Annotated in this window: 53 protein-coding genes (2 of these 53 running past the window's edge); 46 read left to right on the top strand and 7 right to left on the bottom strand. The window is 40.2% G+C overall.

The features are described 5' to 3' along the window. On the top strand, nt 1-1,238 hold the 3' portion of the coding sequence (locus AAGU76_RS11245; RefSeq protein WP_342485579.1) for a hypothetical protein. The gene continues 184 nt to the left of window position 1, outside the view; 1,238 of the gene's 1,422 nt are visible here — the last part of the coding sequence; its start codon lies off the left edge, out of view; its stop codon occupies nt 1,236-1,238. Between the two features lie 104 nt (nt 1,239-1,342). Here AAGU76_RS11245 and AAGU76_RS11240 read toward each other — a convergent pair whose 3' ends face one another. Beyond that, entirely contained in the window at nt 1,343-2,029 is a 687-nt protein-coding gene (locus tag AAGU76_RS11240) for a lysoplasmalogenase (protein WP_342485578.1), read from the bottom strand. 230 nt (nt 2,030-2,259) lie between these two features. On the opposite strand from AAGU76_RS11240, the gene AAGU76_RS11235 reads away from it, so the two are divergent. From AAGU76_RS11235 to AAGU76_RS11105, 27 genes are all read left to right on the top strand, one after another. After that, complete coding sequence (locus tag AAGU76_RS11235) at nt 2,260-3,084, top strand: MerR family transcriptional regulator (RefSeq protein WP_342485577.1); 825 nt, start codon at nt 2,260-2,262, stop codon at nt 3,082-3,084. Nucleotides 3,085-3,194: 110 nt separating this feature from the next. Further along, complete coding sequence (locus tag AAGU76_RS11230; RefSeq protein ID WP_342485576.1) at nt 3,195-4,616, top strand: AbgT family transporter; 1,422 nt, start codon at nt 3,195-3,197, stop codon at nt 4,614-4,616. Between the two features lie 21 nt (nt 4,617-4,637). Further along, entirely contained in the window at nt 4,638-5,813 is a 1,176-nt protein-coding gene (locus AAGU76_RS11225; protein WP_342485575.1) for an amidohydrolase, read from the top strand. Nucleotides 5,814-5,983: 170 nt separating this feature from the next. Continuing rightward, nucleotides 5,984-6,664, top strand: a complete 681-nt coding sequence (locus AAGU76_RS11220) for a response regulator transcription factor (RefSeq protein ID WP_342485574.1) — start codon at nt 5,984-5,986, stop codon at nt 6,662-6,664. A 4-nt stretch (nt 6,665-6,668) separates the two neighbouring features. Beyond that, complete coding sequence (locus AAGU76_RS11215) at nt 6,669-8,057, top strand: HAMP domain-containing sensor histidine kinase (RefSeq protein ID WP_342485573.1); 1,389 nt, start codon at nt 6,669-6,671, stop codon at nt 8,055-8,057. 150 nt (nt 8,058-8,207) lie between these two features. Then, the gene (locus AAGU76_RS11210; protein WP_342485572.1) at nt 8,208-9,977 is read left to right on the top strand and encodes a serine hydrolase domain-containing protein; all 1,770 of its coding nucleotides are present in this window, start codon (nt 8,208-8,210) and stop codon (nt 9,975-9,977) included. A 358-nt stretch (nt 9,978-10,335) separates the two neighbouring features. After that, nucleotides 10,336-11,085, top strand: coding sequence for an FCD domain-containing protein (locus AAGU76_RS11205; RefSeq protein ID WP_342485571.1), 750 nt, complete (start codon nt 10,336-10,338; stop codon nt 11,083-11,085). Further along, on the top strand, nt 11,037-12,095 hold the full coding sequence (locus AAGU76_RS11200; protein WP_342485570.1) for a lipoate--protein ligase: 1,059 nt from the start codon (nt 11,037-11,039) through the stop codon (nt 12,093-12,095). Before AAGU76_RS11205 ends, AAGU76_RS11200 begins: the two co-directional genes overlap by 49 nt. A 250-nt stretch (nt 12,096-12,345) precedes the next feature. After that, the gene (locus tag AAGU76_RS11195; RefSeq protein ID WP_342485569.1) at nt 12,346-12,675 is read left to right on the top strand and encodes a (2Fe-2S)-binding protein; all 330 of its coding nucleotides are present in this window, start codon (nt 12,346-12,348) and stop codon (nt 12,673-12,675) included. Continuing rightward, nucleotides 12,629-13,759 (top strand): NAD(P)/FAD-dependent oxidoreductase, encoded by a 1,131-nt coding sequence (locus tag AAGU76_RS11190; protein WP_342485568.1) that lies wholly within the window; start codon nt 12,629-12,631, stop codon nt 13,757-13,759. The genes AAGU76_RS11195 and AAGU76_RS11190 overlap by 47 nt, the downstream gene beginning before the upstream one ends. Further along, entirely contained in the window at nt 13,752-14,267 is a 516-nt protein-coding gene (locus tag AAGU76_RS11185) for a 4Fe-4S binding protein (protein WP_342485567.1), read from the top strand. The genes AAGU76_RS11190 and AAGU76_RS11185 overlap by 8 nt, the downstream gene beginning before the upstream one ends. Continuing rightward, nucleotides 14,260-14,583 carry a (2Fe-2S)-binding protein gene (locus tag AAGU76_RS11180; RefSeq protein WP_342485566.1) on the top strand — a complete coding sequence of 108 codons (324 nt, stop codon included), beginning with the start codon at nt 14,260-14,262 and terminating at the stop codon, nt 14,581-14,583. The genes AAGU76_RS11185 and AAGU76_RS11180 overlap by 8 nt, the downstream gene beginning before the upstream one ends. Before the next feature lie 13 nt (nt 14,584-14,596). Beyond that, complete coding sequence (locus AAGU76_RS11175) at nt 14,597-15,766, top strand: FAD-binding oxidoreductase (protein ID WP_342485565.1); 1,170 nt, start codon at nt 14,597-14,599, stop codon at nt 15,764-15,766. A gap of 10 nt (nt 15,767-15,776) precedes the next feature. Further along, the gene (locus AAGU76_RS11170) at nt 15,777-16,745 is read left to right on the top strand and encodes a thiamine pyrophosphate-dependent dehydrogenase E1 component subunit alpha (protein WP_342485564.1); all 969 of its coding nucleotides are present in this window, start codon (nt 15,777-15,779) and stop codon (nt 16,743-16,745) included. Continuing rightward, complete coding sequence (locus AAGU76_RS11165; RefSeq protein ID WP_342485563.1) at nt 16,745-17,722, top strand: alpha-ketoacid dehydrogenase subunit beta; 978 nt, start codon at nt 16,745-16,747, stop codon at nt 17,720-17,722. Before AAGU76_RS11170 ends, AAGU76_RS11165 begins: the two co-directional genes overlap by 1 nt. A gap of 13 nt (nt 17,723-17,735) precedes the next feature. After that, nucleotides 17,736-19,001 carry a dihydrolipoamide acetyltransferase family protein gene (locus AAGU76_RS11160; RefSeq protein ID WP_342485562.1) on the top strand — a complete coding sequence of 422 codons (1,266 nt, stop codon included), beginning with the start codon at nt 17,736-17,738 and terminating at the stop codon, nt 18,999-19,001. A gap of 278 nt (nt 19,002-19,279) precedes the next feature. Then, a complete protein-coding gene (gene nhaC, locus AAGU76_RS11155) occupies nt 19,280-20,707 on the top strand; it encodes a Na+/H+ antiporter NhaC (protein WP_342485561.1) in 1,428 nt (475 codons plus the stop codon). A gap of 79 nt (nt 20,708-20,786) precedes the next feature. Next, the gene (locus AAGU76_RS11150; RefSeq protein ID WP_342485560.1) at nt 20,787-21,527 is read left to right on the top strand and encodes an SDR family NAD(P)-dependent oxidoreductase; all 741 of its coding nucleotides are present in this window, start codon (nt 20,787-20,789) and stop codon (nt 21,525-21,527) included. 17 nt (nt 21,528-21,544) lie between these two features. After that, a complete protein-coding gene (locus AAGU76_RS11145; protein WP_342485559.1) occupies nt 21,545-22,357 on the top strand; it encodes an aspartate/glutamate racemase family protein in 813 nt (270 codons plus the stop codon). Nucleotides 22,358-22,388: 31 nt separating this feature from the next. Next, nucleotides 22,389-22,850: a heme-degrading domain-containing protein gene (locus tag AAGU76_RS11140; protein ID WP_342485558.1), complete on the top strand. Its 462-nt coding sequence runs from the start codon at nt 22,389-22,391 to the stop codon at nt 22,848-22,850. Nucleotides 22,851-23,085: 235 nt separating this feature from the next. Further along, nucleotides 23,086-23,892: a class I SAM-dependent methyltransferase gene (locus AAGU76_RS11135; RefSeq protein WP_342485557.1), complete on the top strand. Its 807-nt coding sequence runs from the start codon at nt 23,086-23,088 to the stop codon at nt 23,890-23,892. A 248-nt stretch (nt 23,893-24,140) separates the two neighbouring features. Next, nucleotides 24,141-24,347, top strand: a complete 207-nt coding sequence (locus AAGU76_RS11130) for a helix-turn-helix transcriptional regulator (RefSeq protein ID WP_342485556.1) — start codon at nt 24,141-24,143, stop codon at nt 24,345-24,347. Beyond that, the gene (locus AAGU76_RS11125) at nt 24,337-24,792 is read left to right on the top strand and encodes a DUF6773 family protein (RefSeq protein WP_342485555.1); all 456 of its coding nucleotides are present in this window, start codon (nt 24,337-24,339) and stop codon (nt 24,790-24,792) included. Before AAGU76_RS11130 ends, AAGU76_RS11125 begins: the two co-directional genes overlap by 11 nt. 245 nt (nt 24,793-25,037) lie before the next feature. Further along, a complete protein-coding gene (locus tag AAGU76_RS11120; RefSeq protein WP_342485554.1) occupies nt 25,038-25,430 on the top strand; it encodes a hypothetical protein in 393 nt (130 codons plus the stop codon). 24 nt (nt 25,431-25,454) lie between these two features. Next, nucleotides 25,455-27,743, top strand: a complete 2,289-nt coding sequence (locus tag AAGU76_RS11115; protein ID WP_342485553.1) for a DUF5050 domain-containing protein — start codon at nt 25,455-25,457, stop codon at nt 27,741-27,743. A 30-nt stretch (nt 27,744-27,773) separates the two neighbouring features. After that, nucleotides 27,774-30,425 carry an ATP-binding protein gene (locus AAGU76_RS11110; protein WP_342485552.1) on the top strand — a complete coding sequence of 884 codons (2,652 nt, stop codon included), beginning with the start codon at nt 27,774-27,776 and terminating at the stop codon, nt 30,423-30,425. Between the two features lie 16 nt (nt 30,426-30,441). Continuing rightward, entirely contained in the window at nt 30,442-30,798 is a 357-nt protein-coding gene (locus tag AAGU76_RS11105) for a hypothetical protein (RefSeq protein WP_342485551.1), read from the top strand. Between the two features lie 56 nt (nt 30,799-30,854). Here AAGU76_RS11105 and AAGU76_RS11100 read toward each other — a convergent pair whose 3' ends face one another. Further along, nucleotides 30,855-31,502, bottom strand: a complete 648-nt coding sequence (locus AAGU76_RS11100; RefSeq protein WP_342485550.1) for a GntR family transcriptional regulator — start codon at nt 31,500-31,502, stop codon at nt 30,855-30,857. Nucleotides 31,503-31,742: 240 nt separating this feature from the next. On the opposite strand from AAGU76_RS11100, the gene AAGU76_RS11095 reads away from it, so the two are divergent. The 10 genes from AAGU76_RS11095 (at nt 31,743) to AAGU76_RS11050 (ending at nt 41,500) form a co-directional block, all read left to right on the top strand. Further along, complete coding sequence (locus tag AAGU76_RS11095; RefSeq protein WP_342485549.1) at nt 31,743-32,513, top strand: arginine deiminase family protein; 771 nt, start codon at nt 31,743-31,745, stop codon at nt 32,511-32,513. 144 nt (nt 32,514-32,657) lie between these two features. Beyond that, nucleotides 32,658-34,127, top strand: coding sequence for an amino acid carrier protein (locus AAGU76_RS11090; protein ID WP_342485548.1), 1,470 nt, complete (start codon nt 32,658-32,660; stop codon nt 34,125-34,127). A gap of 25 nt (nt 34,128-34,152) precedes the next feature. Then, nucleotides 34,153-35,028: an arginine deiminase family protein gene (locus AAGU76_RS11085; RefSeq protein ID WP_342485547.1), complete on the top strand. Its 876-nt coding sequence runs from the start codon at nt 34,153-34,155 to the stop codon at nt 35,026-35,028. Nucleotides 35,029-35,039: 11 nt separating this feature from the next. Continuing rightward, entirely contained in the window at nt 35,040-36,704 is a 1,665-nt protein-coding gene (locus tag AAGU76_RS11080; RefSeq protein WP_342485546.1) for a M20/M25/M40 family metallo-hydrolase, read from the top strand. 274 nt (nt 36,705-36,978) lie between these two features. Then, nucleotides 36,979-37,200: a hypothetical protein gene (locus AAGU76_RS11075; protein WP_342485545.1), complete on the top strand. Its 222-nt coding sequence runs from the start codon at nt 36,979-36,981 to the stop codon at nt 37,198-37,200. A 132-nt stretch (nt 37,201-37,332) separates the two neighbouring features. Then, on the top strand, nt 37,333-37,458 hold the full coding sequence (locus AAGU76_RS11070; RefSeq protein WP_342485544.1) for a hypothetical protein: 126 nt from the start codon (nt 37,333-37,335) through the stop codon (nt 37,456-37,458). A 321-nt stretch (nt 37,459-37,779) separates the two neighbouring features. Next, on the top strand, nt 37,780-38,154 hold the full coding sequence (locus AAGU76_RS11065; RefSeq protein ID WP_342485543.1) for a RidA family protein: 375 nt from the start codon (nt 37,780-37,782) through the stop codon (nt 38,152-38,154). Nucleotides 38,155-38,210: 56 nt separating this feature from the next. Beyond that, nucleotides 38,211-39,416 carry a MalY/PatB family protein gene (locus AAGU76_RS11060; protein ID WP_342485542.1) on the top strand — a complete coding sequence of 402 codons (1,206 nt, stop codon included), beginning with the start codon at nt 38,211-38,213 and terminating at the stop codon, nt 39,414-39,416. Nucleotides 39,417-39,529: 113 nt separating this feature from the next. Continuing rightward, a complete protein-coding gene (locus tag AAGU76_RS11055; protein ID WP_342485541.1) occupies nt 39,530-40,879 on the top strand; it encodes an APC family permease in 1,350 nt (449 codons plus the stop codon). A 66-nt stretch (nt 40,880-40,945) separates the two neighbouring features. Continuing rightward, entirely contained in the window at nt 40,946-41,500 is a 555-nt protein-coding gene (locus AAGU76_RS11050) for a peroxiredoxin-like family protein (protein WP_342485540.1), read from the top strand. 115 nt (nt 41,501-41,615) lie between these two features. Here the strand turns inward: AAGU76_RS11050 and AAGU76_RS11045 are convergent, their stop codons facing one another. Further along, nucleotides 41,616-42,818 carry an aminotransferase class I/II-fold pyridoxal phosphate-dependent enzyme gene (locus tag AAGU76_RS11045; RefSeq protein WP_342485539.1) on the bottom strand — a complete coding sequence of 401 codons (1,203 nt, stop codon included), beginning with the start codon at nt 42,816-42,818 and terminating at the stop codon, nt 41,616-41,618. 596 nt (nt 42,819-43,414) lie between these two features. Here AAGU76_RS11045 and AAGU76_RS11040 point away from each other — a divergent pair. Continuing rightward, nucleotides 43,415-45,361: a flavocytochrome c gene (locus tag AAGU76_RS11040; protein ID WP_342485538.1), complete on the top strand. Its 1,947-nt coding sequence runs from the start codon at nt 43,415-43,417 to the stop codon at nt 45,359-45,361. A gap of 76 nt (nt 45,362-45,437) precedes the next feature. On the opposite strand, the gene AAGU76_RS11035 is transcribed toward AAGU76_RS11040, so the two are convergent. Together AAGU76_RS11035 and hflK are read right to left on the bottom strand one after the other, a co-directional pair. After that, a complete protein-coding gene (locus AAGU76_RS11035; RefSeq protein WP_342485537.1) occupies nt 45,438-46,340 on the bottom strand; it encodes a protease modulator HflC in 903 nt (300 codons plus the stop codon). Next, entirely contained in the window at nt 46,340-47,407 is a 1,068-nt protein-coding gene (hflK, locus tag AAGU76_RS11030; RefSeq protein WP_342485536.1) for an FtsH protease activity modulator HflK, read from the bottom strand. The genes AAGU76_RS11035 and hflK overlap by 1 nt, the downstream gene beginning before the upstream one ends. A 367-nt stretch (nt 47,408-47,774) precedes the next feature. On the opposite strand from hflK, the gene proB reads away from it, so the two are divergent. The 4 genes from proB to AAGU76_RS11010 all read left to right on the top strand — a co-directional run bounded on the left by proB (nt 47,775) and on the right by AAGU76_RS11010 (nt 52,565). Then, nucleotides 47,775-48,596: a glutamate 5-kinase gene (proB, locus tag AAGU76_RS11025; RefSeq protein WP_342485535.1), complete on the top strand. Its 822-nt coding sequence runs from the start codon at nt 47,775-47,777 to the stop codon at nt 48,594-48,596. Next, nucleotides 48,581-49,828: a glutamate-5-semialdehyde dehydrogenase gene (locus tag AAGU76_RS11020; RefSeq protein WP_342485534.1), complete on the top strand. Its 1,248-nt coding sequence runs from the start codon at nt 48,581-48,583 to the stop codon at nt 49,826-49,828. The genes proB and AAGU76_RS11020 overlap by 16 nt, the downstream gene beginning before the upstream one ends. Nucleotides 49,829-50,210: 382 nt before the next feature. Next, nucleotides 50,211-51,377: a hypothetical protein gene (locus AAGU76_RS11015; RefSeq protein ID WP_342485533.1), complete on the top strand. Its 1,167-nt coding sequence runs from the start codon at nt 50,211-50,213 to the stop codon at nt 51,375-51,377. 21 nt (nt 51,378-51,398) lie between these two features. After that, complete coding sequence (locus AAGU76_RS11010; RefSeq protein WP_342485532.1) at nt 51,399-52,565, top strand: M20 family metallopeptidase; 1,167 nt, start codon at nt 51,399-51,401, stop codon at nt 52,563-52,565. 74 nt (nt 52,566-52,639) lie between these two features. Here AAGU76_RS11010 and AAGU76_RS11005 read toward each other — a convergent pair whose 3' ends face one another. Both AAGU76_RS11005 and AAGU76_RS11000 read right to left on the bottom strand, forming a co-directional pair. After that, entirely contained in the window at nt 52,640-53,842 is a 1,203-nt protein-coding gene (locus AAGU76_RS11005) for a M20 family metallopeptidase (RefSeq protein ID WP_342485531.1), read from the bottom strand. A gap of 84 nt (nt 53,843-53,926) precedes the next feature. Beyond that, nucleotides 53,927-55,063, bottom strand: a complete 1,137-nt coding sequence (locus AAGU76_RS11000) for a ComEC/Rec2 family competence protein (RefSeq protein ID WP_342485530.1) — start codon at nt 55,061-55,063, stop codon at nt 53,927-53,929. Nucleotides 55,064-55,318: 255 nt separating this feature from the next. Between AAGU76_RS11000 and AAGU76_RS10995 the strand changes: the two genes are divergently transcribed. The 3 genes from AAGU76_RS10995 to AAGU76_RS10985 form a co-directional block, all read left to right on the top strand. Further along, the gene (locus AAGU76_RS10995) at nt 55,319-56,068 is read left to right on the top strand and encodes a 3'-5' exonuclease (RefSeq protein WP_342485529.1); all 750 of its coding nucleotides are present in this window, start codon (nt 55,319-55,321) and stop codon (nt 56,066-56,068) included. 95 nt (nt 56,069-56,163) lie between these two features. Beyond that, nucleotides 56,164-57,195 carry an NADPH dehydrogenase NamA gene (namA, locus tag AAGU76_RS10990; protein ID WP_342485528.1) on the top strand — a complete coding sequence of 344 codons (1,032 nt, stop codon included), beginning with the start codon at nt 56,164-56,166 and terminating at the stop codon, nt 57,193-57,195. A gap of 136 nt (nt 57,196-57,331) precedes the next feature. Continuing rightward, on the top strand, nt 57,332-57,671 hold the 5' portion of the coding sequence (locus tag AAGU76_RS10985; RefSeq protein ID WP_342485527.1) for an MASE3 domain-containing protein. It continues 1,754 nt past the right edge of the window; 340 of the gene's 2,094 nt are visible here — the first part of the coding sequence; its start codon is at nt 57,332-57,334; the stop codon falls past the right edge of the window.

The following is a 57,671-nucleotide window of genomic DNA, read 5'->3' as shown; positions in this document are numbered from 1 at the left end:
ACTCGCACACTACGGAAAGCGACGGAGGAAACACTGCTTTGGAAATGATTGAAGACCATTATGCCAAGGGATTTGATATCCTGGCGATAACCGACCACAACTTCAACAATACCACATGGGACAGAACCGACAGACCGGAAACAAATGCCAGCGGAAAGCCGTTGGAATATATAAGCAGTGAGAGGCTTGCAGAAATTAATGCCGGAACGGACAGGGACGGAAGAGGCATGACTGCAATTCCGTATTCTGATGAGCAGTCAAGAAATGACCACCTTAACACATTCTGGGCTGATTACAACAACGAAGCCGGATATACGCTGGAAGACAGCATCAAGAAAGCTGATGAGCTTGGCGGAATTTCACACATCAATCATCCCGGAAGATACACAGGAGCAGTAAAGGCATCTCTTGAAGGAGGGGAAAGAATTTCAAAGGATCCTGCAGTTGTAGCAAAGTACGTGGATTTGTTCAATAAATATGATTCGTCGCTGGTGGGAATGGAAATCATAAATAAAAAAGACGGCGATTCAATAAGCGACAGAATTCTTTGGGACAGCATACTTCAGCAGACCATGCCTGAAAGGAACTTTGTATGGGGATTTTCAAATGATGATACTCACAGCGTAGGTGCCACAGGATACAGCTACAACATCATGCTGATGCCTGAAAATACAGAAGAAGCTGTTCGCTATTCCATGGTTAACGGAACATTCTATGCAGTGGCTAAAGTAGCTAAAAGGGAACTGGGCATGAACTTTGCGGCTCAAGGGGCCACTCCTGTAATCGAAAATATTTCTGTTGACCAGGAAGAGAACTCCATTACAATAGAAGGCACAAATTACAATAAGATTGAATGGATTGCAGACGGCGAAGTAATTGCTGTCGGAAACACGATAGACCTAAACGATTATGAAGAAAAAATAAACAGCTATGTACGTGCTCAGCTGTTAGGAGACGGCGGAATCAGCTTTATCCAGCCCTTTGGAATAAACGAGGATACTATCGATAATTTAAAGGCATCCGTGGAAGAGCTCGACTTGAACAAAGGGATCAGGAACAGCCTTACAGTGAAACTTGAGAATGCAGAAAAATTAATCGATAAGGATAACTCAAATTACGCAAATGTTTTGAATGCATTCATCAATGAAGTGGAATCCATGAAGAACACTTCCATAACCGAAGAAGCTGCCAATAAGCTCATAGAATCTGCCAATGAAATAATGAAAAATATAAAATAGTCTATATAAATGCCGGATAAAATACAAATCATCACCTGAATTGAAAGGGACAGACCATGGCGACTGTCCCTGCTTTTTATTTGAAGGTACGGTAAAACTTCTGCTTATATAAATGTGTAAAACAGTGAGGCTGCAATCAGGAGCTGCCCTGTGAAATATGTAATGCTGTTGAGTATCCTGTAGTGGGAACTTCCTTTCATGTATTTATGTTTTGCCAGGAATATGTCTGATGCCATGAATAAAGTTGCTCCCAGGGCCATCATAAGCCTTGACTGCATGGCATAAGGCGAGAAGTAAATCATGGACAAGGCCTTGACTGTCATGAGTACAAGAAGCATGCCGTATATGTATAAGACGTATTTTTCCTGGCCGAAATCAAGCTTCTTCCTAGTTGTGAAATACAGAATCAACACATACAGGATTATGGAAACAAGCACATCAAAATGGAGAAATCCTACGGTACTAACCATGGCAACAATGTAGAATACGTGGGCAAGTCCGAAGCACAATATGCCGGCTTTGAATCTTGCAGAGACGGAATCCATAAAAATCAGGAAGTAATCTCCGGCCAGCGATGCCATAAGACCAAACAAAATGAAAACCGCATACATGCTGAAATCGTTCAGGGTGGAGCCGATAAGACCGACTGCGCAGAACGTAACAGAAAGAGTCATCTTAAATTTGGAGATTTCCAGCTTATCTTCCCTTCCGGACCGGACAACATACAAGGGAAGAAGCAATAGCAGGTAAACAACAGAAATCAATTTTAACACTATCAAACTATTTTCCATATCTTTTCACCTCACATCATAATATGAAAAATTCCTCTTATAGTCTATATACCAAAATATTTTTATTTGAAACCATCTTTCGGATATTTGTGAACAATCATTCCTGGGAAAACATTTTTGGCAGAAATGTACAAAGTAATTTGTTTGTGCTAAAATGTCATTATGCAGTAATTGCTGACAATTTGTGGTTTTGCAGAATATGTGCAGAAATATCGTTTGCTGGAGGCATTATGAAACAAAAATATCTTGTCAATGAAATTGCTAAGTATTTCGGCGTATCAGGCGATACCATCAGGCACTATGACAGGCTTGGCATCATTTCGCCTAAGAAGGATGAAAAAAATAACTACAGGTACTACAGCCGTGAAGATCTGATTTGTTTTTCTTACGTATTTGAGCTGAAGGATTTAGGTCTTCCTCTAAAGCAGATAGATAAAATGCTGAACAACAACACAATGGAATATGCTGCTCAGGTACTTGAAGCACATGAACAGGAAATAGAAAAGCAGATAGAAGAGCTTAAGAAGTTGAAGTGGATCATCAACGACTACAAACAGTGCATTTATAATGCCATTCAAAACTATGACAAAATAAACATAGCAGAGGACCTGGCAGTTGTTTACAAGGAAATAGAGCAAAGCGAAAGTTCGCTGATAGACAATCTGAACCTGTTCAAGAATTTGTCCATGACTCATATTCCGTTGTTTACATTTGTTGTAGATAAAGACTTATTTTTGTCGGATGAGTTTTATAACAATGTGAAGGATTGCAGGAGCTACTTCAAGTATGCTTTGAGTTTGGTGAACGATGAGAATCTGGCTTCAAGGGCTGATACGTACAGCGGCGGTTTCAAGGTGCTGAACCCCAGGAAGTGTCTGAAGTCGGTGATAAAGTTCTACACTCACAGAGACTACAGCGCCATAATCAGAATTGTGGATTACATCAGGGACAATAACCTGGAAATAGACGGGCCTGTGCTGTTGAGGGCAATATCATTCAAGAACGACAAAGACAACAATTATGATTTTTATGAGATCTATATACCTTTAAAGTAGAAAATCAAAAAAATAGTATAACATGCTATTGACCTTTGAGTAGCTCATAGGTTTATAATTATAATATAAAGCGGTTATTCATAACCGCGGATTATTATATGGAGGTATATATGACCGAAAAGAGCAAGCAAGAAGGGAAACGCCGAGAGTTTCCGCATGTTTTCGTAATTTTACTATCAATTATTCTAATCGTAAGTATTCTTACTTACATCGTACCTGCAGGACAGTATCAAAGAGTGCTTGATGCGGCATCGAACAGGATGGTTATCGACCCGAATTCATTTGCTTATATTGACAGAACACCTATAAATTTATTCGGTATGTTCGTAAGCCTGATCGAAGGGCTGATTCAGGCATCCAACATCACATTTCTGATTTTTTCTGCATTTTCATGCTTGTACCTGATTGAAAAGACTGGTGCGCTGGATGCCAGCATTTCGCTGATGGTGAAAAAGACCGAAGAAAAACCACAGTATGCAACTGCCCTCATGGTATTTATCATGGTGGTGCTGTCTGTGTGGGCTTCCACCGGAACCATGTCCTATGAGGAAATTGTTGCATTCATTCCTGTGTTTCTGGTGCTGTGTCTGGCTCTTGGCTATGATGCGCTGGTTGCATTGGGAATTTCGCTGCTGCCTGTCGGAGTAGGATTCTCATCAGCTACTGTAAATCCATTCAGCGTGGGAGTTGCTCAGACCATTGCAGAGCTTCCTCTGTTCTCCGGAATAGGATACAGAATTCTCGTTCTTGTTGTGATGACAACAATGACCGTAATTTATGTTCTTGCCTACGCCAACAAGATTAAAAAGGATCCGTCAAAGAGTCTTGTGAAGGATCTTGATTTTTCTGATGTGAAGATTGACGAGGAAAGAATGAAGACTCCTTTGACAAAGGAAAGAAAGCTTTCGCTGCTCATATTGTTTGTGGGAATCTTTTTCATGGCCTTTGGGTTGATAAAACTGAAATGGTACATCAATGAAATTGCAGCCATATTCATCATAGTATCCATATTGGTGGGATTGGTGAACAGATGGAATGCCAACAAAATTACAGGCACACTGGTTGAAGGGCTGTCAAAAGGCGTTACATCTGCACTGGTTGTAGGAGTTGCAAGGGGTATCCTGGTTGTTTTGACCAAGGGAAATATCATAGATACAATCATTCACGCTGCAGCAGGACTTCTGAACAACCTGTCACTGTATGCAAGCTCTGTAGGCATGCTTGTTATTCAAAATCTGATCAACTTCCTGATTCCTTCTGCTTCAGGCCAGGCGGCAGCTACAATGCCCATAATGATTCCCATAGCTGACCTCATTGGAGTAAAAAGACAAATAGCAGTGCTCACATTCCAGTTCGGAGACGGTTTTTCAAACATACTGTGGCCTACAGGATTTGTCCTGATTGCATGTGCCATGGCAAAGGTGCCGATCAATAAATACTACAAATGGATACTTCCGTACTTTGCAATCTGCTTTGTGCTGCAGGTGGCATTCGTTCTGGGAGCTGTTGCCATAAACTACGGACCATTCTAATAAGATACGGGAGTGAATTTATTGAAACATATACTTGAACAGGCGGATCAAATCAAAGACAGGACAGTTTTTCGAAGGCGTTACATCCATCAAAATCCGGAGACCGGATTTGATACTCAAAACACCGAGAATTATGTGAAGGAGCTTCTCAGGGAACTTAATATTGAAATTCTGCCGTCCACCGTTGGAGTTCTGGGACTGATAAAAGGAAACAACACAAATGACATGGTGGCCCTGAGAGCTGACATGGATGCTCTTTCTTTAACCGAAGAAAACGAGGTTGATTACAAATCAGGGGTAATCGGCAAAATGCATGGCTGCGGACATGACGGACACACGGCTATGCTCATGGGAGCTGCCGAATTGTTAAGCATTAACCGTGACTGTTTAAAACATGATGTGTTGCTGGTGTTTCAGCCAGCCGAAGAAGGTCCCGACCTGGGAGGGGCAAGGATAATGCTGAAGGACATGGAAAACATGGAGCTCCTTCCAAAGATCAAATGCATGTACGGCCAGCATGTGACGACGGAACTTGAAATTGGAAAGGTTTTTCTGAAGTACGGAAGTCTTACAGCATCCACGGATGAGTATACCATTGAAATAATAGGCAAGGGAGGTCATGCGGGGATGCCTCAGGAAGCTGTTGACGCCATATCGATAGCGTCAAAGTTCATAGGTGAAATGGAAAGCTTCATGTCAAGAAGATTAGACCCCTTTGACCCGGCCGTATTTTCAGTGGGAATGATAAAGGGCGGCTCTGCAAAAAACATCATAGCTGAGAGGGTTGAATTAAGCGGCACTATCAGGTGTCAGTCTGAATACAACAGGCAATACATACTGGAGAACGCTGAAAAGATTTTAAAGGGAATATGTTTGTATTCAGGAGCTTCCTACAACCTGAAGGTGCTTCACGGTCTGCCGCCCCTGGTTACCGACGATAATGTAATGGACATGGTAAAAGAGTTTGCAGCTGAAATTCTTGGTGAAGAAAATGTGGTTGCAGCATCAAAGGCCAGCATGGGAGCCGAAGATTTCTCATATTTTGCAGAGAAGATACCTTCTGCATTCATATGGGTGGGGGCGAGAAACGAGAAAAAGGGATTTGTAAACATAATGCACAACCCGAGGTTTGATTTTGACGAGGATGTGCTTCCCATAGGAGTTAAAATGCTCTGCAGATTTGCCCTTCAGGATTGAGAAGATAATAGTCCATATTCAAACTGCTGTGATTTATGGCGTGAAGGTACACCATTGCCCCTGACAAATTGGTCAGGGGTATTTTATATTGGTTAAATACAAGTGGATAATTAAAAAATAATAAGCTATAATGTAGATGAAATGGTTTTCAAAAAATATTGGGGGAAGATATGAGAGTTCTGGTTGCAGAAGATGAAAAGGATTTAAGGGAGCTGCTTAAGCTGAATCTTGAAAAAGAAGGATATGATGTGGTTTGTGCCAGGAACGGCAAAGAGGCGCTGGATATTTTCAATTCCGATGAAATTGACATTGGAATATTTGATGTCATGATGCCTTTTCTGGATGGCTTCAATCTCCTTCGTAAAATCCGGGAGACAAGCGCTGTTCCCATCATTATGCTGACTGCCCGGGGAGAAGACATGGATAAAGTTTTAGGCTTTGGGCTTGGAGCCGATGACTATCTTGTAAAGCCCTTCAGCATGGCAGAGCTCATCGTGAGAGTTGCGGCACGCCTTAGAAGAAGCAGCAGCACAGCCGGGAAACCATGTTTGCTGACTATAGGGGAACTGACCTTGAATGCTGATGCCTGCAGTGTAAGCAGGGATGACAGGCAAATAGAGCTCAATGCCAAAGAGTACCTGATCCTCAAGTTTTTTATGGAAAATCCGGAAAGAGTCTTTACGAAGAAACAGATATATGCTGCAGTGTGGGAAGATGATTACCTTTATGACTGTAATACGGTAATGGTTCATATAAGCCGCATACGAAACAAAATAGAAAAGGATCCCCAAAATCCTGCGTACATTAAGACTATCAAGGGTATCGGATATAAATTCTGCAGGGAGAAGTGATAAAGTGAAAGTAAAAAACCGCCTGTTGATCAATTATGTATTAATGTTTGTTATCACTTCCGCAATTGCAGTCATTGCTGTTGTTATACTGAGTGTCGCTTCCGGCATTCTTGAAAGTTCGCTTGTAAAGAACAGGTACACAGCCTCGTCCCTTATGAAGGATGACATAGCCCATATTGAATACAATGATATAATCAATAATAATGGGGGAATCCAGGTAATCGATTATGATTACAGGATTGTTTTATCAGAAGGTATCAGCAATTTTCCCAAAAGTCAGCTCACTGCTTCTGAATTTACTGAATTTCTGACACAATCACAAAGCACCACTCGAAAATTCAGTTACAGCATCGCCTACAACGAAAAGATGAAATTTTGGCTGATTGTAACATTTCCCACATCCATCAGAATTGATTTCAATGTAACCAGGAACAGCTTTTACAGGTCGGCTGACACAGGTGCTGTCACATGGTTTATTGTGATTGTAGTCGCTGTTTATGTAATAATGTTAATCATAAGCACATTAATCTATTCAAGGTTTACTGCTTCAAGCTTTACTCGTCCTCTTGCCATGCTTCAGGAGTATACGAACAAGCTGAGAAACGGGGATTATTCTGCAAGAGCAAACCTTGATCTGGATAATGAATTCGGTGATCTTGAACGGTCTTTCAATGAAATGGCAAACCAGATCCAGACAGAAATCAGCTTGCGCAAAAAATCAGAAGACATCAGAAGGCAGCTTACCCTTGACATTGTTCATGATTTGAAAAATCCTCTTTCAGCTATAATGGGTTATGCCGAATACTGCCTTAACAACCCGGATCAAGCAAACGAAAACTACATCAGGTCAATTTATCATAACGGCAGCCGTGCCAACTCTCTTTTAACCGGATTGTTTGAATTGTCCAAGCTGGAAAGTTCCGAGTACAGGCTAAATATGAAGAAAACAGACCTTTCGGAGTATTTGAGGGCAAAGATTGCTGATTTAATTGATGAACTGGAGTCATCGGGTTTTGCCTACGAGTTTGAAATTCCTGAAGGAGAGCTTTATGTAAAACTTGATGAGAAGGAAATGGATCGGGTTTTTGACAATCTTTTTCAAAACGCAACTCGTTATAATGGCAAAGGCACAAAAATATCCTTAACATTAAAAGAATGTGACGGTCATGCCGAAATTATGCTGTCCGACAACGGCATAGGGATTGATAAGGACCTTTCGGAAAAAATATTCAGTCCATTCGTAAGGGCGGATAAGTCAAGGAATTCTGAAACAGGGGGAAGCGGGCTGGGCCTTGCCATAGCAGAAAAAATAATCAGGCTTCATGGGGGAAACATCTATCTGGTTTCAGATGTTGGCATGGGTTGTACATTTTATATTGAACTTCCGATTTAAATAGATATTATAAAGCTGCTTCGGTTGAAGCAGTTTTTTCTTTGCAAGAGTTAAATCAGATAATATTTAAGGATTATTTAAGGTTGAAGTAAGCTCAGTGTTATACCGATAAATTACAATTATCTCATATAAAAGAAAAGGAGTTTTATTATGAGAAAATTATTGATTGCATTAACTGTTATTTCGATGCTGATGTCAGCTGTTCCGCCCTTAGCATATGCTGTCGGAAAACATAAGACCTATACAGATTCTGAAAATGTTTCTGAATACTTTGACAGAAGCATGGAACAAATAATTGCTGCAAAAAAAGCCAAGGGTGCAGTTGCAGTATTTGTACAGGATGGGGAAGTTGTAATGAGCAAAGGATATGGATATGCGGATGAATTTTTAGATTTCAAATCAGACAATGAACGCACAGGTTTTAGAATAGGCTCCATATCAAAAACCTTTGTGGCAGCGGCAGCTCTTAAGGCTATGGAAGACGGAAAGATTGACATGAATGCGGATATCTCCCTATATCTTGAACAGGATGCTCCAAAACTGAAGTACCCTGTCACCATGGAACATCTGCTGACGCACACTGCAGGCTTCGAAGAAGTAGTAACAGGCATGGCAGTGGAGAACATCAGCGACACAGAGCTGTTATCCGTAACGGTTAAAAAGTATGTGCCAACACAGATATTCAAACCGGGAGAGGTAGCATCTTATTCCAATTACGGAATTGCACTGGCTGCTTACGTGCTTGAACGGGCAACGGGCATCGATTTTGCTGATTACTGCATGAATAACATATTCCTTCCTTTGGGAATGAACAGGACCACTTTTAAACACATGCATGATACGGTATATGTTTCTAAGGCTTACCTTCCGGATGGCAGGGAGACGACGGAGCCTTATATGAACCTTTACCCCGAGGGTTCTGCAGTATCCACCGCAGAGGATATGGGAAAGTACATCCAATGGCTTCTTAGCGAGGATGATGTAATTTTGAGAAAAGAAAATAAGGAAAAACTTTTTGCCCGCCAATTTTACATGGCAGATGCGCTTTCAGGCATAGGCTATGTTTGGAACAGAAAAGAAAGAAACGGCAGCATATATCTTGAGAAGAAAGGGGAGACACTGAATTTCTACTCCAGGATTGCCCTTTATCCCGATAAAAAAACTGGATACTTCCTTTCTTTCAACACCTACGTTCCTGAGGATGAAATAAATGAGATAACATCACAGATTACAACCCTTCTGCTGGGCGAAAAAGAAATTGCTGAGGATATACCGGGTGCAACTATTGATATCAGCGGCTGCTACGTAAATGCTTGGTCAAGCTTAAATACTTCAGAAAAGCTGCTGAGATTTATAGTTCCCGGGAAGATGGCTGATATATCAGGATCTTTGAAGGAAGGATATACGTTTAATGATGAAAAAATCACGCATTTAGGAAACAATTCCTACAGCACGCCTTTAGGGACAGTTAAGTTCATCCAGAGGGATGGAAAGGTTCTGATGGCAACAGATTTCTCTCAGACCTACATCAGGATAAACGGGTTGGAGAACAAAGGCGTTACCATGATAACAACTATTCTTTTTCTGATTAGTTCCTTAATCTGTTCTGCCTCATGTTTTATAATGCGAAAAAGGAATGCAGGTTTGATGCTTGGAGCAATCTCACTGTTGCAGGTAATATTGTTTTTCGCTCTTGTCTATATGCTTTATCTGGGTGCTGTGAATTTTGAAATGCTTAACTATGTAGTATATATCAGAATAGCAGCATGGCTTATGGTTCTTGCAGCTGCTGCAAACATTATGCTAACTTTTATTAAACAACGGGATTATTACGAAAAACCGTTAAGGTGCATTTATTTCCACAACGCAATAAGTGCTGCTTTCTGTCTGATGATGTTAAATATGCGGCTTTTGCTATAACATCACTTATCACAGGTGAGAGGCTGACTCAGCAGAATTAAAAACTTAATGAATTTCGAGGATGCCCTGCCCATAGGAGTTAAAATGCCCTGCAGCTTCGCACTGCAGGAGTGAAGGAATAAATATTTGTGGTCTATTTCAAAAATAGGCCATTTTTAATGTGAAAAATAGGATTCAATATATTAAAAAAATATCTAGGCATATATACTGTTTATTATAATATAAATAAGTAACGTAGGAATCAATATTTCTGCAAAAAGTTCAGTTAATGGATGGCGTAGTTTTAAGTGTTCATAATGGGAGTAAAAATCAGTAGTACTATTGAATTTTTTATATCTTATAACAAGGAGAATATAAAGTGACAGTATCAATTGGTATGGTTCATTATCAAATTTTAGATACAATAAAGGAATCAGAAAATCCTATTGGGGCTATAAGGCTAAAAAAGGTTTTAGATAAAAAGCAGTTGAATTTAAGTGAGGCAAAAATAGGAAGAATATTAATTAATTTGGAAGAAGAAGGCTTAATAAAAAAGGATGGATCTAACGGCAGAATATTGACTGAGCTCGGGTATGGCAAAATAATTGAATATGAATATTTCTATAAAAGTAAGAAGTATGCTGATAAAATAATGAATCTGATTAACTGCACCAATAAAGATGATATGATATTTCATCTTGATGCCAGAGAGGCTATTGAACTTAAAGCTATTGAATTAGTCATTAATACAGTACCAGACAATGATCTGGAGGAACTAAGGGCAATATTGGTTGAGCAAATGCAGGTTTTATATAATTACAAGGAGAAAAAGCCTACAAAAAGTCAGGGGAGTTTGGATTACAAGTTTCATAGTACTATCATAAAATTATCAGGTAATCCTTATCTGGAAGCAATTTATCAACTGCTGAGGTGTTCTGAAGAAATGCAGCTCATGTATGAATTTATAGCAGGGCAGGGATGTATAGAAGAGCACAGCAAAATATTTGAAGGAATATCAGAAAGAAATTTGGAAGAAGCTTGTTCTGCATTAAAAAAACATATAGGTGATGTCAAGAATGAATGCATAACATATTGGGAGAACAAGAGGATTTTGGAGAAGTATCTTTAAGATCAACAGCATTAATGGGGGGTATTCTCATGATACTCATTAATTTACATACTACTGACCCATACTTCAATTTAGCAGCAGAAGAATATGTATTTGATAGCATGGATGATAAACAGGACTTTTTTATGTTGTGGCAAAATCATAATGCTATTATAATCGGAAAATATCAAAATACAATAGAGGAAGTAAATGAAGAGTTTGTTAACGCTAATGATATAAAGGTTGTGCGAAGATTATCTGGTGGAGGAGCAGTATACCATGACTTGGGCAATATAAACTTCACTTTTATCAATAAAAATAATAATCTTTGTGAGATGGATTTCAGCAAATATATGTCCCTAATGACAAAGTCATTGAATAAAATGGGATTGAACGCTGAATGCAATACAAGAAACGATATAATTATAGACGGCAAAAAAGTATCAGGAAATGCACAATATATGAAGAAAGATAAAATATTACATCATGGAACACTGCTTTACAAATCTGATTTAGATTTATTGGAAAAATCATTAAATGTGAAACCATTCAAAATAGAATCTAAAGGAGTAAAATCTGTTAAAGGCAGAGTTGCAAATATATCTGATTATATGGCTGATCCAGCTGATACAAATGATTTTAAAATAGAGCTATTAAAGAATATATTTGATGAAAATTTATTCGAGGAGTACTGCTTTACCGATGAAGATATAGTGAACATCAATAAAATAAGTAGTGAGAAATATTCGACCTGGAAATGGAATTATGGATATTCACCGGATTATAACCTAAGAAGAGAAAAGAAATTTGACTTCGGTTATATTACCAGTTACATTCAAGTTGAACATGGTAGAATAATTAATATAAAATTTTATGGTGATTTTTTTGGTATTGGTGACATAAACGAGCTCGAGAATTTTTTAAGTAAAAGAACAATGAATAAAAATGTTATTCAAACTGCTCTAGAAGATATTAATGTCGAATATTATATTTACGGACTAGATAAAAAATCATTTATGGAGCTTTTTTAATCTGAATTTTATTTTATCAAGGCTTTTTAATTATATATAAGTGAGAAATAACTTTACTTTAACTTAGCAAAAGTAAGGTTATTTCTTTTTATTATTACTAACATAAAACGCGAAGTCTGCAATATATATTAAATATAATCAAAGGTGATTATATTTTTCCAAAACTTAATCACTGTAAGCAATTAATCGCTGTGAACAGATACATATCGATCAATAAAAATAACAACCTAATTTTTAGGAAGGAGCAGTTATGAACGTTAACAGAATTATTAATCATGTTGTTTTAGGGCCTCTTGAAGAAAGGGCCTTAGTAAAAATAACGGTGGATGGAAAAGAAATCTTCTGCTATGAAAATGAAATGATAGCAGCTGCACTTTTAGCTAATGGAATTAATGTGTTTAGAGAAACAGAAAAGAAACATGAGCCAAGAGGTATGTTTTGTGCAATTGGCAGATGCACGGATTGTGTAATGGTAGTTGATGGAATCCCAAATGTAAGAACATGTGTTACTCCCGTTAAAGAAGGAATGGTAATTGAAACACAAAAAGGAAATGGAAGGTGGGGAAAAACTTATGATTAATACACAACTAGCAGTAATAGGAGCAGGGCCGGCAGGTTTATCAGCGGCTATTGAAGCAGCTAAATATGGTGTGAAAGTAACTTTGCTGGATGAAAACTCTAAACCTGGTGGTCAATTATTTAAACAAATACATAAATTCTTTGGCTCAAAAGAACATAAAGCAGGGACCAGAGGATTTGATATAGGCAGTCAACTGATAGAGGAATCAAAAAAATATGGGGTGAATGTCAGGATGGGAAACGTTGTGTATGGTGCATTTGATAAAAACTATCTTGATATAACATATGAAGATAAAGTTGAAGTGCTAAAGGCTGAAAAGATAATAATTGCAACAGGTGCAAGTGAAAAAGCTCTATGTTTTCCCGGGTGGACAATGCCGGGAGTAATGGGGGCAGGAGCAGCTCAAACAATGATTAATGTCAACAGGGTATTGCCAGGCAAAAGAATTCTAATGATCGGTTCGGGAAATGTAGGTCTTATTGTATCTTACCAGCTTTTGCAAGCCGGAGCAGAAGTTGTTGCACTGGTTGAAGCTGCAGATTGTATAGGTGGGTATGGTGTTCATGCTGCAAAAATAAGAAGAGCTGGAGTTCCTATACTAACCTCACATACTGTCAAATGTGTAACCGGCACCAAGTGTGTTGAAAGTGCAACTGTTGTGCGTGTCGATAATAATTTTAAACCTATAGAAGGAACAGAAAAAACATTTGATGTAGACATGGTTTGCATTGCCATTGGATTATATCCGTTAGTTGAGCTTATTAAAATATTCGGGTGTCAAACAGCATATCTACCAGTGTTAGGTGGCTTTGTACCATTGCATGATGAGAGTATGGAAACATCAATTCCTGGTGTATATGTAGCAGGTGATTTAGCAGGTGTAGAGGAAGCAAGCACTGCAATGGAAGAGGGGAAATTGGCAGGTTTAGCCGTAGCTCATAGCTTGGGATATATTACAAATGAGGAATACGATTTAAGATCTGAGTCTATAAAAGGACAGATAGACTCTTTACGCATGGGACAATTTGGGCAAAAGAGGAAAGAAGCTGTAGATTTTTTGGTAGGGGGTGCAAGTGATGTGTAGCGGGTTGTTAAAAACAGGTTTAATAAGTGAAGAGGAATTGAAAAAATGCCAATTGCCTTCAGATGAAAGGTTAAAAAAGGGGCCTGTTGCAGTTATTGAGTGTATTCAAGAAATACCATGTAACCCATGTGAGGCAGCTTGTAAATATGGTGCAATAAAAGTTGGTTCACCAATAATAAATCTCCCTGTTTTGGATGAAGAAAAATGCATAGGATGTGGACAATGTATAGCAATGTGTCCTGGACTTGCTATATTCCTGGAAGATTACACATTTTCAGACGAAGAGGCAATTGTTGCTATACCGTACGAGTATCAGTATATACCTCAAAAGGGTCACAAGGTAAGTGTTATGTCAAGAGCAGGAGAAGTAATAGGAACCGGAGTTGTCGAAAAAGTAATTAATTCTAAAAACAATGATAGGACATTAGTTATATATTTGCGTGTGCCAAAGCTTATAGCAAGAAAAGTAAGAAATATAGATTTTAGGGGAGGACGGTTATATGAGTGACATTATAAATGATGATGATATGATAATTTGCAGGTGCGAAGAAATCACTAAAGGTGAAATAAAAGAAGCTATAAGGAACGGCGCTTCATCAGTGACCATGGTGAAAAAACTGACTAGAGCCGGAATGGGATTATGTAAAGGAAAAACTTGTTCTAAGCTTATTCAGTCTATAATATCTCAGGAAACCGGAATTCCACTGAAAGAAATTGACTTTGATGTTCAAAGAGCTCCTCTGAGGCCATTAAAGGTTGAAACAATAGCTAACTTTAAGGATGATGATTTGGTCAGTGAAGAAGTATGCAGCAGAATTTTATAGGAGGCAAAGATAAATGCAGGAAATAAGAGGAACTCAAACTGTTATTATTGGCGGTGGAATTAATGGACTATCATTGGCTTACAACCTGGCTAAAATGAAACATAAAGCCATAGTCATTGAAAAAAGATACTGCGGAAGTGAAGGCAGCGGAAGAAATGCAGGTGGTGTCAGGCAGCAAGGCAGGCTGCCGGCAGAGGTTCCTTTAGTTATGGAAGCAACGCGGATATGGGATACATTAAGTGACGACTTAGGAGTTGATACAGAATTCAGGAGAACAGGCAACATCTTTCTGGCTACCACCGATGCTGAACTTGAAGCTCATCATAAGATGACTGAGAGAATTAGAAAACAAGGATTAGAAGTTTATGTTGTAGATGAAAAAGAAGCCCGAAAAATAGTACCGGCTCTAAAAAAAGGTGTCTGTAAAGGAGGATCTTACAGTCCAACTTGTGGAATGGCAAACCCTTATTATACATCGTTAGGTTATGCTTCGAAAGTCAGGAACTTGGGTGTAGAGATAATGGAATATACGGCAGTAACTGATATAGTAACAAAAAATAACTGTATTGATGGAGTGATTACAGATAAAGGATACATAAAATGCGACAGAGTTGTAATTGCTGCCGGTTCCTGGTCGGTCGAGCTGGGCAAAATGGTTGGCATTGATATACCAATTACTCCATGCAGAAATCAGATGATGGTTACTGAGCCAATACCGCCATTGGTCAGACCCTTTCTTTTAACGGGTACATGCTACTGCAATCAAACAAAAAATGGAAACATGATAATAGGAAATGTCGACCCTGAGGACTATTGTATGGGAAATTCCGCAAATGTTAATGAAATGAAAATTTCGGCAAGAAACATGCTTAAATATATACCTCAATTGGGAGATGTTAATGTAATTAGAACATGGGGCGGACCATTAGATTTGACTCCCGATGACATGTCTATTCTAGGTAATGTGGATGAGGTGGAGGGGCTGGTCTTAGCCTGTGGATTTGCAGGTCATGGATTTGCAACAGGACCTTTAATAGGTAAGTTATTGGCACAGCTTATAGTTTTTGACAAAACAGAATTGCCTATCGAACCATTTAGATTTTCAAGGTTTAAAGAAGAGAAACCAAAAGATGAAGAGGTTGTTTATGCCTATGGTCAGTCAGTAAAAAAATTAAGAGAATAGGAGAATAGATATGTTTTCAAACGAACAACTATTAGTCATTTTGAAAAAGATGTGGACACTAAGAAAATTTGAGGAGAAAGCTGCTGAGCTTTTTACCAGAGGAATAATCAGAGGCTCATTGCATACCGGCGTTGGTCAGGAAGCAGTAGCCATGGGTGTAAACCTTGCATTAAATGAGGATGATTTTATTCAGACTACTCACAGAGGACATTGTCACGTAATAGGAAAAGGAGCGGATATTAAATTAGTAATGGCGGAATTGTGCGGAAGATATGTTGGATATAACAAGGGAAAAGGCGGATCTATGCATGTGGCTAATCTTGATATGGGCATATTGGGGGCAAATGGAATAGTTGGCGGAGGAAATCCTGTGGCAGTCGGCGCTGCGTTTTCTGCCCAATACAGAGGAACAAAACAGGTTGCAGTCAGTTTCTTTGGTGATGGGGCATCTAACCAGGGAACATTCCATGAATCAATCAATCTGGCTGGCGGGTGGAAGCTTCCGATTATATTTGTCAATGAGAACAACCAATATGCAATTTCAACACCGTTTGTAACAGTAAGTCAAACAAGAAATATTGCAGACAGAGGAATCGGTTATGGTATAGAGGGCGTTATTGCTGATGGAATGGATTTGTTTGATGTATATGAAAAGATGAATAAGGCAGTTGAAAAGGCTAGAAACGGAGGAGGTCCGACACTTCTTGAATGCAAGACGTATAGATTTGTTCCTCACTCAAAGGCCGACAGGGAAGTTTACAGAACTAAAGAAGAAGTTAATGAATGGAAGAAAAAATGTCCAATTAAAAAGATAGAAAATATTCTGATTGAAAATGGAACGCTTAATGAGAATGGAGCGAGAGAAATTGAGAATGATGTAAAGCAAAAAATTCTTGATGCAGTTGATTTTGCTTTAAAAGCGGAAGGACCACCGGCTGAAGAACTTTTCAAGGATGTATATTATGAGGAGGCAAAGTGATGAGAGAAATCAAATATGTTGATGCATTAAATGAAGCCTTGCGGGAAGAAATGCTGAATGATGAAAGTGTCTTCATCATCGGAGAAGATATAGGTAAAAATGGCGGTGTATTCGGAGTAACAAAAAATCTGTGGGAAGAGTTTGGTGATAGGAGGGTCAGAAACACTCCTATTTCAGAGGCTGCATTTGTCGGGTGCGGTCTTGGTGCGGCAGTTACAGGATTAAGGCCGGTTGTAGAATTAATGTATCAGGACTTTGCCATGGTATGTATGGATCAAATTGTAAATCAGACAGCCAAGATTAGGTATATGTTCGGAGGTAAGGCTAAGGTACCTATGGTAATCCGGATGCAGGGGGGAGCGGGAGCAGGAGATGCAGCTCAGCATTCACAAAGTCTGGAAGCACTGTTCACCCATATACCGGGACTTAAGGTGGTTATGCCTTCCACACCCTACGACGCAAAAGGACTGTTGAAGGCATCAATTAAAGAAGATAATCCAGTCATATTCATTGAACATCAGATGCTTTATAACACAACAGGTGAAGTTCCAGAAGAGGAATACGCAATAGAATTGGGAAAAGCAGACGTAAAAAAGGATGGAGCTGATGCAACTGTCGTATCCTGGTCATATGAACTTCAGATGGTTTTAAGGGCGGCCATTGAATTGATGGATGAAGGAATAAATGTAGAAGTAATAGATCCCAGAACTTTAAATCCCCTTGATATTGATACAATATTAAAATCAGTTGAAAAGACACGTAAGCTGTTAGTAGTTCATCAGGCTTGCAAGACGGGAGGTTATGCAGGAGAAATAATAGCACAGGTTATTGAAAAGGGTTTTTATTATCTGGATGCACCTATAATGAGGCTTGGAGCCTCTGATACGCCTGTTCCATACAATGAATATTTAGAGTCGCTTCATTATCCAAGCGTTGAAAAAATAAAAGAGGCTATCAGAGAATTAATTCAAGAATAATAAGAGGTGAAAGATGGTATCAGAAATATTTATGCCGAAAATGAGCAACACAATGACAGAAGGCAAAATAATGAGATGGTTTAAGAAAGAGAATGACTATGTAGAAGCCGGCGATGCAATCGTGGAAATAATGACCGACAAGGTAAACAGAGAGATTGAAGCGACTGAATCAGGATTTCTAAGGAAAATAATTAAGATTGAATCAAATGATGATATAAAAATAGGTGAAGTAATAGGTTTGATGGCTAATTCGTTGGATGAGGAATTACCAGCCAAATATAACAATCAAAATTTAAATTCTTTAAGCAATGAAAGGGAAAACGTTAAGATAACGCCCAAGGCTAAGAAATTGGCGGAAGAGTTGGGAGTTGATATATCATTGATAAAAAGTGAAAGTGGTGTAATTAAAGAGAAAGATATATTAAAAATGAAAGAAAATGAAAAAATCAATGTTACTCCACTGGCACATAAAATCGCAATAGATAAAAATGTATCCCTTAAAGGGGTAGAAGGAACAGGCATAAATGGCAAGATTGTAAAAAAAGATGTGGAAAGACTGCTGGATAATGTGGAAACAGAAAAAGACAATGATGAATATGAAATAGAACCAATAATTGGAGTAAGAGGAATAATTGCAGAGAGAATGACAAAAAGCAAGTTTACTTCACCTCATGTATATTTCTTCAAAGAAGTAAATATGGAAAAGTCCATTGACCTCAGGAAATTTTTGAACCATAAGACAGCGGAATCGGGGCTTAAATTGAGTATGACCGATATTATAACGCATGCTGTAATCAGATCACTGATAAAGCATCCTCAAATCAATGTTTGCATCGAAGAAAACAAGATAATGAAATATAAAAATGTCAACATATCATTGGCTGTTGATACAGACAGAGGGTTAGTGGTTCCTGTAATAAAAAAAGCAGATAAGATGTCGTTATCAGAGCTGTCATTGAAAATTAACGAGACAATCAGCAAAGCCAGAAGTAATCAACTTGATCCGGAAGATTTTATTGGAGGCACGTTTACTGTATCTAATCTTGGATCTTTTGATTCCGACTCTTTTACGGCCATAATAAATGCACCTCAGGCTGCAATATTGGCAGTTAGCTCCACAAAAAAAAGACCAGTTGTTGTTAATGATACAATATGCATAAAGCCAATGATGAACATAACACTTTCAGTGGATCACAGGGTCATTGATGGAGTTAAAGCGACTGAGTTTATAAATCAGATCAGAGATTATTTAGAAAATCCTGAATTAATGCTTTTATAAAGCTATTAACTTATCAAGTAGGAATTGGCTTATATGATACCTGGTTGCTTGAAGGGAGGAAAAAAAGAAAGCAACAGGAGATATGTTAACGTATTATGGCAGGTATATACTTAAGACTAATCAAACCAAAAACTAATCGGAAACTGATAGATTATGTACTAAGGAAAATACATTCAGTACACAAACATCCTTCTTTTAGAAGTATATGAAGAATTCTTTGAAATACTTTAGACATAGGAATCATGATCATATAAATAATAATATTAGGAGGTAGTAAAGTGAATAAGGAAAAGGTTGCTCGGAAAGCCACTTTTGGAGAATCGTTAATCATTATCATCATTGCTTTCGTTATATTGCTAGTGTCAATAGTTGTTTTTAAAGCAGATGCTCAGATACCTTTGTTCTTAGCTTCTGTAATTGTTACCGTTTTCGCTTTCTATTTGGGATTGAAGTGGGAAAATATTGAGATGGCTATCTTTGACAGCATCAAAACTGCCTTGTTGCCGATGGTAATTATCATGCTCATTGGAGTGACTGTAGGAACATGGATTGCATGTGGTACTGTACCTTACTTAATATATTGGGGACTTCAGCTTATAAGTCCTACATGGTTTCTGGTAACTGCATGTATAATGTGCAGCATAATGTCACTTAGCACGGGAAGTTCTTGGACGACTGCCGGTACAATAGGTGTAGCTCTTATGGGAGTAGGAATGGGTTTAGGCATACCTCCTGCAATGACAGCAGGTGCCGTTGTCAGCGGTTCATTCTTTGGAGATAAATTATCGCCATTGTCTGACAGTACAAATTTTGCAGCTGCTGTAGGAGGAACATCATTGTTTGAACATGTTAACTCTATGATGTGGACTACAATACCTGCACTACTAATATCCTGGGTAATATATGCCATAATGGGATTGAGATTTTCGGGTGCTATAGCAACTCCGGAAGGTGTTGTACTAATGTTGCAAGGTATAGAACAGACATATAACTTAAATGTTGCTCTTCTGATTCCGTTAATAGTACTTTTGGTTTTGATAATAAAAAAGGTTCCGGCTATAATCAGTATAGCAATAGCTGCTTTGACGGGTGCAATAGTTGGAATGACTATCCAGGGAATAGGATTTGGGGATATGTTGAAATATATGTTATCAGGTTTTGTTGGTAATACAGGCATTCCAGATGTGGATAGGTTACTGACAAGAGGCGGAATGACTGCGATGTTGGGTACTATTTCAATAATGTTTATGTCATTGAGTTTAGCTGGTATTCTGGATGTTACCGGTTGCCTCGAGGCAGCATTTAGCAAACTGGCGAATATTGTAAAAAGTGTACTTGGTTTAATTACTACCTGCCTGGCTTCGAGCCTTGTACTAAACTTTTTAGCAGCAGACCCATATTTGCCTATGCTAATGACTTCAAAAATATTTGGAGCTTCTTATGATGAAAAAGGTATTGATCGAAAGGTTTTATCAAGAACCCTGGAAGATACAGGAACTTTAGGGTGTGCGATGGTTCCTTGGGGAACAAGCGGTGTATACATGAGCGCTACTTTGGGAGTTGCCGTGTTCTCATATTTGCCATTCTATTTGTTGGGAATAATTACACCTGTTGTATCAATGGTATTGGCTGCATCGGGCATAGGAATTTTTTATAAAGATGGAGTCAAAAGAGGTGTGTTTTACAAAAATAAGCAGCTCAATTAAGAAAATCTTATCTGAAAATATAGTAATAAAGGAGAATTAATCTTAGTTCTCCTTTATTATCTAAAATGAGGAGTGCATTATGAAATTGAAAAATCAAATTGCATTGATAACGGGGGGAAAAAGAGGTATTGGCAGAGCCATAGCAATTAGTCTGGCAGAAAAAGGCGCAGATATAATTATATTTGACCTGGACATAGAAAATAATGATGAAGTAATTCTAAAAATCAGGGCTATGGGAAGAAAGGCGTATGCGTACAAGGTAAATATCACTGATAATAATCAAATATTAAACAGCGTTGAAAAAGCAGTAGAAGAATGCGGCAAAATAGATATCTTAGTCAATAATGCAGGCATTTACCCTTCAGAATCCTTATTAAGTATAAAAGAAACGGATTGGGACAAAGTAATGGATTTAAATGTCAAGGCTTTATTTTTTGTTACCCAGGCTGTTGCCAATAAATCAATGGTTCCTAACAGATCAGGCAAAATTATCAATATAGCTTCAAGCGATGGCAAAGTTCCATCAAGAGGAATTGCACACTACGCAGCATCAAAGGCGGCAGTGATTAGTATTACGAAGTCATTTACTTTAGAACTAAGTGAATTTAATATTCGATCCAATTGTGTAGCTCCAGGTTGGGTTGCCACTGAAACACTGATGAAAAGTGATAGGTGGAAATCTATAATAAAAAACATTCCAAGCGGAAGATTAGGTGAAATGAGTGAAGTTGGTGAAGCTGTTGCATTTTTGGTAAGTGATGCAGCTGCATATATCAATGGAGAGGTGCTCGATGTAAATGGCGGAATCTATATGGACTAGAGCAGGAGGTGATATTGATGAAGTTATTGTGGCAAAACCCAACAACTGGATGCATAAAGAATATTCCAGGCTTCAATGATATGGGAGTAAAAATAGAACAATATCTGAACAGTATTGCAAGTGAAGGAACAGTTGTAGATTTTAAAAATATGGCTATTTCCTCAAATACAGTACGATCTTTTTATGGGGAGGCAGTCAACAATTATCATTTAATAGAAAGAATTATTCAATTACAGAAGGAACAAGAGTATGATGGAATAATAATCGGATGTTTTCCTGATCCTGGCTTACATGTGCTGCGAGAAATGTGTGATGTTCCTGTAATTGGTCTTGGAGAGGCTGCAATGCTCGTAGCTTTAACATTAGGCGAGAAATTTGCAGTAATATCTGTTGATGAGGACATAAACCCAAACATGGAACAGTCTTTTATGAAGTATAAACTGGAAAACAGAGCAATCATAAGACCTATAAGGGCGGTTCATCCACCAATCACTGCTGCAGAAGATGTTGAAGGGTATATAGACCCGTTCAAAACTATAATCCCTAAAATTGAAGAAACGGCAAAAGAATGTATTAGGGATGGTGCAGAACTTTTACTCACCGGTTGCGGTTATATGGGACCAATGTTGTACATGCATAATTACTATAAAATAAGAAATACAAGTGTTCCTATAATAAATTCCAGTGCTGCAGCTTTAAAATTTGCTGAGATGATGGTAGGTATGGGTAAAATTGGGATTAATGTAAGCAGGCATAATTATTACAAAAAGCCCTCAGATGTTATGATAAATATGATCAGAGAGAATGTTGGATTGTCCAAATTTGTTTAGTGATAGGATAAAAGCTACAGGAGGATATGGAATGAATGACTTGATGAAAGAATTATTGCTTGAGGAAGAGAATCTACAGTTTGATTTTTTCTCAAATAATGATGCTCTTAATTTAGGACTTACGATTATAAAGCTTGCAAACGAGGCTAATCAAGAGATTGCTGTATATATAGAAGTTAACAGACAACCAATATTTGCATATTTTTTAAAGGGTACATACTTAGAGATAGCCTACTGGATTAAACGCAAGAAAAATGTTGTAGACAGATATGCGCACAGTTCCATGTTTGTAGGAGAGAAATTCAGGAATAGAGGATGTGACTTTAATGAGAATTCACTTCTTGATCCATCTGAATTTCAGGCAGCAGGCGGAGCTTTCCCTATTTTGTTAAAGGGTGTAGGAATGATAGGTACAGTCACTGTTTCTGGGCTGTCTGAAGAAGAAGACCACAAACTCTGTATTGACGGAATCAGGAGTTTTTTACATAAGTAACAAGTTAAGTAGTGATGGGCAGCAAAGGCCGATTAATCCTAATAATAAAGGGATAAATCTTGTTATTGACAAAATATAAACAATATCAGTCTTAAATAAAGCCATACGGATTCATCCGACTATGGCTTTATTTTTTATTTGGTATATAATTAAGTTAGAAAAACAATGTAATGTTCTTCAAGCAGTTGCAATTTGAATCATTAGGTTGAACGATAATTATTATGGGAGATATTATATGATTAAGCTGAGCAATAAAAGCGAAACCCTTTTGATACCTTTGTACGGCAAGGCTTTGATGAGCAGAAACAGCAAAATAATCAAAGACAAAAAGGCGGAGGAGATAATCGGAAAGATAGATTTCGACTTCAAAAAGCTCAAGATATCGAAAAAGATTCAGGTGTTCATGAGCCTTAGGGCGGCCATAATAGATGACTACACCGTAAACTTCATAAAGGAAAACCCGGACTGCGTTGTGCTGCATCTTGGCTGCGGGCTGGACTCACGGATCATGCGCATCAAGAGGAAGGCAAAATGCTGGTACGATCTGGACTATCCGGAAGTGATTGAACTTAAGAAAAAGTTTTTTGAAGAAACTCCTGCCTACAAAATGATCGGATCATCCGTTATAGACTGGGGATGGATTGACAAGGTGGAGTACAGCGGCGAGCCGGTTCTGATAATAGCAGAAGGGCTGCTGATGTACCTGAACGAAAGCGAAGTTGAAGAGTTTTTTGTCCGTATGAACAATAAATTCATCAATGCGGAGATAATATTTGATGCATTCTCAAAGACAACTGTCAGGTTGTCCAAGTATCAGCCGTCACTTAGAAAAACCGAAGCTGAAATACTGTGGGGTGAAGACGGACCTCATGAAATAGAAAAATACGCATCCGGCATAACCCACGTGGAAACCATGTACATGAACGACGACTACAGGGTGAAGTTCCTGAGCCTGTTTTACAGGTTCATGTTCAACATAACAAAGTATTTCAGGACATCCCGTGAAGCGCAGCGAATATTTGTTTTTGAGCTGAGAGGATAATACTATAGTCCAATGCTCCTTTGATTATATCAAGGAGTATTTTTGTGCGCTGAAATGGTAAGATTATTTTCATAGTTCCCATTTTTTCTAGAATTCACCTTATATTATCCATTTAGCGGGTGCCGATGGAAAAATACCATTAATTATATATAGCTAATATTTACAAAGCATATTTTTAAAAATTAATGCAATATATAATTGACATTTAGTTGAATATAAATTACAATTTGTAATATAGGAGGGGTTGCATGAAAAATAAACGAATGAAAATTGCTCGTATTGAATGTGATATGAAACAAGAAGATTTAGCAAAATCAGTTGGCGTAACAAGGCAAACAATAGGACTTATTGAAGCTGGTGATTATAATCCGACACTAAATCTTTGTATAGCAATCTGCAAAGTACTAAACAAAACATTAAATGATTTATTTTGGGAGGATCCATATGAAAAATAATAAAATTCAAGATGAAAGAATACTTTTGGCAAGAAGAAAAATTCAAAGCGATGCGTATGGATTGCTTGTATGGGTTTTATTGATTTCTATTATTATACAGCAATTTTTTATGAAAGCTCCCTTTGCACAATATGCAGTTGAATTTTTTGCCTTCATGGGGTGTGGCTTATATATTTTAATCCGCCATTTTAAGGAAGGAATTGATATTTGGAGTCTAAAAAGTGATGGTAAGAAAAAATTGTTATTAAATACAATTATATCAGGTGTTTTTTCAGTAATTCTTTTTTCGTTGTTAAGTGGTAACTATGATATCAAAACTTTGACATCATACTTTGTGGGCTTTGTTCTTTTCTTCTTTTTATTTCGCTCAGCGATAATAATTATAAACAAGAAAAAACAACAAACTATTGAGAATAAACTAAACGAAGATGAAATGAACGAATAGAATCAGCATACTATGAATCTGGCAAATTCCAATTTGTAGTGTAACCATTACGCATAATTCGAATTATACGAACTAACAATAAACACTTAAGGACTTTAACTCTTAAGTGTTTGCAATACTTACAGTAAGCACCCGATTATTGGATAATATAAAATTCACCTTATTTGATTGACAGTTAATTCAAGAATAATTACAATATAGTAATGTAGGCAATGAAAAGAAATCATTTGGAGGTTGCGGCAGCTATGGAAACAAGGTATCACAGCAAAAACAACAGTATGTTTATTATCGGCGGAAAAACATTTATGGATTTACCCGTGCTGATTAAGAGCCTTAAATTAAAGAAAATGGGAAAACGTTCATCATTATTTGCACAAAAAGACGGCATCTTCAGCGTTACAGGCTATGTTGTGGAGTACAGCGAGCCGTTTCCTTGCTTTGATGCATCGGATTATGCATATGAGAACCGCAGCCGCAGCGAATTGTTTTTTGTTGACTCATACGAGAAGGCAAAGGAGCTTTACAAGTCTTTTGAAAGCGGCTGCAGGGATAAAGTGAATTTTAATGATTTTGAAAGGCTCACTTTTGTAAGAAACGACCCGGCAGACAAAAATTTTATCACCTATACTTTTAAATAGCAGCAGAGAAATGGGGGAGGACATATGGGCATCAAGAGGATTGTAGGAATAGATTTTGGCACAAGCTCAACATATATTAAGGTGAAGCATTACGAGGGAGATGAACCTGTCAACAAGGACAGGATTAATGCCCAATATGTTGATTTTAACGGTAATGCCTGGGTGCCGTCAATTATTCAGAGCTTGGGAGACGATTTTTGGTTCGGTTATGAAGCTCAAACAAAAAAAGCGGACAACGCGGTAATATTTCGAAACTTTAAAATGATTCTGGAACACGATGATGAGGAAACGAGGAAATATGCAAGATATCTTACAGAGTTGTTTTTTGCCTACTTGTTTCGAATTTATCAGGACCAGTTTATGTACTCCAATGACAAATACGATGAGGTTGAGACAATTTTAAGCTACCCAGTGAAGTGGAAGAAAGAAACCATACAATTTCTGGCACATACAGCCAAAAATGCGGGGTTTCAAAATGTCAAAACCATGGATGAACCAACGGCAGCATTAAGTGCAATCCTGGTTCAAAACACGGCAGGCATTTTAAAAGCAGCATATAAGCCCTTTTACATCATGATGGTTGACATGGGAGCAGGTACAACCGATTTGGCTATCCTTAAGTGCAGTGTTGAAAAATATTCGGACGGAAGCAGTTTTGATTCAAGTCAGGTAGTATCCACATGGCCAAGGGGGAATGATGAGTTGTGCTTCGGCGGCAGAGAAGTGGATGAAAAACTTTTTGCCTATCTGCAGAATTATCTTTCCTCAATGCCTAAAGTTACAAAGAACATGGCTCATAATCTTTTAATTCAGCAGATGGACAATATCAAAATATGGAAGGAAAATACGGTTTCAAGCAGCCTCAATAAGGATGTTGAAGTGTCTGCCTGCCAGTTTCTGACTCCTGTTGTGCCTCTTATCACTGAAGACCCTGTTCCTTTTCCGCGTTTTGGCAGAAAGCAGTTTGAAAAGGAATTTTCTTCATATTTGGAGTCTTTTGTTGACTTAATAAATGGCTGCACGGATGATGGAAAGAAAAACATAAATAAATTCATGGGCATGGAAGATATAGAATTTGTCATCCTGACCGGAGGCCACAGCCAGTGGTACTTTGTTAGGGATATATTGGATGGCACCATTAGAACTGTAGGAAATAAAGCAATCCCGCCCATGATTGATGATAAAAACAGGATAATCTCGCTTCCCCGCCCACAGGAGACTGTGTCGCTGGGTTTGGTGCTTTCTCCTATGAAATTGGAACTGTGGGGTGAAAAGGAACCTGTCATAGAATTTGAAGATGTGTATGACGACCACAGTTTTGCAGAATTTGATAGGATGATATTCAGAGTGGATAAAAAAGGACAAGACATGCCGCTGCACCTGAAATGGATTGAAATAAAAAATCATGAGCGTCCGGACTCATTGGTGTGTATAATCAACAAGAAATACAACTTAAAGTTAGAGAGCTGCTATTATGGTTGTTTTTGCAGGCAGTTCATGATTGTCGATTCATGGTTTGGAGGCAAAAGCCGTCTCTTTCGTATCAATTTGGATGTGCCGTATCCCAATCCGGAATTAATTTATGAAACCGACAGGTACATTTCAAATGTTTCTGAATATAGGGGGGTACTGAATTTTTTTGAATCAGATTTAGATTCAGACAAGAAATATTTAATGCAGATGTCCCTTGACGGAAAAAAGAAAAAATTTCTGTTTGAAATGAGCAATATAGAGCGCAGCTTGGGTGAAAAAATCAATACAACTATAAGGTATACTGATGAAAGAAATATCTACATACTCAGCAGCTGTTATAGGGACGGTAGGACAAGAGATCATATTATTCAGCTGAGATATGACCGGAAATCCGAAATATTCACCATTATAGATGAGGTCAAACATGAATCTTGTATTAACAGACGATATGACAACTTCTACCTGCAGGGCAATAATATATACTATAGCAATGCAGCAGACGGCATATATAAAATTAATTATGAAACCATGGAGAAAAAGTGCCTGTTGAAAGGAAAATTTCAATTGTGGGGTGTCAATGAAAAGGATATCATATTTTCAGATGATGTGCTGGAATCTTATGCTAATCTGTATAGAATGGATTTAGACGGTTTCAGCAAGAAATTGATTGTAAATAAAATCATCGACAGGTCATCGGTTGCAGGAGACTGGGTATTTTTCCGTTCAAATGTTGGTGTCGGAGGCATAAAGGGAGCTCTTATTGAAAGGTACCTGGTTAGTTCAACAGGGAAACCTCATTGTGTGAAGACAGACGGAAGCTGTTTATTTAAACTTTTATGAGAATGAGATCATTACTGAGTAGAGGGGAATATGGAAACGACAAAAAAAACTTTGAACGTTAATTTTAAGGATTTGTTTCAAAACATAGATATGGAACATCTGCGAACAGCCAATGAAATAAAGGTTCCGGATGAATTTTTTCTTCATTTGCTGGATTATTCCATGGAACGAAGTTATCTGAACAATATTGAGGAAAGAGACAAGTTTGCTGCGATTTCTTCAAGTCACAAGGCTATTACCTGGCTGCAGATTGTGAGGCTACCTGTGCATCCTGACAATATGGAGAATTATGATCTTATAAGCAGATGGCAGGGAACGCTGGCAACCCTTCATGCATGGGGATATCGTCTGATGTTTTTGCTCAAGCGGTCGGCAGGAGAAACTCACTTGTATATTGGTACAACTTCGCTTTCACGCACAATCAGTTCAGAAGATGCCATAGAACAGGTAAGAGAAGCAGCCAATGCCAACATGCCGGGTGTAGAACTTAGAGCTTTGTCAAAGGAAGATACATATAATGAAATCATGATGAAAATGCAGCGGTTTAATACTTTGGGCGCAGTTACGGGAATACCTTCATTCAGGAACAACAACGAGCAGGACACAGGTCTTATCCAGACATTGGACCAGCTGGCCTTTGGAATCCGCGACATGAAAGGCTTTGAAAAGGACTATGCACTGCTTGTCATTGCAGATCCCATGTCGGACCGCGATACGGCAGATATTATTAATAAGATGAGAAGACTGGGCAGTGAGATTCATACAAATGTTTCTAGGAATGTTACGGAACAGGAAAGCCAGGGTGAAAGCAAGGCTGCAGGCATGGGAGGCGCTATAGCTCAAGGCGTCGGGGCAATAGCCGGAGGGCTTTTAGCTTCTGCCGCTGGTGTACCCATGCTTGGAGTCGGTGTGGGAGGAAGCCTCGGAAGTGCGGTTGCAGGCATATTTGGATTGAGTAAAAACGTCCAGATGAATTTTTCAAGATCGCTTTCAGCTGAATACCTTGATAAGTTTGCTCAATATGCGGAGGAAATAACAGACAAGCACATTGCTCGGCTCAACGAAGGCAGAAACCTCGGATACTGGAATGTAGGAGTTTACATTCTCGGAGATACCAAAAAAGAAGTTACAACGGTAGCGGGGATGCTGCGCTCCATCTATTCGGGAAAGGAATCGTATCTTGAACCCATCCGTCTTCACGTTCTGAAAGACAATTCTGGGGCATTGGAGACAGTCAAATTCGGATATGACCTGGTTCCAATCATCAGCGGAGAGGAAGCATATCACAATAATTATTCGGATAAGGAATGGCATATTTTCGGAAAATCATACCAGTATTTGAGCACGCCCATGAACACAAAAGAATTAAGCCTGGCCACATCGCTTCCGAGAAGGGATGTACCGGGGCTGAGATTTGTAAAAACTGCAGTAAGATTTGCAAACAATCCTGCCGTTATAGAGGATGATTCAATTTCATTGGGCAAAGTTGTGGATATGGGAGTTATACAACACAACGAATACCTCATTGATCCAAATGCGCTGGTAAGGCATGCTCTTGTGACAGGCAGCACAGGCAGTGGGAAAACCACCACATGCAAGCGCATCATACAGGAGGTGTTAAGACGCAACGTTCCTGTCATGGTTATCGAACCAGCAAAGGATGATTATGTTAGATGGGCAATTAAGATGAACGAAACACTTCCTGAAGACAGAAAGTTTCAAATATACATGCCCGGAGTTTCGGAACTTGACGGCTGCAGAATGGAGGAACTGAGGCTTAATCCCTTTGAACCTGCTGCTATCAAAGGGGCCAGAATTGACATGCTCACAAGAAGTGAAAATCTTACGGCCCTTCTGAATGCAAGTCTTCCAATGTCGGATGTCTTGCCGGTTATAGTTGATGAAACAGTGTTTGAATATCTAAAAGCTTATTACAAGGATGAATTTCTTAAGGGTGAAATGGAGCAAAAAGACGAATATCCCACAATGGACGGGCTGCAGATCATGGCAAAGGTCATTCTGGAACACAGGAATTATGAAAAACGTGTGCAGGACAACATAGCCGCATCCATCGAAACAAGGTTTAATTATCTTTCAAGAGGCACCCGGGGTAATATATTGAATGTAACAAAATCAACTGACTATGATAAGCTGTTCCGCCGTCCTGCCATAATAAATTTAAGCCGCATAGCTGGAGCAAAGGACAAGGCTCTTATTATGTCTCTTTTGATGATAAGCTTATGCGAATACCGCCAGTCATGTTACGCCAACGACCCGGTGTACAGGAAAAAGGCTCAGAAAAACAAACTGATACATCTTGCGTTGGTGGAGGAAGCTCACAACTTGTTGCTGAAGCCTCAAAACCTATCGTCGGATTTCGGCAATCCCCAACAGGCAGTTGCGGAATTGTTCAGCAACATGATGTCAGAAATAAGGGGTTACGGCCAGGGAATAATCATAGCCGACCAAATTCCTACAAGACTGATATCTGACGCTGTTAAAAATACAAATTATAAGATAGTGCACAGGCTCACTTCAAAGGATGACTGTGAAATTATGGCATCGAGCCTGGCGCTTCGGGAAGACCAGGTATCAATAATACCGTCATTGGACATAGGAAACGCAATAATATGCGGCGACATGGATGATGCGGCAGCATGGGTTAAAATGCCGCAAATATAATTTATCAGGAGGAATCATGGAGTTTAAAGAACAAATTGAAGATTTGCATGAAAGGTGCTTTGAAAAAATCGAACAACCGGAAACTGCAAAAAATTTGGCTGAGGATTTCTTTGAACGGCTGGAGAATGAAAAAACGAAAACAGGTGTGGAAAATTCCAAAGCCGTAGCTTTCGGAAGCTCTGAAGAGGTGAAGGATTCAGCCAAAAAGCTTGAAAAGGCAAAGGAGGAATACAACTATAGGGTAAAACAGCTGGAGAAGTCACTCAGCAATGGAGAAAAGAGTTTCAACGAGGCGATTGATGTGAAATATGCCCAAAAAGCCATTGAAAGAGCTGAAATCGACCTGAAATACGCAAAGAAAAATAATCATTAGTCCAATGTTACGACTTAATAAAAATGCTCCCTTGATTAATCAAGGGAGCTGATTTTTTACAGGGAATCAAACATGGCTGTATCTGCAGCCCAATGAACATCTCTGATGTATCTTTCGAGCTCGTCTTTTTTCTTTTCTCTGAACAATCTGATTATCTCAAAATGCTCAAGGTTTGTCTGCTTCAGTATCTCCAATTCCTTCTCGGGGTCATCAAATTTGTAGTATTTTCTAAGAAACTGATTTTTCATCTGGTTCAGCGTGGAAATCATTGTTTCATTGCTGTACAGATTTATGTATGTGTCGTGAAACATAAGCTGCAGCTCGTAATATTTGGAGCTCAGCCCCTGAGATATTGCTGAATCCATTGATTCGGCCAGAAACTGCATCTGTTTTATGTTTTCATCGCTGATCAGTTCGACAGTTTCATATGCAATTCTTCCGTCCAGTATTCCTATTATTTCATACAGTTCCCGGGCTTTTTTTATATCCAGAAACTTAACCCTGAAACCTCTTCTGGGGGTGTTTTCCAGGTAACCGTCCGATGCCAGCTGAATGAGGGCTTCTCTTATGGGAGTCCTGCTGACATTCAAGGCATCTGAAATATGCTGCTCATTTATTTTGTCATCGGGCTTAAGCGAACCATCGTTTATCTTTTCAGATATATAATTGTAAACACAATCTTTTAAGGACATGTACTGTATCATTTGCTTGCTCCGCTTTCATTTTGTATAAAGTATTTATTTATGTATAAAGTTTAACATAAAAGCAGGAAAAAATCAACAGCATTATGTATACAAAATATTGTGTAAAATATAAAATAACGCTTGCATTTATTTTTGCAAACTGTATAATATATATTGTATACAAAATACGTTTTTAGCTTCGCGCTTGAATGCTGGCCGGCAGTTCAATACGAAAAGATTATTATACTTTGGAGGTATCATATGTTCAAGAATGTTATTGTTAGAAGACCAGGGAAATCATTAATCGAAGGGATAACGTCTGCCCCGGAGCTTGGAAAGCCGGATTATGAGTTAGCCCTGAAACAGCACGATGACTATATTAAGGCGCTGGAATCATGCGGAGTTGAGGTTACTGTGCTGGAATCATTGGAAGAGTATCCTGATTCATGTTTCGTTGAAGACACTGCAGTGCTTACACCAAGATGCGCCATTATATCCAATCCGGGAGCAGACACCAGAAGGGGAGAGTCAGCCTTGATGGTTGATACCATCAAGAAGTTTTACACTGACGAGCAGATTGAATACATAAAATCTCCAGGAACCATGGAAGGCGGAGATGTGATGATGGTCGGAGATCACTTTTACATAGGGCTGTCGGCCAGAACAAATGAGGAAGGCTGCAGACAGTTCAAGGAGGCTCTGGAAAAACACGGTCACACATGTTCGGTTGTTCCGCTGGAAAAGGTGCTGCATCTGAAAACCGGTGTTAACTACATTGAGAACAACAACATGCTTGTATCAGGAGAATTTATTGAAAAGGAAGATTTCAAATCCTTCAGCAAGCTGATCGTTCCTGAAAGCGAAGCTTACGGAGCAAACTGCATCTGGGTAAATGACACTGTCATAGTACCGCTGGGCTATCCTGTTGTTGAAAAAAGCATCAGAGAAGCAGGGTACAATGTGATTGTAACCGATACTTCAGAATACAGAAAGCTTGACGGCGGACTGAGCTGTCTGTCATTGAGATTCTAGATTCATCAGATTCAAAATCATCAACTTCGTAGCCGACACCTTGAGGACTATTGTATAATCAATAAGGCATCTGCGAATTTCATAGCAGCATGCAGGAAATTAGAACTAACTATTCCAATCAAATAATAATTTCGGAGGTATAATATGTCAATTACAGATATGGCCTCAATAATAGTGTACGACTATTTGTGGGGTATGCCGCTGGTAGTGATAATACTGGCTATAGGATTTTACATTACCGTTCGATCAGGCTTTTTTCAGATAACCGGATTTAAGATTGCCATGAAGCATGCCATAGACAGTATCCTTGGCAAAGATAAGGCAGGTGGTAAGGAAGCAGGAGTTGTATCACCTTTTGAAGCTATGAGCGTTGCCCTTGGAACCACCATAGGCGTAGGAAATATCGGCGGAGTTGCTACAGCCATTGCCATAGGAGGACCCGGTGCGATTTTCTGGATGTGGATTGCTGCTCTTTGCGGGCTGATAGTGAAGGTGGCTGAAATAACACTGGCTGTGTACTATCGTTCCAAGGATATGAACAATGAAGCTTACGGCGGTCCGAACTACTATATGAAAAAGGGAATAGGGCATGAAAAGAAGATGCCTGTTCTGGCGAAGGTGTTAAGCTTCATTTTTGCTTTCGGATTTCTGACGGGCTATTTTATAAACATACAAACATACACGGTTTCTGAAGCAGTTGCAAATACCTTCAATTTCAGCATGGTTGGTGTTGCGGTGTTTTACACCGTGATACTGTACATGATGATAAGCGGCGGCGTATCTTCGCTGGGAAGAATTGCAGCAAAGATAGTGCCTTTCATGTGTATCTTCTATCTTGTGGGCGGTGTAGTGATAATTTTGAAGAATATTACTGCCTTGCCGTCAGCTTTCGGAATGATTTTCGGCAGCGCATTTACCGGAACAGCAGCTGCAGGCGGTTTTGTGGGAGCTACGTTCTCTCAGGCAATCAAGCTTGGAATGTCTCGTTCGGTATTCAGCAATGAGGCAGGTTGGGGTTCAGCACCGATGATACATGCTTCGGCCAAGGTAGACCATCCGGTAAAGCAGGGCCTGATGGGTATATTTGAAGTGTTTATTGATACTTTTGTTATATGTTCGATTACTGCATTGGTTGTCATCATAACCGGAGAATGGTCCAACGGACTTGATGGCGCGACTCTCACCCTAAGTGCCTTTGAAACAGGGCTTGGACGGCCTGGAAGAATAATACTGGCCATAGGCGTATTCCTGTTCGGCGTTACCACATCAAGCGGTGTTTATGCACAGATTGAAGTCGTAGTGCGTTACCTGATAGGCGAAACACCAAAGAAGGATGCAATTCTAAGCTTCTACAAGTGGACTTATCCTATTCCAAGCTTGCTGATGGTTATCATAGCTGTATATTATGGATTTCCGGGAGCAACGCTGTGGATATTTTCGGATGCATCAACAGCCCTTCCGATCTTTGCCAACATTATTGCCCTGTTCGTTTTGTTCCCGAAATTCAAGGAACTGCTTCAGGATTACAAAGCAAGGTATCTTGGCGTAGGAAAGGTAAAATCGGGCTTCAGGGTATTCTATGAGGATGAAGGTACGAAAGTAAAATCAGAATAGCATATAGTAATTTCAGGAGGACAAAATGGAATACGGATGTCAGTCAATGGTTGGAAAAATCAAATGCATTTTGATTAAGAGACCAAGTGAGGCGTTTATCAGCCAGGAGCATTTAAACGACAACTATGAACAGTTCAATTATTTCGGGTGCCCAGATTATGAAAAGGCCGCCCAGGAATATGAAACGTTTGAAAAAATAATTAAGGACAATGTTGAAAATGTATATTACCTTCCAAAGGATGAAAGGGCAGGACTGGATTCGATTTATACTCACGATCCGCTGAAGATAACTTCAAAGGGCGCTGTTTATTTTCCTATGGGCAAGGCTCTTAGAGGAGGAGAATACCTGGCGACTGAAGAGTATCTTAAAAGCATTGGTGTTCCCACCCTGGGATATATTGAGAAGCCGGGCAAGATGGAAGGCGGAGATGTTGTGTGGCTCGATGAAAAGACTGTTGCCATCGGAAGAGGGTACAGGACAAATGATGAAGGTATACGACAATTCAGGGAACTTACAAAGGACATAGTCAATGAAATAATTGTGGTTCCAATGCCGCATGGAGAAGGTGAAGCCTGCTGTCTGCATCTCATGAGCATCATAAGCATGGTGGACAGGGACCTGGCTGTGGTCTATTCAAAATACATGCCTGTATTTTTCAGAGAGCTGCTCATTTCAAGAGGAATGAAACTGATTGAGGTAGACGACAAGGAATATGACTATCTTGGTTCAAACGTTCTTGCTCTGGCTCCCAGAGTGTGCGTCATACTTGACGGCAACCCGGTTATAACTCAAAAACTCAGAGATGAGGGATGCACTGTTTACACCTACGCGGGTCATGAAATGTCGTTCAGAGGTACGGGAGGGCCTACGTGCCTTACATGTCCCATAACAAGAGAATGACGGAGAATAAGATGGATGAAAACATACTGCATGGTATTGAAAATGACATCGAAGAAATCCTTTATTCTTACATAAAGGCTCAAAGCTTCACAAACACGGATAAGGAAAAAGAGGCTGAGAGGTTTTTCCTCAGCTGTTTTTCCGATGAGCCATATTTTAAGAACACATCTGGATCTTACGGAACATACGCCATAGAAAATGATGCATTAAAACGTACGGTTTGCTATGCGTTTCTGAAGGGGACTGGAAAAGACACAGCAGTATTCATTCACCACAGCGATGTGGTAGGGGTTGAGGATTTTAAGCTGCTTAAAGACTTAGCATTTTCTCCCGATGACCTAAGAAAGGAACTTTTAAAAATCAAGGATACTCTAAGCGAAGATGCGCGGAAAGACCTTTCAGACGACACGTTTCTTTTCGGACGAGGCGTGTGCGACATGAAAGGCGGCGGTGCCATACAGATTGCATTGACAAAAATGTACAGCAGGGTTGAAAGTTTTCATGGTAACATCGTTCTGCTGGCGGTTCCGGACGAAGAGAATCTATCGGCCGGCATGAGGTCGGCAGTTAAGCTGTTGAGCGAAATGAAGCAAAAGCATGATCTGGATTACAGAATTATGATCAATTCAGAACCTCACCAGAGAAAAGATTTCACTCAGGGAATATTTTCTGAGGGGTCTGTTGGAAAAGTTATGCCCTTTGTGTATGTGCGCGGTTTTCTGGCTCATGCGGGAAAAGCTTTTGAAGGGCTGAATCCGCTTAATGTGATGAGCTGTATAGTCAGAAAGACTGAACTAAACATGGATTTAAGCGATGTGGCAGTCGGGGAGGCTGCTCCTCCTCCCACATGGCTGTACCTGAAAGACAGCAAGAATACATATGATGTTTCCATGCCTCTGGCAGCCAAGGGCTGTTTCAGCATATTGACCTTGAACCAGACACCTCAAAGCATATTAAAGAAGTTAAAAGAAATTTGCACTGAATCTTTTGAGGAAGTTATAAGTCATATGAACGAAAGTTATGAAAGGTTTACTGTGGCAACCAATGTTCAGTGCAGGAAACTGCCCTGGAAAAGCAAGGTTGTCAACTTTTCCGAACTGTGCCAGGAGGCAGAAGCATCATACGGGAGCCTGTTTAAAGACAGGTATCATGAAAGGGTCAATCAGCTGGAACATGAGTACAGAAAAAATGAAATTTCTGTCATAGACTGCAACTTTGAGCTGGTTGATTTCGTGTACGGCTACATAGATGATTTGTCTCCCAGGGTTGTATATGGACTTATTCCTCCGTATTACCCGAATGTATCAAATTTGTATTTCGAAATCCTTGATGAGAAGGTCAGAAGCCTTAGCGATCAGTTGAGCAGTTACACCCTGAAGGAATTTAACCAGGAATACACTTCAGAGTACTTCTATACCGGAATTTCAGATTTGAGCTACACAAGCATTCAAAACAGCAGCCAGGTCCTGGAGTCATTAAAATGTTCTATGCCGTTGTTCGGCAGCTTCTACGATATTCCTGCAGACAGCATTGAGGAGATTTCCATGCCCTGCATCAACATAGGACCATGGGGAAAGGACTTTCACAAGCTTACGGAAAGGGTGAACAAGGAAGACCTGTATGTGAGGACACCAAAAATAATCCACCGCGCCATATCAATAATATTGGATAATTAGTGTGAATAAAAATTAAGACGCCCTATATGGGGCGTTTTCATTTTGAATACGGATTTTCAGCACAGTGAGGGATACTGAAAAACTATAGATAAATTGTCTGGGACGGATATTTCTCAGTTTTGCAACGGGAGCCAGCGTCTTCTTTGTTGTTGCAAATAATCTAAGTATATGTTAATATTTATATAAAAAGACAGAAATTTGACATGTGTATGTACCGTCATTATGTACATCCATATGGATTTTGTGTAATTCCATAAAATTTAAGGAGCTTTGCATGTCTGAATACAACAACAAAAGTGAAATAGATAGAATATATTCGCAACTAAGTCCCAGAGCCAACGAGTTGTATCACTTTATACTCAGTTACTACGACTATATGAATCAGCCCCGTGATTATGACGGTTCCGGTGAACTTGTGAGCATGGTTGAAATACATTTGCTTACAATCATTGATGACAATCCGGGAATTACGGTGAGTCAGCTTGCAAAAGAGTAGGGAACAACCAAGGGAGCTGTATCACAAAATTTAAAAAAACTTGAAAACAGGCAGCTGATTTATCGCCAAAAAGAAAGCGGGAACGCAAAGACGGTTCATATCTATCCAACTGAAAAGGGAGAAAGATTGAGCATGGCACATAAGTCATACGATAATGCAGATATACTGCAGACACAGCATGATTTGTTGAAAAGCTGTTCTGTTGATGAAATAGATACGTTTTACAAGGTGGTTCACGAGTATATTAAGTTGTTCTGAAATTAACTACAATGCGTATGTTTTGTTTAGTTACTAAACAAAACATACGCATTTTTGGTTTTTAAATAACTCGATGATCAGAAACTATTGTTAGTTAACTAAATAATAAAATGCATGATTGTACAAATAACCTTTAAATGGTTCAAAAATACTTATAATATATAAAATATTAATGAATAAAGTATAGACGCTAAACAAAAAAATAGAAAAATATATTGACTAATTATTTAATTATTACTATAATATAAATATAAATAGTTTAGTAGCTAAACCATAATATAATTGGCCGATTATATAAGACAAAGTAAAGAAGGTGTGAAAATGAAAATTGCAATAAAAACACAGCATGCTCCAGGTGCGATTGGTCCTTATTCGCAGGCTGTTGCATGTAATGGAATGATTTATGTATCAGGACAATTGCCTATCGATTCGGAAAGCGGTACCATTGCTGAAGGAGTTGAATCACAGGCCAGACAATCTTTAAAAAACATTAAGGCGATATTGGAAGCAGGCGATTTCAACTTGTCTGATGTTGTGAAAACAACTGTATTCTTGAAGGATATTAATGACTTCAGCGTAATGAATAAAGTTTACGGAAGTTTTTTTGAAGAGCCATATCCTGCAAGGGCTGCAGTTGAAGTAGCAAGATTGCCGAAAGACGTAAAAGTGGAAATAGAAGCAATTGCAGTAAAGTAACACAACAATACTGAAAACGTAATCAATATTATAAAATTATTGTTTAGGAGAGAAAAATGAAATATGATTTTGAAACTGTGGTAAACAGATATGGTAAGGGATCAGCAAAGTATGAGCAAATGCTTGGATGGAACCCTGATGTTTCCGAAGACATCATTCCGTTCTCTGTGGCTGATATGGAACTGAAAAATGCACCAGAAATTGTTGAAGGATTAAAAAGCTACCTTGATTCACACATACTCGGATACACTCTGCCAACTGAAGGTTATTTAAATGCAGTTTGCGGATGGATGAAGAGAAGGCATGATTGGGAAATAAAGCCTGAATGGATTGTTGGGGCAGCCGGTGTTGTCGGCGCTTTTTATTCGGCCATCAAAGCCTTAACAAAACCCGGAGAAGGGGTCATAATAATGTCTCCTGTTTACTATCCCTTTTATTCAGCAATAGAGCTTAACGGAAGAAAAACAGTAAAGAATCCTTTGATAAACACTGGTGAAACTTATGTGATAGATTATGATGATTTAGAGGAAAAGGCCAAGGATCCAAACAACAAGATACTGCTTTTCTGCAGCCCTCACAATCCTGTAGGAAGAGTGTGGATGAAGGAAGAGCTGGAAAAGGTTGCAGAAATATGTTTGAGAAATGAAGTTATCATAATATCTGATGAAATTCACTTTGACCTCATTATGCCGGGATATGAACACACAGTGTTTGCAAATATTTCTGAAGAAGTTGCTAACAACATGATTGTATGCACAGCGCCAAGCAAGACATTTAATTTGGCCGGTATGCAAACATCGAATATCATCATTCCCAACCAGAAGCTAAGGGATGCATATTTGGCAGAAGTTACATCAAACGGTTTTTTTACCTTGAACATTTTGGGTTACAAAGCTTGCGAAATCGCATATACACAGTGCGAAAACTGGCTTGACCAATTAATAGAACTGATTTATAACAATCATCTTGAGCTGAAGAAATATTTAGAGAAAAATCTTCCTCAGGTTAAGGTTTATGATCTTGAAGGCACATATTTGCAATGGATGGATTTCAAAGAATTAGGCATGAACAAGGACGAGCTTGAAGAATTTATGCACATGGAGGCAAAAGTGTTCTTTGACGAAGGATATGTCTTTGGAGAAGAAGGAAACGGTTTTGAAAGAATGAACATTGCATGTCCCACAAACGTCATGATGACAGCTTTGAAACGAATGGTAAGTGCTGTAAAGAGTTATGAAAAAAACAAATCATATGCTGACTAAAGCTATTTATTTGTTTAGGTAAGGCACAATTTATTTTAAACGGAAAAATCTGCTGAATGTAATAAAAGAAATGCTAATAACGATATTATAATTATTTCAAAGGAGATTTTATTATGGCAGAAATGACAAGTACTGGAGAACTGAGTACAAAAGATCTTAATAGAGTTCTGGGAAGAAAAGATTTAATGTCTATTGCAGTAGGTCAGATAATCGGAGCAGGGATTATGTCTCTTACAGGAGTGGCAATTGGAATGACAGGAAAATCAGTGCCGCTATCATTTATGGTTGCAGCAATTTTTAAAATTATTATGGCAATACCATTTATCATAATTGGTGGTACGGTTCGTATGCGTGGAGGACAATATACACAGGTTGCAATATTGGCGGGACAGAAATGGTCTGGCATATATATGATTACTTATATTTTCTCGAATGTAGCACTCGCCATGTATGCTATTTCCTTTGCTCAATATGCGCAATCTTTAATTCCGGGTATTCCTCTTATGCCTGTATCAATAATAATGCTGACTGCTTTTTATATACTGAATATCATGGGAGTACAGGGAGCAGCAGTAGTACAAAACGCAATGGTAGTTCTTATGGCATCTGGTCTGGCTATATTTGTGGCATTTGGATTCGGTCATTTGCAGCCCGGTATTTTCAGTGGTTCTGATTTTATGACAAATGGAGTAAGAGGAATAATGGGTGCAGGAGCATTGCTGGGATTTGCTGCAGGTGGAGCCTTTGTTGTAATAAATTTTGGAGCAGAAGCAAAAAATCCTACAAAAGATATTCCGTTTGTTATTGTAGTATCAACACTTGCTGTTTCAGGTGTATATGCTTTTATGAGCATAGTGGCTGCTAACGTGCTACCTATTAGTGAAGTTGCTTATCAGCCTTTATCATTAGTTGCGAAAGCCGTAATGCCTAACTGGGCGTTTGTTTTCTTCACAGTATGCGGTGCGGGATTTGCTCTTTCAACAACTTTAAATGCAACATTGGCATGGGTGACAAAACCAGTTCTTCAGGCCGTTGAAGATGGATGGTTCCCAAAATTCCTAGGTGCTATAAATGAAAAATACAAAACTCCTCATGTGTTGTTGACAATATTCTACTTAATTGGTTTAATACCGATAATCACAGGACTGTCAATTGGTACGATAGCGAATGCTGCCTTGTTGATAATGCAAGCCTTTAATATTGTTCTAAGTATTGCATTGACAAGATTGCCGAAGGTATTGCCTGAAGAATATGCAAGGTCAAAAGTTAAGGTATCCACGCCTGTGCTTTATACAATAGCATACGGTGCCGCAGCCTGTGCCGCATATCAATTTTATCTTTTGTGGGGCTTTTCAACAAATGTTGAGAAGATTTATGTAGCTGTCATACTCGTAATGGCTGTGTTGTTTGGCTGTGTAATGAATAAAAAGGTTAAGATGACTATCAGTTATGAGGCGGACTAAAGAATAATGCATAATTGATTTTTGTTTTAAAATGTGTAAAGCAGATTAAAAAGTAAGGAGTAAATTATGAAACTTGAAACAGGAAGTAATATGCCGAATTTTAAAGTGGATACAGTGTTTGAAAGGGGAATAGACATAAAGAGTCTGTTGGGAGATAACAAGACTGCAATTCTTTTTCTGAGATATGCCGGATGCACCTTGTGCAGATTTGATATGATGGTTTTAAAGGATGAATATGATAAGATAGTAAAAGATGGGGGCAAGGTCATAGTTGTACTGCAGTCAGACCCAGATAGATTAAGCGGGGAAATTGACAGGAACTTTTATCCTTATGATATTGTTTGTGATCCAAACCAGGAGCTTTACAAGCAGCTTGACATAAAGCCTGCAAATTCTCAAGCAGAAATGATTGGCCCGGGATCAATGGAAAAATTAAAAAAAGTTCAGGAATCGGGATTGACCCATGGAGATTATGAAGGAAATGAGATGCAGCTGCCTGCCGCCTTTGTTGTAGACAAAGAATTAAATGTACTTTATGCCAGATATGCAGCACATATAACAGATATGCCTGATGTCGGTGAGCTGACTGACCTTCTCCAAAAAAAGAAAAGCCTTATATAGAGGATTTTTACTGAAGTTAAATATGTAATCCTTACATTTAAATAGCCGTGCTATTAAGAAATCATTGCGCGGCTATTTAATTTATAGAATAGTTTCAATTGATTGTACTGATATATCATGCGTTGAAAACATACCTGTTCAGACGGTCAAAGGCCTCTATTACTCTGGATTTCGGCAATGCAAGATTAATTCGAATGGCGTAAGGGTGGTGGAAGGGACGTCCGTCCTGCCAGCCTACTCCAACATCTGTGCCAGCTTTGTGAAGTGCACCTATGGTAGTGTTGTGCTCCCTGCACCACTCTTCGCAGTCCAGATAAAGCATGTACGTGCCTTCCGGCTTTGCAAGCTTCACTCCCTTGAAGTTAGTCATGATGTAGTCATATGCATAATCCACATTTTCACCCAGTACCTGGCAAAGCTCGTCAACCCATAGGCGGCCTTCCGTAGAGTATGCTCCAATGAGGGCGTGCATGGAAAGGACGTTCATGTCGTTGTAGTGTGGTTTGCTGCTTTGTGCTCTCACGCGGTCACGGAGGTAATTGCTGTAAATTATGTGATATGCTCCTATGAGGCCTGCCAGGTTGAATGTCTTGCTTGGAGCGTATATTGCAATTGTACGGCTTTTGGCATCTTCGCTGACGCCTTGAGTAGGAATATGTTTGTGGTTGTCCAGGATTATGTCACTCCAAATTTCATCTGAAATGACAATACAGTCATTTTTTCTGTAGACTTCCATGGCTTTTTCTATTTCTTCACGTTCCCAAACACGTCCGCAAGGATTGTGAGGAGAACAGAATATTGCTATATGGATTTTGTTTTCTTTTATCTTTCTTTCCATGTCTTCATAGTCCATGCGCCAAACGCCTTTGTCGTCCTGCACCAGGTTGCTGTGGATTATCCTGCGGCCGTTGTTTTCCACACTCTTGGTGAATCCGATATACGTAGGGGAATGCAGCAGCACGCAGTCGCCGGGAGCAGAAAATGCCGTGACTGCAGATACTACGCAGCCGAGAACGCCGTTTTCATAACCTATGCATTCTGGTGTCAAGCCGGTTGCGCCGTTTCTTTCTTCCTGCCATTTGATAATTGAACTGTAGTATTTTTCGCTTGGCCTGAAATATCCAAAGGCCGGATGCTTCACACGTTCAACAATGGCATCGGTTATTGATGGCAGTGTGGGGAAATTCATGTCGGCAACCCACATGGGTATAAAATCAAATCCTTCTTTAGGCTTTTCAGGACCTAAGCCGGGCAGCAGATCAACTGCTATGGAATCCTTTCCCTTGCGGTCTATTATGCTGGTGAAATCATATTTCATGTCTTTCAATCCTTTCCTGATAATTTTTTATCCTGCATGAGCAGGTCAATACAGTATGCTGAAGTTTTAACGAGGCAGTCAGTTGTTAGATGAATTAAATATTGGATTGCTTTAGCTGTTAAGTCTTATTTCTAAATGCAATTATTGTTTAGTTGCTAAACTAACTATATTCATTATAAATTCAGTGGCTGGATTAGTCAAGATGCAATGTTTAATTTAAGGGTACAAAAGGTTAATGTAACGTAATGCATATAATAGTGAAAAAATTATCGAATAATGTCGAAACGTGTACATTGTTTATGGTTAAATTTGACATTGTGTTAATGTCTTGGTGTAATGAATGGATAAATATGAATTCGTTCGGTGAAGTTGTTCTTTGAAAATGGCTCGATATAATTGTTTTGGAAATTCAAAATTGAATAATTAAATAAAAAAGATGTAATATAATTTTTGTGAATTAGTTGACAATAACGGGTATATATGTTAGTATTTAGTCGATGTTTTTGATTGCATCCGTATGAGATGTTTACACTCGCCTGGATTCAGTCAAAATCAATACAATACAATTATTATTAAATATATGGAGGAAGGGTTAAATGAAAAAGTCGTTCAAGGTCGTATCATTGATTCTTGTGCTGTGCATGTTGTTTTCCATAACTGCCTGTGCACCCAAGACAGCTGATACTACGACACCAGAGCAAGGAAAGGAACAGGTTCAGGAAAAAAGCATTACACCGATGAAAGCCGGTGAATATGTAATCGATTCTACAGGCATGCATCCTATGAAAGTAAAGGTTACTTTAGGCGAGAAGGCCATTGATAAGGTTGAGGTTGTATCCCACAGCGAAACTCAAGGCGTTTCTGATGCCGCCTTAAAGGAAATCCCTGCTAAGATTGTTGAAAAACAAAGTGTTGGCATTGATGCTGTTTCAGGAGCCACCAGAACAAGCAGCGGCATAATCGAAGCGGTTAAAATGGCTATTGAGCAGGCAGGCGGTGTTGTTGCCGAGTTTGATATCGCAGAAGCTGCCGCAGAAGGTTCTGAAGAATCAAGGCCGTCTATGGGAACAAAGGACTTGCCGACCACATGGGATATGACCTATGACGTAGTTGTTGTGGGCGGAGGGTTTGCAGGATTATCTGCTGCTTACAGCGCTTCCACACAGGGAGCAAGCACGCTTCTTATAGATAAGATGCCGGTTCTAGGCGGAAACTCTCAGATTAACGGCGGAGTTTATGCATCATATACCAGCAAGATAGCAGATGCACTTTATACTAAACTTAACCTTCAGCCTGATACTGCTGAAAAGCATATTGAAGATACAATCAAGGGCGGAGACTACATGGGCGACATTAAGCTTGTAGAGAACCTTGTTTACGGATCGCCTGTAATGCTGGATCTTCTGCTGGACAACGGTCTTCAGGTACGTGAATCAATTACAAGACCAGGCGGACACTACGGATATCGTACATATACAACAGTTAACGGAGTAGGGGCAGACATTGTTGCTGTTCAAAAGAAAATGCTTGAAAAGACATCAGCTACAGTTATGCTGAACACCAAGATGACTCAGATTTACAGAGAGACAACAGGTGAACAAAGAGTAGTAGGTATCAGAATAGAGACCGAAGAAGGAACTAAGAACGTAAAGGCAGAAAAAGGTGTAATCCTTACAACAGGAGGATTCAGTGGAAATGTTGAAATGCGTTCGAAACATGTGCCTGCTCTGACTGCAGACCTACCGACAACAAACCATGTTGGAGCAACAGGAGAAGGAATAATCATGGCTCAGGAGGTTGGTGCCAACACTACTCAAATGTCATATATTCAGCTGTATCCTTTCGCAAATCCAAACAACGGAGTGCTGGATGCATATGCAGTAATTCCTTTCAGCGGACCGAGCTCAGGTATCGTCTATGTTGATGTAAACGGCAAGAGATATGTAAACGAAGGCGAAAGACGTGACGTATGTTCAAGAGCAGCTCAGGAAAGCGGCGGATTCCCAACATTCTCAATATTCGGTCAGGATATAGTTGAAAAGGGCGGTTTCATCACTGAATCACAGCTTCAAAGCGGAATGGATGCAGACCGTATTTTCAAGGCAGATACTTTAGAGGAACTTACAGAAATAATCAATGCGCACAAATATCAAGACAAATCAATCAGCATGAGCGCCGAAACATTAAAGGCAACTATTGATACCCACAACGGATACATTGATGCAGGAAAGGATCCTGACTTCGGAAAGGTTATCGATAAAGGCGTAATGATGAAGACAGACAGAGGTCCGTACTATGCAATACCTCAGTGGCCTTCAGTTCACCACACCATGGGTGGTCTTACAATCACAGAAAGAACAGAAGTTCAGGATATCTGGGGCAAGGTAATACCAGGTCTGTATGCCGCCGGAGAAGTTACAGGAGGTGTACACGGAACAAACAGGCTCGGATCCAACGCAACTCCTGATGCACTGGTTCACGGCTTTATCGCAGGTGAAGTTGCAGTGACAGGAAATGTTCCTGCTTTTGTGCCTAAAAACTAACACAATAAGCATGATATAATAGAGAGGGAAAAAAGCTATGTATTCTTTGAGAGTACATAGCTTCTTTGTTTTTTATTTATTCTATTGCGCCGTTCAGCACCCTTACGATGTAGCTGTCGGCAGGAAGGAATATGGTCTTTTCACCTTTCATGGTAGTCTTGAGTGCTTCAAGGCTTCGTATGAATTCGTAGTAGTTTGCCCTGTCTTCGGTGGAGTAGGCGTCTGCAATTATTTTCATGTATTCGCCCTCGCCCTGTCCTTTCAGCTCTTCAGCTGTGGCTTCAGCTCTTGACAGAAGTATTCCAACTTCCTTGTCTGTTTCATTGACTACCTTGCTGGCTTCCAGGTTACCATCAGCCCTGTAGCTTTCAGCCATCTGGGTTCTTTCGGAAACCATCCTGTTGTAAACGGCCTGTTCGTTGTCAGAGGGCAGGTCCAGTCTCTTTATTTCGACTGCTACGGTTGATACGCCGTAGTTTTTAAGCTGCTGGTTAACCATCTCCGTTATCTTAATGTTCACGTTGTCGATGGAACCCTTGTCTGAGTTTATTATGTCCGTCTGGTTCATGGTTCCCAGTGTGTTTTTAACAGCACTGTACACAACGGCGTCTATACGGTTTTCCATTTCAGAGATTCGGCTTACGGTCTTCATGAATGTGTACGGGTCGTCAATCTGCCACACGGCGAAGTTATCCACTACCAGGGTCTTCTTGTCTCCCGTGAGAACTTCTGACGGAGGAATGTCATACATCATTCTGAACTGTGGTATGGTTTCAACCTTGTCAAGAAACGGTACCTTGAAATGCAGTCCGGCTGTGTCCTGAATGTTGACGAATTTTGAGAATCTTGTAACATAGGCATATTCATTTTCCCGCACTATGTAGGCGGTGTTGGTAAATGCAACTACTACAAGTATCAACAAGAAAAGTTTCAGCACTGTTCCCAGCGATCCTTTCTTTTTTGTTTCATTTTCCTGCATTAGTTTCCACCTCCCTGATTTTCTGTTTCTCCCGTGAAGCTTTTCAACGGAAGCATCTTTTGAACTCCGCCTTCAGATGAATCTATGTAGACGGTGATTCCCGGCAGTATCTCTTCTATTGTTTCAAGATACATTCTTGTCTTGGTAATGCTTTTGTTCTTTGCGTATTCGGTGTACATGGCGTTGAATTTAGCCACATCGCCCTTGGCGGCGTTTATTCTTGACTCCTTGTAGGATTCGGCTTCGCGTATGAGCTTGTCGGCCTGGCTTTCTGCAGCAGGAAGGGTTTTATTCTTGTAAGCCAGAGCTTCGTTTATGCGAGTTTCTTTTTCCTGCTTGGCTGTTTCAACTTCCTTGAAGGCAGCTATGACTTCCGATGTGGGAGGCTGGCTGTCCTGAATTTTTACATCCAGCACCTGTACTCCCAGGTCGTAGTTTGAAAGCTTGCTCACTATCTTTTCCTTTATTTCAGCTTGAATGATGGATTTTTCTGTTGTCAGAACACCGTCAACATTCTTGGAACCTATTATGCTTCTTGCCGATGACTGAGCTATCATCTTCAGTATCTGAGACGGTTCGTCAGAGTTGAACAAAAACTTCTCAGGGTCTGAAATTTTCCACTCTATGAAGAAGTCGATGTTTACTATATTAAAATCACCGGTTATCATTTTTGCCTCATCCGGCACTGATGTGTTGTCGGAGTAGCCCTTTGCCTCGCTGGAGCTCTTGTATCCTATCTGCAGCTTCTGGGTTCTGTTGACCTCCACCTTGGTGGCAGCCTGGATTGGATACGGAAGCTTGAAGTGAAGACCTGCAGACTCGATGCTGGTTACCTTGCCCAGAGTTGTGACAACAGCCTGCTCTGTTTCTTCCACTGTGTACTGGCATGAGCCTATGAAGAATACAGCAAGCACAATGAGCGGCAAAAATAGTAACTTCTTGAAACTCATTGGCTTTCTTGGTTTCTTTTCCTTGAATTCAGGCGGCACAAAGTTGTTTTGGCCGTTTTGACTGTTTTGTTTATTTACAGCTTCTGCAAATTTGTTGAACAAATCTTTGTAATTCATAATTCCCCCTTAAAACGTATTCCGTGTATACGGTTGTTGCTGTAATAAAGTATATCATATTTATGACGTATTACCAAGTTAGAATGTTCCATTGGAAAGTATTTATACTTTTGATAATGATGGAAAGTCTAATACAACGCGGGGCAGCCCCCAGGCAAATCATGCGGCTGAAAAAATATAGTACAATATTATGCACCAAACGATTGCTAAGAGTCATAAATAAACTGCTGAAATTTTCGATAAGTCAAAATAAACGTTTTAAAGTGTCGAAACGAAAGTTTAAAAATTGCGCAGTTTAAAAAAATATTGCAATTGTCAAGAAAGTTGTTAAAATGTATCGTAAGATAATTTTAATGCGAGGAAGATAATGGAAACAAACAATACTACAGGCAAATGCCAAAAGAGAGTAGTGGTTAAGGTGGGCAGCTCAACGCTTACCCATGATACGGGAAGGCTTAACCTCAGGATGATGGATAAGATAGCAATGGTATTAAGCGATATAAAGAACAATGGAAACGATGTGGTTTTGGTAACATCCGCAGCAGTTGCAGCCGGAGTGTCAAAGCTGGGGCTGAAGGAAAGGCCTAAAACCACAAAGGGAAAGCAGGCGGCAGCTTCTGTGGGACAGTGTGAGCTGATGTTTGCTTACGACAAGGTTTTTTCACAGTACAATCAGACTGTTTCACAGCTTCTTCTGACCAGAGACATCACAGAGGATCCGAAGCTTAAGGAAAATGTAGTAAATACATTTGAAACACTCTTTACCTACAATGTCATTCCCATAGTCAACGAAAACGACAGCGTTGCCGTTGAAGAACTTGTTTACGGAGACAATGACACCCTGTCTGCTGTTACCGCAAAGCTTGTCTGCGCTGACATCCTCATCATATTAAGCGATATTGACGGACTTTACGACAAAAACCCGCAGGAGGATGAAAGCGCAAAACTCATACCTGTGGTTCATGAGATAACACAAGAAATAGAAAAAGCCGCAGGAGGTTCAGGAAGCGCTGTGGGAACCGGAGGAATGGCAACAAAGGTTGCCGCTGCAAAAATAGCTGTTGAAAGCGGCATAGACATGGTGATTGTAAACGGGAAGAATCCCGAACTCATATACAACGTGCTGGACGGAAAGCCGGAAGGCACATTATTCTTAGGAAAAGAGGTGACTAAATGTCAGAACTCCTGATAAAAGGAAAAAATGCCAAGGAGGCTTCCTATGAGCTCATGAACATATCTACGGCCAAGAAGAATCTTGCTCTGAGAAAGATAGCCGACAACCTGATTGCCCACTCTGCAGAAATAATAGAGCAGAACAAGCTGGACATAAAAAATTACACGGATAAAGGCATGAACCAGCAGATGACAGACAGGCTCATGCTAAACGAGGACAGAATAATATCAATGGCAGAAGGCGTAAGGCAGATTGCAGACCTTGAAGACCCGGTGGGAGAAATCATATCCATGAAAAAGAGACCCAATGGGCTCCTCATAGGACAGAAGAGAGTTCCCCTGGGTGTCATAGGAATCATCTACGAGTCAAGACCCAACGTAACAGTTGACGCTGCAGCCCTTTGTCTGAAGTCATCCAACGCAGTGATGCTGAGGGGCTCCGGGGATGCGATCAACTCCAACAAGGAGCTTGTAAAAATAATGAAGATGTCACTGGAAGAAGCAGGCATCAGCCCGGGGGCAATCGAGCTTGTGGAAGACACATCAAGGGATACGGCAACTCAGTTCATGAGGCTCAACCAATTCCTTGACGTTCTTATTCCAAGAGGAGGGGCGAATCTCATTCAGACAGCTCTGGCCAATGCCACGGTTCCTGTTATTGAAACTGGTACCGGAAACTGCCACGTATACGTGGATGAATTTGCTGACCTTGAGATGGCTTACAGCATCCTCATAAATGCAAAGACTTCAAGAACATCCGTATGCAACGCATGTGAAAGTCTGCTGGTTCATAAAAACATCAGGGACAGCTTCCTGGCTGAAGCAGTGAGAAGGCTTAAGGAAAAAAATGTTGAGGTGAGAGGATGCGAACAAACCGTAAAAGTTTGCGGCAGCCATGTTGTTCCAGCCACTGAGGATGATTTCGGAAGAGAATTTCTCGACCTGATTATTTCTGTAAAGGTTGTAGATAGTATAGATGAAGCAATAAAACACATCAACAGGTACGGCACGGGACATTCGGAGACCATAGTAACGGAAAACTACACGAACTCACAGAGATTTTTAAACCAGGTTGATGCAGCAGCTGTCTATGTAAATGCCTCCACAAGATTCACTGATGGATTTGAGTTCGGGTTTGGGGCGGAAATCGGCATAAGCACCCAGAAGATGCATGCCAGAGGACCCATGGGGCTGAAGGAGCTGACCACGACCAAGTACATCATTTACGGAAACGGACAGGTCAGGTAGGGCAATTAATAATTAAGAGTTAAGAATTAAGAATTATGGAAGGATTTGTGCGGGGCACAAATCCTTTTTTGCTGTCTGTTGTAAATGAACATGGTGCGGATTTTGCGGATAAAATATTTGAATATATGCAAATTATATGGAAAAATATAAAAAATATGTTGATGATTTCCAAAATGAGTGTATAATGAAATTTAATAAATTATTTATTTAACATAAGCAATTCCAGTGCCTGTGTGTTTTGGTTGAAGTCAAGAGCGCGCATTTGGCTTTGAAAAGGAAACAAATGAGATGTTTATTTTTGCATCGAATAAGTAGCGTTCATGAATCATATTATTATTAAGCTGCACATTGAGGACACGGAATAAAAAATGGGAGGTTTATTATGAATGGTTTATTGGCAATTTTAGTAATTCTTATCGCATTTGCTGCAGGTGACTTTGTGTCTTACATGACAAAGGCTACATTTTCAATGCTTTTCACAACAGCAGTAATTTTTCTCGTAGCCTTCTGGCTTGGATTGCCGGCTACAATTTTCACTGATTCAGGTCTTTTAACAATCGGTATGCTGACAATGTCCATGCTGCTTGTGAACATGGGAACGCTCATAAGCCTCAGGGAACTGGCTCAGCAATGGAGAACGGTTCTGATTGCCTTGTCTGCTGTTGTTGGTATCGGTCTTCTTGTTTACCTGGTGGGCGGAGCCATTTTCGGAAAACAAATGGCAGCAGCTGCAGCACCTCCTATTTCCGGCGGTGTGGTTGCAGCACTCATAGTGAGCGCTGCTGCTAAGGCTAAGGCACTGGACAGCGTGGCTGTTTTTGCAACGCTTCTTCTGGTGACACAGACATTCTTCGGAACTCCTGTGGCTTCCTACTGCCTGAAAAAAGAGGCAAGGATGGTGCTGGACAACAGAGGCAGCAATACCCCTGATGAAAAGGAAGCTGCCGTTACGGAAGAACCCAAAAAGAAACTGATTCCTGAACTGAAGAAGGAACTTCGCACAAATTCTCTGCTGCTTGCAAAGGTTGCTCTTATAGCATTCCTTGCTACCAAGGCAGCTGGACTCACAAACGGAGCTGTCAACGCCCTGATTGTATGTCTTGTATTCGGAGTAATTGCAAGAGAAATAGGATTCCTGGAAAAGGATCCAATGACAATGGCTAATTCGCAGGGCTTTGTAATGATCGCTCTACTGACTGTCATATTCAACAACCTTTCTTCTGCAACGCCAGAAATGCTGCTTTCATTGATAGGACCCATCATCGGTTGTCTGGCTTTGGGAGTGATAGGACTGAGCATTTTCTCAGCCGTTGTTGGGAAACTCCTGGGTATCGACATCTATATGTCCATTGCCATAGGCTCATCGGCATTGTTCGGATTCCCCGGAACATTCATTATTCCTAACGAGGTTGCCACAGTAATTGCGAAAAATGATGAAGAGAAAAAAATCATATTGGATGCAATACTTCCAAAGATGATAATAGCCGGATTTGTCACTGTTTCCATAGCATCGGTTGTGCTGGCCGGAGTAATGGCTAAATTTATATAAGTTACATAAGGGGGATATAAAATGGAAATCAAGGAACTCTCACAGAAATACAAGCAGTATGTCATAGACATGAGAAGGGAATTTCACATGCATCCGGAGCTCAGCATGCAGGAAAAGAGAACTGCCGGAAGAATCATGGAGGAATTGACCAAAATGGGAATACCGTGCGTACCCATGGCAGGAACCGGAGTGCTGGGCATAATAAAGGGCAGTCATGAAGGAAAGACCATTGCCCTGAGAGCCGACATAGACGCCCTTGAAATCACTGAAAAGAATGATGTTCCTTACAAATCTCAAGTTGATGGAGTAATGCATGCCTGCGGTCACGATGCCCATGCGGCAATGCTGCTTGGGGCGGCAGGAATACTTAACGACATGAAGGATGAACTTAAGGGAACCGTAAAACTCATGTTTCAGCCAGGTGAAGAGGTTGCAAAGGGCGCTAAGAAAATGATTGAAGAAGGAGCCCTGGATGGTGTGGATGAGGTCTTCGGAATGCATGTGATGGGAAACATACCTACTGGCAGGATTGCCATAGGTGCAGGAGCCAGAATGGCATCTGCGGATGTGTTCAAGATTACAGTCAAGGGAAAGGGAGGCCACGGGTCCATGCCTCACCTTGCAGTTGATGCAGTTCTTACAGCATCTGCCATAGTGATGAATCTTCAGTCAATTGCCAGCAGAGAGGTTTCCCCAATGGATACCGTTGTAGTCAGTGTAGGAAAGCTTGTTTCCGGAACAAGGTTCAACATAATTGCTGATGAGGCTGTCATGGAAGGGACTACAAGGTGCTTCAGCTATGAGGTAAGGGATAAGCTGCCTGAAATGATGAAGAGAATAATCAAGTCTACTGCAGAAACCTACAGGGCTGAAGCAGAGCTGGAATACAACTTTTTGACTGCACCTACAATCAATCATGAGGTTTCAACTGAAAGGGCAAGAAAGTCCATTGAAAAGATTATGTCTGCTGATGCTGTAATGGAGTTGCCGAAGGTTGCAGGATCAGAGGATTTCTCGGAGTACCTTGAAAAGGTGCCGGGAACCTTCGCCATTGTGGGAACTGCCAACGAAGCAAAGAACACATGCTTTACAAACCACCATCCTCAATTTGACATTGACGAGGATATGCTTGAAAAGGGAGCTGCGTTGCACGCTCAATATGCAGTGGATTTTCTGAACGAACAATAAGTAATTGAATAAAACCGGCATGCCGGCAAATAAAAAGCAATAATTTCAAGGAATTATTGCTTATTCTATGTAATTTATTTGTTCATCTTAAGCCACTGCATTGCTGTGTTTGCGTAAACTGCAGAACCCATGTAGAGCACATCTTCGCTGAAGTTTACCTTTGGGTGATGCTGAGGATAGGGGAAACCTTCTTCAGGTGAACCTCCGCCAAAGCCCATCATTACTGAGGGAACCTTTTCGCTGACATAGCCGAAATCTTCGGAGCCTGTCATCTTTCCTCCGGGAAATGCCTTTGCAAATTCGCACACTCCCTGCTCTCCAAGCAATTCCTTGTTTATGGAAAGCACCTGTTCAGACATTTGGGGATCATTGTATACGGACGGGCATTCCATTGGGAAGGTAACTGCTGCTTCTGCCCTGAACAATGAAGCCATGCCTTTTGATATGTCCACAACCCTGTTTTTCATGAACTCTCTTTCCTTGGAGTCAAAGGCGCGGATGCTTCCTTCTATGAACGCAGTGTCCGGAATTATGTTTGAAGCGTTTCCGCCGTGCATCTGGCCTATGGTTACTACCGTGGTGCTTGAAGGAGGCATTTCCCTGGCTATGACTTCCTGCAGGGCAATATGTATGTGAGACATTACATTCAGAGGATCAACAGAGTCCTGAGGCATTGCGCCATGGCCGCCTTTTCCCTTTATGTCTATGTGGAACATGTCTCCAGAGGAGGTTACATAGCCGCCGCCCGGTATGAGCAGTGTTCCAGCCGGTACCGGCATGCCTGAAAATATGTGAATCATCATGGCTGAATCTACTTTTGGATTTTCCAGAACTCCTGCCTTTATCATGGCCTTGGCTCCGGACAGCTGTTCCTCAGCAGGCTGAAACATGAGTTTAACTGTTCCTTCTATTTCATCCTCGTGATTTTTCAGTATTTGAGCCGCTCCAAGCAGCATTGCTGCATGGGTATCATGGCCGCAGGCGTGCATGTTGCTTGTTTTGGATTTATATTCAAGCCCGTTTTCTTCAAGTATGGGAAGGGCATCCATGTCTGCTCTAAGTAGAATAGTCTTGCCGCTTTTCTTTCCTCCTGCCATGGCAACCACTGCCGAATCTGTTATTACCTGCGGTTCATAACCCATTTCTTTCAGTCTTTTTACAACATACTCAGTAGTTACCGGCAGGTTCTGTCCGAGCTCGGCATTCTGATGAATGTATCTTCGGTCTTTAACGATTGATTCCTGAAGTGCCTTGGCTTCCTGTAATGTATTGTTCATTTCATCACCCCTATTGTTATTTATTATTATTCATTATAAATCATTAATTATGAGAAGTCAAAATTATTTGGGAAAATTATGAAATTAAGGGTTGCACCTGCTGCATGGTGTATATCCCAGGTTTACGGCATCCTGCCTGTTGCCGAACATCACCTTGTTCGTTTCCTTCATGGTGCTTACGGAGCTGCAGTCCGGATAGTGGAAAACAAGCGAATTTCTGTTGCCGACGTACCCTGTTTCAGATGACGTGATTGAAGGTGCCGGAACGCTTATGGAAACAGGGGGCTGTGACGCTTCAGATGAAGCTGGCTTAAGAAATGAGCCTTCCTCGCTGCTCATATCTATGTTTTGTCCATCCGATACAGCAACAATGGTACCAAGCTCATCCGTTCTGTAGATTTTTGAGCCTGTTTCCGTAAGTCTGTTAAGTGTCTCCAGGTGCGGATGGCCGTAGCTGTTGTCTTCGCCGCATGAAATTACGGATATTTCAGGGGTTACTGCCTGCAGGAAATTCCTGCTTGAACTTGTTCTGCCTCCGTGGTGGCCGACCTTAAGAACATCTGCATTCAGGTTAAACCCTGCACCCATCATCTCCAGTTCAGATACGCTTTCGGCATCACCCGTAAATATGAATGAAGTGTCCATGTAGTCCAGTCTTGTAACAGCAGAATATTCATTGAGTTCGGAATAATACATGCTTTTGGGTGCAAGAATCTCAAACTTAAGATCCTTCGTGTCTATTATGTATGTTCCGGGCTTTGCATAAAACAGCTGTGCACCGCTATTTTTAACGGCTGCCATAGTATCTTTGTACAGATTTGAATCTGCTGCAGCGTCGGGCATATAAACATTGTCCACTTCAAAGTTCTCAAGTATGTACTTTGCAGAGCCTATGTGGTCTTCATGGGGATGGGTCAGTACCAGGTACTCAATGTCGTCAATGCCGAGACCGGAAATGTACCCTGATATGTATTCATCATCATCCCTGTTCCCTGCGTCTATAAGAACCTCTTCGCCGTTGGGAAGCTGTATGAGAGTGCAGTCTGCCTGGCCCACATCTAGGAAATGCACCTTCAGTATGGAAGCTTCTGCTTCTGCTTTTTGAGTCTGCTGAACAGCAGGATTTTCAGTTTCCTTTTTATCAGATGCGGCAACTGCGCTGCAGGCTGACGTAAACATAAGCATCAGTGCCAGAATTATGGCTAATAATCTTTTTTTCATTTAATCATCCTCTTTCTTGTCTATACTATGATGCCAAAATATTTTTTATGCTTTAATGACTTGTTCTCTTTTTAGTAGTGAAAAAAGCACACTCCTTCATTGTATCATACACATTTTTTATTTTCTAATATTAATATGAAAGCGAAACAGGAAAAAACTGGTTGACAACGGGAAGCAGCCGTGCTGTAATATGTAAAAGATCAATCAGGAATATTGCGCCAGTTTTGTGCAACAATAATTTCATAAGGAGCGTTTATGAATTACATTGTGTTTGACCTTGAATTCAATCAAAACATTTCATCTCTTATAGATCCCCGAATGAAGATTAGCCCGTATCCCTTTGAAATAATTCAGATTGGAGCTGTCAAGCTTGATGAAAACCTGGATTGCATGGGGACATTTGACCGCCTTGTGAAGCCGTCAATCTATGCTGAAGTGCTTCCGTTCATTGAAAAGCTTACGGGAATCAACAACGGGATGCTTTCAAAACAGGAGAAGTTTCCGGAGGTATACCGTGATTTTGCTGACTTCACAGGGACTGATGCGGTGTATTGCGTGTGGGGAATGTCAGACATGAGGGAGCTTTTCAGAAATGCTTCGTTCCACAACCTTGACACGGGGCTGCTTACCAGGAAGTTCATAAATCTTCAGCCTTACGCAACAAGATGTGCCGGGCTGGGCAGCCAGCCTGCAAAGCTCCAGGCAGTCGTTGAAAAGTTTGATATAGAAATTTCCGGTGATTTTCACAACGCGCTGAGTGATGCGCGCTACACATCAGAAATTTTCAGGAAAATAAAGTATCAGGATATAGAGGCAGCAGAGTATGACCTGTCGTACAGAAAAATTTCCGTGAGACGTCCCGCAAGGATAATAGATTCGCAAAGTCTCATAGAGCAGTTTGAAAAGATGTATCAACGGAATATGACGGAGGAAGAAAAAGGAATCATAATCCTGTCGTACAAGATGGGAAAAACCGGACAGTTTTTGAAGGAAAAGGATAACTGACCAGGCAGCAGCATTTTTATCAGCGCTTAAAATCCTGTTTTATGCTGCTGCAGATGGGTATTATCTAAATAGTCTTAACTATTACAGGAGGGAATATGTCAAAACTTTTTGCAAGCTACATTTTAAAAGACCTTGAGTTGAAAAATAGAATCGTAATGTCTCCAATGTGCATGTATTCAGCAGACAATGATGGAATACCAAATGACTGGCACTTTGTACACTACGTATCAAGAGCGGTGGGAGGTGTGGGCCTGATAGTGCAGGAAGCCACAGCTGTGGAACCAAGAGGGAGAATATCCGACAACGACCTTGGAATATGGGATGACCACCACATTGAAAAGCTTAAGAAAATAGTTGATGCCGTCAGGGAGAACGGAGCAAAAATGGGAATACAGCTGGGGCATGCAGGAAGAAAGTGCGAAGCTATAAATGAAAGCATAATTGCTCCCAGTTCTATTTCATTTGGCGAAGAACACAGGGTTCCCGGCGAAATGACGAAGGATGACATCAATACAGTTATTGAATCCTTCAGAAAGGCTGCCGACAGGGCTTTGAAGGTTGGTTACGACATAATCGAGGTTCATGCGGCTCACGGATATCTCATAAATCAGTTTCTTTCGCCGCTTACCAACAAAAGGACAGATGAATACGGAGGTTCTGCAGAAAACAGGGCAAGATTCTTAAAAGAAGTTCTCCATGCAGTCCGCCAGTCATGGCCTGCCGAAAAACCGCTTATGGTGAGGGTTTCAGCCGAGGATTATGCTGAAGGCGGCAACCATCCTGAAGACCTGGCAAACCTAGTAAACCTGGTCATGGCTGAAGGAGTGGATCTGGTAGACGTAAGCTCCGGAGGGGTAGTGAACATAGCTCCAAAGGCTTTCCAGGGGTACCAGGTTAAGTTTGCGGAAATAATAAAGGAAAAAACAAATCTTCCGGTTGTAGCAGGGGGATTGATAATCGATCCGAACATGGCTGAAGAAATACTCCAGAACGACAGGGCAGACATGGTGTTCATAGGAAGAGCGCTGCTTCGAAATCCCTACTGGCCGCTACAGGCTGACCATGAACTGAGTAATGAAACAAACTGGCCGGTTCAGTACGAAAGAGGTCGCCTCAGAAGAAGATAAACGAAGGTACGAAACCCGGACAAAGTCCGGGTTTCAGAATTTAGATATAATAAGTTGAATTTTTGTGAAAACGTTTCTTGAATGTAAATACAATAAGTAATATAATTATATCATCACTTATGAATCGAGGATTATTATGGAGATAAATGATGCCTACATAAGTAAATTTAGAAAATTCTCGAAAGAGAACAAAAGAAACATAATGATCAGAAACAGTATGGCGCTTCTGGCCATAGCAGCACTGGTGCTGCTGAAGTACAGCAATTTTCATATTTATCACTTTGCGGTGGAAATATTTGCAGCTGTGATTTCGTTTTGCATTTTCATTGTTGCCCTGAACACATATCCCATTTCACAGAACGATTTCTTCATGACTTTGGGCATAGGTTATGTCTGTGTGGGCGTGCTGGATCTGCTGCACACATTCTCCTACAGCGACTTAAACGTGTTCGCCAACTCTTCCTCAGATCTGCCTA

It is taken from the genome of Sedimentibacter sp. (assembly GCF_038562225.1).
Lineage (GTDB): Bacteria > Bacillota > Clostridia > Tissierellales > Sedimentibacteraceae > Sedimentibacter.
Note: the sequence above shows the minus strand (reverse complement) of the source record. Positions and strands in the feature narration are given on the sequence as shown.

Bases quoted from the DNA above. Each gene is read 5' to 3' on its own strand.
- AAGU76_RS11240 (WP_342485578.1), bottom strand. From the start codon at position 2,029: ATGGAAAATAGTTTGATAGTGTTAAAATTGATTTCTGTTGTTTACCTG.
- AAGU76_RS11235 (WP_342485577.1), top strand. From the start codon at position 2,260: ATGAAACAAAAATATCTTGTCAATGAAATTGCTAAGTATTTCGGCGTA.
- AAGU76_RS11230 (WP_342485576.1), top strand. From the start codon at position 3,195: ATGACCGAAAAGAGCAAGCAAGAAGGGAAACGCCGAGAGTTTCCGCAT.
- AAGU76_RS11220 (WP_342485574.1), top strand. From the start codon at position 5,984: ATGAGAGTTCTGGTTGCAGAAGATGAAAAGGATTTAAGGGAGCTGCTT.
- AAGU76_RS11210 (WP_342485572.1), top strand. From the start codon at position 8,208: ATGAGAAAATTATTGATTGCATTAACTGTTATTTCGATGCTGATGTCA.
- AAGU76_RS11200 (WP_342485570.1), top strand. From the start codon at position 11,037: ATGCATAACATATTGGGAGAACAAGAGGATTTTGGAGAAGTATCTTTA.
- AAGU76_RS11195 (WP_342485569.1), top strand. From the start codon at position 12,346: ATGAACGTTAACAGAATTATTAATCATGTTGTTTTAGGGCCTCTTGAA.
- AAGU76_RS11185 (WP_342485567.1), top strand. From the start codon at position 13,752: ATGTGTAGCGGGTTGTTAAAAACAGGTTTAATAAGTGAAGAGGAATTG.
- AAGU76_RS11180 (WP_342485566.1), top strand. From the start codon at position 14,260: ATGAGTGACATTATAAATGATGATGATATGATAATTTGCAGGTGCGAA.
- AAGU76_RS11175 (WP_342485565.1), top strand. From the start codon at position 14,597: ATGCAGGAAATAAGAGGAACTCAAACTGTTATTATTGGCGGTGGAATT.
- AAGU76_RS11170 (WP_342485564.1), top strand. From the start codon at position 15,777: ATGTTTTCAAACGAACAACTATTAGTCATTTTGAAAAAGATGTGGACA.
- AAGU76_RS11165 (WP_342485563.1), top strand. From the start codon at position 16,745: ATGAGAGAAATCAAATATGTTGATGCATTAAATGAAGCCTTGCGGGAA.
- AAGU76_RS11160 (WP_342485562.1), top strand. From the start codon at position 17,736: ATGGTATCAGAAATATTTATGCCGAAAATGAGCAACACAATGACAGAA.
- AAGU76_RS11150 (WP_342485560.1), top strand. From the start codon at position 20,787: ATGAAATTGAAAAATCAAATTGCATTGATAACGGGGGGAAAAAGAGGT.
- AAGU76_RS11145 (WP_342485559.1), top strand. From the start codon at position 21,545: ATGAAGTTATTGTGGCAAAACCCAACAACTGGATGCATAAAGAATATT.
- AAGU76_RS11140 (WP_342485558.1), top strand. From the start codon at position 22,389: ATGAATGACTTGATGAAAGAATTATTGCTTGAGGAAGAGAATCTACAG.
- AAGU76_RS11135 (WP_342485557.1), top strand. From the start codon at position 23,086: ATGATTAAGCTGAGCAATAAAAGCGAAACCCTTTTGATACCTTTGTAC.
- AAGU76_RS11130 (WP_342485556.1), top strand. From the start codon at position 24,141: ATGAAAAATAAACGAATGAAAATTGCTCGTATTGAATGTGATATGAAA.
- AAGU76_RS11125 (WP_342485555.1), top strand. From the start codon at position 24,337: ATGAAAAATAATAAAATTCAAGATGAAAGAATACTTTTGGCAAGAAGA.
- AAGU76_RS11120 (WP_342485554.1), top strand. From the start codon at position 25,038: ATGGAAACAAGGTATCACAGCAAAAACAACAGTATGTTTATTATCGGC.
- AAGU76_RS11115 (WP_342485553.1), top strand. From the start codon at position 25,455: ATGGGCATCAAGAGGATTGTAGGAATAGATTTTGGCACAAGCTCAACA.
- AAGU76_RS11110 (WP_342485552.1), top strand. From the start codon at position 27,774: ATGGAAACGACAAAAAAAACTTTGAACGTTAATTTTAAGGATTTGTTT.
- AAGU76_RS11105 (WP_342485551.1), top strand. From the start codon at position 30,442: ATGGAGTTTAAAGAACAAATTGAAGATTTGCATGAAAGGTGCTTTGAA.
- AAGU76_RS11100 (WP_342485550.1), bottom strand. From the start codon at position 31,502: ATGATACAGTACATGTCCTTAAAAGATTGTGTTTACAATTATATATCT.
- AAGU76_RS11095 (WP_342485549.1), top strand. From the start codon at position 31,743: ATGTTCAAGAATGTTATTGTTAGAAGACCAGGGAAATCATTAATCGAA.
- AAGU76_RS11090 (WP_342485548.1), top strand. From the start codon at position 32,658: ATGTCAATTACAGATATGGCCTCAATAATAGTGTACGACTATTTGTGG.
- AAGU76_RS11085 (WP_342485547.1), top strand. From the start codon at position 34,153: ATGGAATACGGATGTCAGTCAATGGTTGGAAAAATCAAATGCATTTTG.
- AAGU76_RS11080 (WP_342485546.1), top strand. From the start codon at position 35,040: ATGGATGAAAACATACTGCATGGTATTGAAAATGACATCGAAGAAATC.
- AAGU76_RS11075 (WP_342485545.1), top strand. From the start codon at position 36,979: ATGTCTGAATACAACAACAAAAGTGAAATAGATAGAATATATTCGCAA.
- AAGU76_RS11070 (WP_342485544.1), top strand. From the start codon at position 37,333: ATGGCACATAAGTCATACGATAATGCAGATATACTGCAGACACAGCAT.
- AAGU76_RS11065 (WP_342485543.1), top strand. From the start codon at position 37,780: ATGAAAATTGCAATAAAAACACAGCATGCTCCAGGTGCGATTGGTCCT.
- AAGU76_RS11060 (WP_342485542.1), top strand. From the start codon at position 38,211: ATGAAATATGATTTTGAAACTGTGGTAAACAGATATGGTAAGGGATCA.
- AAGU76_RS11055 (WP_342485541.1), top strand. From the start codon at position 39,530: ATGGCAGAAATGACAAGTACTGGAGAACTGAGTACAAAAGATCTTAAT.
- AAGU76_RS11050 (WP_342485540.1), top strand. From the start codon at position 40,946: ATGAAACTTGAAACAGGAAGTAATATGCCGAATTTTAAAGTGGATACA.
- AAGU76_RS11045 (WP_342485539.1), bottom strand. From the start codon at position 42,818: ATGAAATATGATTTCACCAGCATAATAGACCGCAAGGGAAAGGATTCC.
- AAGU76_RS11040 (WP_342485538.1), top strand. From the start codon at position 43,415: ATGAAAAAGTCGTTCAAGGTCGTATCATTGATTCTTGTGCTGTGCATG.
- AAGU76_RS11035 (WP_342485537.1), bottom strand. From the start codon at position 46,340: ATGCAGGAAAATGAAACAAAAAAGAAAGGATCGCTGGGAACAGTGCTG.
- hflK (WP_342485536.1), bottom strand. From the start codon at position 47,407: ATGAATTACAAAGATTTGTTCAACAAATTTGCAGAAGCTGTAAATAAA.
- proB (WP_342485535.1), top strand. From the start codon at position 47,775: ATGGAAACAAACAATACTACAGGCAAATGCCAAAAGAGAGTAGTGGTT.
- AAGU76_RS11020 (WP_342485534.1), top strand. From the start codon at position 48,581: ATGTCAGAACTCCTGATAAAAGGAAAAAATGCCAAGGAGGCTTCCTAT.
- AAGU76_RS11015 (WP_342485533.1), top strand. From the start codon at position 50,211: ATGAATGGTTTATTGGCAATTTTAGTAATTCTTATCGCATTTGCTGCA.
- AAGU76_RS11010 (WP_342485532.1), top strand. From the start codon at position 51,399: ATGGAAATCAAGGAACTCTCACAGAAATACAAGCAGTATGTCATAGAC.
- AAGU76_RS11005 (WP_342485531.1), bottom strand. From the start codon at position 53,842: ATGAACAATACATTACAGGAAGCCAAGGCACTTCAGGAATCAATCGTT.
- AAGU76_RS11000 (WP_342485530.1), bottom strand. From the start codon at position 55,063: ATGAAAAAAAGATTATTAGCCATAATTCTGGCACTGATGCTTATGTTT.
- AAGU76_RS10995 (WP_342485529.1), top strand. From the start codon at position 55,319: ATGAATTACATTGTGTTTGACCTTGAATTCAATCAAAACATTTCATCT.
- namA (WP_342485528.1), top strand. From the start codon at position 56,164: ATGTCAAAACTTTTTGCAAGCTACATTTTAAAAGACCTTGAGTTGAAA.